Annotated in this window: 57 protein-coding genes and 1 pseudogene; 37 read left to right on the top strand and 21 right to left on the bottom strand. The window is 60.7% G+C overall.

Annotated elements, in window-relative coordinates; translation table 11 throughout:
- The first annotated feature begins 24 nt into the window (after nt 1-24).
- Entirely contained in the window at nt 25-141 is a 117-nt protein-coding gene (ccoM, locus tag AC30D9_RS10600) for a cytochrome c oxidase subunit CcoM (RefSeq protein ID WP_047701837.1), read from the top strand.
- Between the two features lie 252 nt (nt 142-393).
- Here the strand turns inward: ccoM and AC30D9_RS10595 are convergent, their stop codons facing one another.
- The 3 genes from AC30D9_RS10595 to AC30D9_RS10585 all read right to left on the bottom strand — a co-directional run bounded on the left by AC30D9_RS10595 (nt 394) and on the right by AC30D9_RS10585 (nt 2436).
- Nucleotides 394-1869, bottom strand: a complete 1476-nt coding sequence (locus tag AC30D9_RS10595; protein ID WP_109755785.1) for an inorganic phosphate transporter — start codon at nt 1867-1869, stop codon at nt 394-396.
- A complete protein-coding gene (locus tag AC30D9_RS10590) occupies nt 1866-2114 on the bottom strand; it encodes a hypothetical protein (protein ID WP_490144014.1) in 249 nt (82 codons plus the stop codon). The genes AC30D9_RS10595 and AC30D9_RS10590 overlap by 4 nt, the downstream gene beginning before the upstream one ends.
- Before the next feature lie 121 nt (nt 2115-2235).
- Complete coding sequence (locus tag AC30D9_RS10585; protein ID WP_003198635.1) at nt 2236-2436, bottom strand: hypothetical protein; 201 nt, start codon at nt 2434-2436, stop codon at nt 2236-2238.
- 565 nt (nt 2437-3001) lie between these two features.
- Between AC30D9_RS10585 and pcaR the strand changes: the two genes are divergently transcribed.
- The 11 genes from pcaR (at nt 3002) to pcaC (ending at nt 13886) form a co-directional block, all read left to right on the top strand.
- Nucleotides 3002-3844, top strand: a complete 843-nt coding sequence (gene pcaR / locus AC30D9_RS10580; RefSeq protein WP_307574784.1) for a pca regulon transcriptional regulator PcaR — start codon at nt 3002-3004, stop codon at nt 3842-3844.
- A 140-nt stretch (nt 3845-3984) separates the two neighbouring features.
- On the top strand, nt 3985-5331 hold the full coding sequence (gene pcaK / locus AC30D9_RS10575) for a 4-hydroxybenzoate transporter PcaK (protein ID WP_134923127.1): 1347 nt from the start codon (nt 3985-3987) through the stop codon (nt 5329-5331).
- Nucleotides 5332-5623: 292 nt separating this feature from the next.
- Nucleotides 5624-6484, top strand: coding sequence for a CoA transferase subunit A (locus tag AC30D9_RS10570; RefSeq protein WP_490144013.1), 861 nt, complete (start codon nt 5624-5626; stop codon nt 6482-6484).
- Entirely contained in the window at nt 6478-7260 is a 783-nt protein-coding gene (locus AC30D9_RS10565; RefSeq protein WP_176689584.1) for a CoA-transferase subunit beta, read from the top strand. The genes AC30D9_RS10570 and AC30D9_RS10565 overlap by 7 nt, the downstream gene beginning before the upstream one ends.
- Nucleotides 7257-8462, top strand: coding sequence for a 3-oxoadipyl-CoA thiolase (gene pcaF, locus AC30D9_RS10560; RefSeq protein ID WP_209022200.1), 1206 nt, complete (start codon nt 7257-7259; stop codon nt 8460-8462). Before AC30D9_RS10565 ends, pcaF begins: the two co-directional genes overlap by 4 nt.
- A gap of 37 nt (nt 8463-8499) precedes the next feature.
- Entirely contained in the window at nt 8500-9204 is a 705-nt protein-coding gene (gene pcaH / locus AC30D9_RS10555) for a protocatechuate 3,4-dioxygenase subunit beta (protein WP_490144012.1), read from the top strand.
- 1 nt (nt 9205) lies between these two features.
- Nucleotides 9206-9772 carry a protocatechuate 3,4-dioxygenase subunit alpha gene (gene pcaG, locus AC30D9_RS10550; RefSeq protein WP_134923131.1) on the top strand — a complete coding sequence of 189 codons (567 nt, stop codon included), beginning with the start codon at nt 9206-9208 and terminating at the stop codon, nt 9770-9772.
- 192 nt (nt 9773-9964) lie between these two features.
- Nucleotides 9965-11260: an MFS family transporter gene (locus tag AC30D9_RS10545; protein WP_134923132.1), complete on the top strand. Its 1296-nt coding sequence runs from the start codon at nt 9965-9967 to the stop codon at nt 11258-11260.
- A gap of 45 nt (nt 11261-11305) precedes the next feature.
- Nucleotides 11306-12670 carry a 3-carboxy-cis,cis-muconate cycloisomerase gene (locus tag AC30D9_RS10540; RefSeq protein WP_490144011.1) on the top strand — a complete coding sequence of 455 codons (1365 nt, stop codon included), beginning with the start codon at nt 11306-11308 and terminating at the stop codon, nt 12668-12670.
- A gap of 12 nt (nt 12671-12682) precedes the next feature.
- Nucleotides 12683-13483, top strand: a complete 801-nt coding sequence (pcaD, locus tag AC30D9_RS10535) for a 3-oxoadipate enol-lactonase (RefSeq protein WP_490144010.1) — start codon at nt 12683-12685, stop codon at nt 13481-13483.
- A gap of 10 nt (nt 13484-13493) precedes the next feature.
- Nucleotides 13494-13886: a 4-carboxymuconolactone decarboxylase gene (gene pcaC / locus AC30D9_RS10530; protein WP_307574775.1), complete on the top strand. Its 393-nt coding sequence runs from the start codon at nt 13494-13496 to the stop codon at nt 13884-13886.
- A gap of 272 nt (nt 13887-14158) precedes the next feature.
- On the opposite strand, the gene AC30D9_RS10525 is transcribed toward pcaC, so the two are convergent.
- Entirely contained in the window at nt 14159-15412 is a 1254-nt protein-coding gene (locus tag AC30D9_RS10525; protein ID WP_490144009.1) for an OprD family porin, read from the bottom strand.
- A 653-nt stretch (nt 15413-16065) separates the two neighbouring features.
- On the opposite strand from AC30D9_RS10525, the gene AC30D9_RS10520 reads away from it, so the two are divergent.
- The 3 genes from AC30D9_RS10520 (at nt 16066) to AC30D9_RS10510 (ending at nt 17315) form a co-directional block, all read left to right on the top strand.
- A complete protein-coding gene (locus tag AC30D9_RS10520) occupies nt 16066-16416 on the top strand; it encodes a DUF6124 family protein (protein ID WP_307574772.1) in 351 nt (116 codons plus the stop codon).
- 309 nt (nt 16417-16725) lie between these two features.
- Nucleotides 16726-17016: a Phd-YefM gene (locus tag AC30D9_RS10515; protein WP_106273389.1), complete on the top strand. Its 291-nt coding sequence runs from the start codon at nt 16726-16728 to the stop codon at nt 17014-17016.
- An 11-nt stretch (nt 17017-17027) separates the two neighbouring features.
- Complete coding sequence (locus tag AC30D9_RS10510; RefSeq protein ID WP_490144008.1) at nt 17028-17315, top strand: type II toxin-antitoxin system RelE family toxin; 288 nt, start codon at nt 17028-17030, stop codon at nt 17313-17315.
- A 161-nt stretch (nt 17316-17476) separates the two neighbouring features.
- Here AC30D9_RS10510 and adeC read toward each other — a convergent pair whose 3' ends face one another.
- The 3 genes from adeC to AC30D9_RS10495 are packed head-to-tail and all read right to left on the bottom strand — an operon-like array spanning nt 17477 to nt 23256.
- A complete protein-coding gene (gene adeC, locus AC30D9_RS10505) occupies nt 17477-18934 on the bottom strand; it encodes an AdeC/AdeK/OprM family multidrug efflux complex outer membrane factor (RefSeq protein ID WP_307574769.1) in 1458 nt (485 codons plus the stop codon).
- A complete protein-coding gene (emhB, locus tag AC30D9_RS10500) occupies nt 18931-22095 on the bottom strand; it encodes an efflux RND transporter permease subunit EmhB (protein WP_134923140.1) in 3165 nt (1054 codons plus the stop codon). The genes adeC and emhB overlap by 4 nt, the downstream gene beginning before the upstream one ends.
- Nucleotides 22096-22098: 3 nt before the next feature.
- The gene (locus AC30D9_RS10495; protein WP_307574767.1) at nt 22099-23256 is read right to left on the bottom strand and encodes an efflux RND transporter periplasmic adaptor subunit; all 1158 of its coding nucleotides are present in this window, start codon (nt 23254-23256) and stop codon (nt 22099-22101) included.
- A 266-nt stretch (nt 23257-23522) separates the two neighbouring features.
- Here AC30D9_RS10495 and AC30D9_RS10490 point away from each other — a divergent pair, with 266 nt between their 5' ends.
- Entirely contained in the window at nt 23523-24155 is a 633-nt protein-coding gene (locus AC30D9_RS10490) for a TetR family transcriptional regulator (protein ID WP_134923141.1), read from the top strand.
- Between the two features lie 198 nt (nt 24156-24353).
- Here AC30D9_RS10490 and AC30D9_RS10485 read toward each other — a convergent pair whose 3' ends face one another.
- The 4 genes from AC30D9_RS10485 to AC30D9_RS10470 form a co-directional block, all read right to left on the bottom strand.
- The gene (locus tag AC30D9_RS10485) at nt 24354-24968 is read right to left on the bottom strand and encodes a hypothetical protein (RefSeq protein ID WP_490144007.1); all 615 of its coding nucleotides are present in this window, start codon (nt 24966-24968) and stop codon (nt 24354-24356) included.
- 181 nt (nt 24969-25149) lie between these two features.
- Nucleotides 25150-26199, bottom strand: a complete 1050-nt coding sequence (locus AC30D9_RS10480) for an alkene reductase (RefSeq protein WP_134923143.1) — start codon at nt 26197-26199, stop codon at nt 25150-25152.
- Between the two features lie 33 nt (nt 26200-26232).
- The gene (locus AC30D9_RS10475) at nt 26233-27399 is read right to left on the bottom strand and encodes an MFS transporter (protein WP_307574759.1); all 1167 of its coding nucleotides are present in this window, start codon (nt 27397-27399) and stop codon (nt 26233-26235) included.
- An 18-nt stretch (nt 27400-27417) separates the two neighbouring features.
- Nucleotides 27418-27720, bottom strand: coding sequence for an ArsR/SmtB family transcription factor (locus AC30D9_RS10470; protein WP_030138446.1), 303 nt, complete (start codon nt 27718-27720; stop codon nt 27418-27420).
- Between the two features lie 156 nt (nt 27721-27876).
- Here AC30D9_RS10470 and AC30D9_RS10465 point away from each other — a divergent pair, with 156 nt between their 5' ends.
- Nucleotides 27877-28461: an acyl carrier protein phosphodiesterase gene (locus AC30D9_RS10465; RefSeq protein ID WP_307574757.1), complete on the top strand. Its 585-nt coding sequence runs from the start codon at nt 27877-27879 to the stop codon at nt 28459-28461.
- A 145-nt stretch (nt 28462-28606) separates the two neighbouring features.
- Here AC30D9_RS10465 and AC30D9_RS10460 read toward each other — a convergent pair whose 3' ends face one another.
- Both AC30D9_RS10460 and olsB read right to left on the bottom strand, forming a co-directional pair.
- Nucleotides 28607-29401 carry a lysophospholipid acyltransferase family protein gene (locus AC30D9_RS10460; RefSeq protein ID WP_307574756.1) on the bottom strand — a complete coding sequence of 265 codons (795 nt, stop codon included), beginning with the start codon at nt 29399-29401 and terminating at the stop codon, nt 28607-28609.
- Entirely contained in the window at nt 29401-30156 is a 756-nt protein-coding gene (gene olsB, locus AC30D9_RS10455; protein WP_134923147.1) for an L-ornithine N(alpha)-acyltransferase, read from the bottom strand. The genes AC30D9_RS10460 and olsB overlap by 1 nt, the downstream gene beginning before the upstream one ends.
- Before the next feature lie 153 nt (nt 30157-30309).
- Between olsB and AC30D9_RS10450 the strand changes: the two genes are divergently transcribed.
- From AC30D9_RS10450 to AC30D9_RS10430, 5 genes are all read left to right on the top strand, one after another.
- The gene (locus AC30D9_RS10450; protein ID WP_490144006.1) at nt 30310-31194 is read left to right on the top strand and encodes an acyl-CoA dehydrogenase middle domain-containing protein; all 885 of its coding nucleotides are present in this window, start codon (nt 30310-30312) and stop codon (nt 31192-31194) included.
- 174 nt (nt 31195-31368) lie between these two features.
- Entirely contained in the window at nt 31369-32463 is a 1095-nt protein-coding gene (locus tag AC30D9_RS10445; protein WP_490144005.1) for a serine hydrolase domain-containing protein, read from the top strand.
- The gene (locus AC30D9_RS10440) at nt 32460-32768 is read left to right on the top strand and encodes an amidase (protein WP_490144004.1); all 309 of its coding nucleotides are present in this window, start codon (nt 32460-32462) and stop codon (nt 32766-32768) included. Before AC30D9_RS10445 ends, AC30D9_RS10440 begins: the two co-directional genes overlap by 4 nt.
- 248 nt (nt 32769-33016) lie before the next feature.
- Complete coding sequence (locus AC30D9_RS10435; RefSeq protein ID WP_307574751.1) at nt 33017-33607, top strand: YceI family protein; 591 nt, start codon at nt 33017-33019, stop codon at nt 33605-33607.
- 1 nt (nt 33608) lies between these two features.
- Nucleotides 33609-34766, top strand: coding sequence for a phospholipase D-like domain-containing protein (locus AC30D9_RS10430; protein ID WP_490144003.1), 1158 nt, complete (start codon nt 33609-33611; stop codon nt 34764-34766).
- 139 nt (nt 34767-34905) lie between these two features.
- Here the strand turns inward: AC30D9_RS10430 and bglX are convergent, their stop codons facing one another.
- On the bottom strand, nt 34906-37197 hold the full coding sequence (bglX, locus tag AC30D9_RS10425) for a beta-glucosidase BglX (protein ID WP_490144002.1): 2292 nt from the start codon (nt 37195-37197) through the stop codon (nt 34906-34908).
- A 250-nt stretch (nt 37198-37447) separates the two neighbouring features.
- On the opposite strand from bglX, the gene AC30D9_RS10420 reads away from it, so the two are divergent.
- The 6 genes from AC30D9_RS10420 to AC30D9_RS10395 all read left to right on the top strand — a co-directional run bounded on the left by AC30D9_RS10420 (nt 37448) and on the right by AC30D9_RS10395 (nt 42281).
- Entirely contained in the window at nt 37448-38056 is a 609-nt protein-coding gene (locus tag AC30D9_RS10420; RefSeq protein ID WP_134923153.1) for a LemA family protein, read from the top strand.
- 136 nt (nt 38057-38192) lie between these two features.
- Entirely contained in the window at nt 38193-38942 is a 750-nt protein-coding gene (locus tag AC30D9_RS10415) for a TPM domain-containing protein (protein WP_134923154.1), read from the top strand.
- Between the two features lie 28 nt (nt 38943-38970).
- On the top strand, nt 38971-39588 hold the full coding sequence (locus tag AC30D9_RS10410; RefSeq protein ID WP_134923155.1) for a TPM domain-containing protein: 618 nt from the start codon (nt 38971-38973) through the stop codon (nt 39586-39588).
- Nucleotides 39589-39824: 236 nt separating this feature from the next.
- Nucleotides 39825-41042 carry a class I SAM-dependent methyltransferase gene (locus AC30D9_RS10405; protein ID WP_490144001.1) on the top strand — a complete coding sequence of 406 codons (1218 nt, stop codon included), beginning with the start codon at nt 39825-39827 and terminating at the stop codon, nt 41040-41042.
- Between the two features lie 233 nt (nt 41043-41275).
- A complete protein-coding gene (locus AC30D9_RS10400; RefSeq protein WP_490144000.1) occupies nt 41276-41857 on the top strand; it encodes a DJ-1/PfpI family protein in 582 nt (193 codons plus the stop codon).
- 79 nt (nt 41858-41936) lie between these two features.
- Nucleotides 41937-42281: a YegP family protein gene (locus AC30D9_RS10395; RefSeq protein ID WP_134923158.1), complete on the top strand. Its 345-nt coding sequence runs from the start codon at nt 41937-41939 to the stop codon at nt 42279-42281.
- Between the two features lie 161 nt (nt 42282-42442).
- Here AC30D9_RS10395 and AC30D9_RS10390 read toward each other — a convergent pair whose 3' ends face one another.
- Nucleotides 42443-43462: a DUF4917 family protein gene (locus AC30D9_RS10390; RefSeq protein ID WP_490143999.1), complete on the bottom strand. Its 1020-nt coding sequence runs from the start codon at nt 43460-43462 to the stop codon at nt 42443-42445.
- Nucleotides 43463-43603: 141 nt separating this feature from the next.
- On the opposite strand from AC30D9_RS10390, the gene yiaY reads away from it, so the two are divergent.
- Entirely contained in the window at nt 43604-44752 is a 1149-nt protein-coding gene (yiaY, locus tag AC30D9_RS10385; protein ID WP_134923160.1) for an L-threonine dehydrogenase, read from the top strand.
- On the opposite strand, the gene AC30D9_RS10380 is transcribed toward yiaY, so the two are convergent.
- Both AC30D9_RS10380 and AC30D9_RS10375 read right to left on the bottom strand, forming a co-directional pair.
- Nucleotides 44749-45912 carry a multidrug effflux MFS transporter gene (locus AC30D9_RS10380; RefSeq protein WP_490143998.1) on the bottom strand — a complete coding sequence of 388 codons (1164 nt, stop codon included), beginning with the start codon at nt 45910-45912 and terminating at the stop codon, nt 44749-44751. The genes yiaY and AC30D9_RS10380 overlap by 4 nt on opposite strands.
- Before the next feature lie 13 nt (nt 45913-45925).
- A complete protein-coding gene (locus AC30D9_RS10375) occupies nt 45926-47161 on the bottom strand; it encodes an aminotransferase class I/II-fold pyridoxal phosphate-dependent enzyme (protein ID WP_134923162.1) in 1236 nt (411 codons plus the stop codon).
- A 258-nt stretch (nt 47162-47419) separates the two neighbouring features.
- On the opposite strand from AC30D9_RS10375, the gene fos reads away from it, so the two are divergent.
- The 3 genes from fos to AC30D9_RS10360 all read left to right on the top strand — a co-directional run bounded on the left by fos (nt 47420) and on the right by AC30D9_RS10360 (nt 50132).
- Nucleotides 47420-47836, top strand: coding sequence for a fosfomycin resistance glutathione transferase (gene fos, locus AC30D9_RS10370; protein WP_134926588.1), 417 nt, complete (start codon nt 47420-47422; stop codon nt 47834-47836).
- A gap of 190 nt (nt 47837-48026) precedes the next feature.
- On the top strand, nt 48027-49376 hold the full coding sequence (locus AC30D9_RS10365; protein ID WP_307574732.1) for a sensor domain-containing protein: 1350 nt from the start codon (nt 48027-48029) through the stop codon (nt 49374-49376).
- 252 nt (nt 49377-49628) lie between these two features.
- Nucleotides 49629-50132 (top strand): DUF4142 domain-containing protein, encoded by a 504-nt coding sequence (locus tag AC30D9_RS10360; protein ID WP_109755919.1) that lies wholly within the window; start codon nt 49629-49631, stop codon nt 50130-50132.
- 86 nt (nt 50133-50218) lie between these two features.
- Here AC30D9_RS10360 and AC30D9_RS10355 read toward each other — a convergent pair whose 3' ends face one another.
- On the bottom strand, nt 50219-50623 hold the full coding sequence (locus tag AC30D9_RS10355) for a low affinity iron permease family protein (RefSeq protein WP_490143997.1): 405 nt from the start codon (nt 50621-50623) through the stop codon (nt 50219-50221).
- A gap of 174 nt (nt 50624-50797) precedes the next feature.
- Between AC30D9_RS10355 and AC30D9_RS10350 the strand changes: the two genes are divergently transcribed.
- Entirely contained in the window at nt 50798-50944 is a 147-nt protein-coding gene (locus AC30D9_RS10350; RefSeq protein ID WP_162893799.1) for a hypothetical protein, read from the top strand.
- Nucleotides 50945-51000: 56 nt separating this feature from the next.
- Here AC30D9_RS10350 and AC30D9_RS10345 read toward each other — a convergent pair whose 3' ends face one another.
- The 3 genes and pseudogenes from AC30D9_RS10345 to AC30D9_RS10335 form a co-directional block, all read right to left on the bottom strand.
- Entirely contained in the window at nt 51001-51411 is a 411-nt protein-coding gene (locus tag AC30D9_RS10345) for a type II toxin-antitoxin system HicB family antitoxin (protein WP_109755917.1), read from the bottom strand.
- 40 nt (nt 51412-51451) lie between these two features.
- Nucleotides 51452-51628 (bottom strand): annotated as a pseudogene (locus AC30D9_RS10340) (type II toxin-antitoxin system HicA family toxin); the annotation flags it as partial.
- Nucleotides 51629-51905: 277 nt separating this feature from the next.
- Nucleotides 51906-52535: a LysE family translocator gene (locus tag AC30D9_RS10335; protein ID WP_490143996.1), complete on the bottom strand. Its 630-nt coding sequence runs from the start codon at nt 52533-52535 to the stop codon at nt 51906-51908.
- 145 nt (nt 52536-52680) lie between these two features.
- Between AC30D9_RS10335 and AC30D9_RS10330 the strand changes: the two genes are divergently transcribed.
- The 4 genes from AC30D9_RS10330 to AC30D9_RS10315 all read left to right on the top strand — a co-directional run.
- A complete protein-coding gene (locus AC30D9_RS10330) occupies nt 52681-53163 on the top strand; it encodes an Lrp/AsnC family transcriptional regulator (protein ID WP_134923166.1) in 483 nt (160 codons plus the stop codon).
- 379 nt (nt 53164-53542) lie between these two features.
- Complete coding sequence (locus tag AC30D9_RS10325; RefSeq protein ID WP_109755914.1) at nt 53543-53737, top strand: hypothetical protein; 195 nt, start codon at nt 53543-53545, stop codon at nt 53735-53737.
- Nucleotides 53738-53870: 133 nt separating this feature from the next.
- The gene (locus AC30D9_RS10320) at nt 53871-54056 is read left to right on the top strand and encodes a hypothetical protein (RefSeq protein ID WP_109755913.1); all 186 of its coding nucleotides are present in this window, start codon (nt 53871-53873) and stop codon (nt 54054-54056) included.
- 503 nt (nt 54057-54559) lie between these two features.
- Nucleotides 54560-54901 (top strand): calcium-binding protein (locus AC30D9_RS10315; protein ID WP_490143995.1); only part of this gene is annotated, 342 nt, incomplete at its 3' end.

Genomic DNA, 54901 nt, shown 5'->3' with positions numbered 1-54901 from the left:
AGGGGCAAGACCAGGAGGTCGGTCATGTTTTTCGATAATGTGGTGTTTGCCGGGATGTTGACGGTCGGCTTCATGTTCGTATTTTTCGCGGTTTTTGGATTATTCATCTGGAAAGACGCGCACAAGCGCAAAAAGCCGTAGGTCTTTCCAGCGGCAACGAGCACGCAAGGCATTTTGGGCGACTTCGGTCGCCCTTTTTTTTGGCGATTTTTCAGGCCTACACCGAACTCCTGTGGGAGCGGGCTTGCTCGCGAAAGCGGTGTGTCAACCGCTGTACAGGTAGCTGACCCAACGCCTTCGCGAGCAAGCCCGCTCCCACAAGGAAAGTGGTGGTTTTAGGCATAAAAAAAGGTGCGATCCAAAGGATCGCACCTTTTTTGTAAGCCGCGGGAATCAGCTACCCAAGGCCTTGGACGCCAGCCAGAACAACCCGGCCGAGAGCGCCACCGTTGCCGGCAGGGTCAATACCCAGGCCAGCAGGATGTTGCGCACAGTGCCACCTTGCAGGCCGCTCTTGTTCGCGACCATGGTGCCGGCCACGCCCGAGGACAGTACGTGGGTGGTGGAGACCGGCAGACTGAAGATGTTCGCCATGCCAATCATGCACGCGGTGGTGATCTGGGCCGACATGCCCTGGGCGTAGGTCATGCCTTGCTTGCCGATCTTCTCACCGATGGTGAGCACCACACGCTTCCAGCCGACCATGGTACCCAGGCCCAGCGCCAGGGCGACCGCCAGGATCACCCAGAACGGGGCGTATTCGGTGGTGCCGGTCAGGTCCTTGCGCAGCTTGTTCAGGTCGTCTTTTTCACGGGCGGCCAGGCCAGGCAACTTGCCGACCTTCTTCGCCGTGTCATCCAGGCAGAGCAGGTAGCGACGTACTTCGATACGGCTTTCTGACGGCAGCGAATGATAGTCCGCCACACCTTTGAGGGTGCTGAGCAGGGCGTCGATGGTGGGTTCGGTCTGCTGCGGGTTGCAGCGGAATTTCTCCGGCAGATCGCCTTCCACGCTTTTGCCCAGCGCCAGGAATTCCCCCAGGGATTCGCTGTTGCGCTGGTAGAACTGGCTCAGGTGCAAGGTTGCGTCGCGGGTCCGCTCGATCTGATAGGTGGTGCTGCTCAGGTCGAGGACGAACTGCGAAGGCACGATGCCGATCAGCACAAGCATGATCAGGCCGATACCTTTTTGACCATCGTTGGAGCCGTGGACGAAGCTGACGGCCATGGCCGAGATCACCAGCACCAGGCGGTTCCAGAACGGCGGGTGTTTCTTGTCGTCGATCTTGCGGCGCTGTTCCGGCGTCTTGTGCATCTTCGACAGCGGACGCCACCATTTCAGGCCGATGAGCACCAGGGCGGCGATCAGGAAGCCGGCCATGGGCGAGAACACCAGGGAGGCACCGATATCGATCGCCTTCTGCCAGTTCACCCCGTCGGCCAGCGGGATATCGTTGATCAACGCGTTGGCCAGGCCCACGCCGAGGATCGAGCCGATCAAGGTATGGGAGCTGGACGCCGGGATACCGAAGTACCAGGTGCCCAGGTTCCAGGTGATGGCCGCTGCGAGCAGCGAAAACACCATGGCCAGCCCGTGTCCGGTGTTCACATTGATCAGCAGTTCCACAGGCAGCAGGTGGACGATGGCATACGCCACCCCCACGCCGCCCAGCAGTACACCGAGGAAATTGAACACACCGGAAAAGAACACCGCCAGATGGGGCGGCATGGCTTTGGTGTAGATAACAGTGGCAACCGCGTTAGCGGTGTCATGAAAGCCGTTGATGAACTCGAAGGCGAGGACAAAAGCCAGGGCGAGCAAGAGGCTCACAAGCACCCAAGCATCCAGTCCGCTGAATAAATCGATCATGAAGGTTTTCTGACCCGGTCGTAAGGGGGCGCGATTATGCCAGAAAACCATGGCAATCGATGCATTGCCTGCTCATCGGTAACATTCTTCAACGAAATAATTTGTAGGAAAGCCTCTGGCGCCAGGTTTTCCGCGGGATGCGTAACCCTTTGATTCAGGGGCGCAAAGCGCACCCGAACAGGATCGCCGCAAGCTGATGCACGCCCCACGCGGTTGTATGAAATATCTGAAAGAAGGTCGGCCATGGACGCTTCCCAGCCATCGGGCGGGGAAAGGATGGCGGCCCGCTCATGGCGGGCGTGCGCTACGGTTTCCGGCCTGGGTGGCGGCCGGAGACCTCTTCACAAGAACATCTGGCCCAGAGCGTCACTGCTCTTCGGCTTTGAGTTCTTTTTCCATCTTCTGGAGTTCCTGGGTGAAGGCCTGGTCCTGAACGGTGGCGCGCTTACGCCAGGGTTTGCGTTCCGGTTCAGGTTGCGCGGCGTAGGTGGTGATTTCCCCGCCGTAAACTTCCTTGTAACGTTGTTCCTGGCGCTCAAGTTCCGCGCGCAGTTCGTCTTTCGTCACAGTTCTACCTAATTAATTGAAATTGAATCTGGTGATACGCACTGCATGTAGACATGCAGACGGCCACGGCACCAGAGCTGACAGCTGACGTAGCATCAGGGCTTCGTGTTGTTGCCAATACAGGGGAAGCGATCCTTGAAGATGCTTCGGGCGCCACGGTATCAACCACGGCGCCTGCGTATGGGAGCGGTCGATTGGCCGCACCGTCGCTGAATTGCATTATAGCGGTCTAGCTGAATAACACTATCGGGAAAAATTTAAAGGGCCTGCTGTTGTGTGAGTCGATGTTTGTATGTCCAAACATTGTGTCAATGAGGTTTCAGAAGATGCTGGCGAGTGCCGGTATCCTGATACCGTTCAAGGCGACAAGTTCAATATCGCCCGCATTCTTCACCTCAAACCGCTGCCACCGTCGCTCAAGTTGTTATCGCGAGTTCGCCGGCCGGCGACAGGATTGCGATTATCGGTCGCTGGTTCGATAATCGAACACTGTTGGCGGTCCGGCTCTTGTCTGTCCGTCAGGCAGCCGCTTGTAATAGCCGTCATTCCCGGGGAAGGACCAGACATGAACGACCAATTGCGCAGTGCTTTCACTTCAGTCGCGCCACCGATCGTCGCCTCGCCGGCCAAACGAATCCAGGCCCTGACCGGCGATCCTGATTTCATGACGTCCCTGGCCCGTGGATTGGCTGTGGTCCAGGCCTTCCAGGAGCGCAAGCGGCACCTGACCATTGCCCAGATCAGCCACCGCACGGAAATTCCCCGTGCCGCCGTCAGGCGTTGCCTGCATACCTTGATCAAGCTTGGCTACGCCACCACGGATGGGCGCACCTATTCGCTGCTGCCCAAAGTGCTGACCCTGGGGCACGCCTATCTGTCCTCGACGCCCCTGGCCGTTTCCGCCCAGCCGTACCTGGACCGCATGAGCGAGCAATTGCACGAAGCCTGCAACATGGCGACGCTCGAAGGCGACGACATCCTCTATATCGCCCGCTCAGCCACTACCCAGCGCCTGATTTCGGTCGATCTGTCGGTCGGCGGGCGTCTGCCAGCCTATTGCACTTCAATGGGCAGGATTCTCCTGGCCGCCCTGGATGATGCATCGTTGCATGACTACCTCGACCACGCCGACCTGCAAGCCAAGACCAGCCGGACCTTGCACACCCCCGAGGCATTGCTCGAGTGCCTGCAACAGGTGCGGCAGCAGGGCTGGTGCATCGTTGACCAGGAACTGGAACAGGGCCTGCGTTCGATTGCCGTACCGGTCTACGACGCTTCCGGCCAGGTGGTAGCGGCACTGAATGTCAGTACCCACGCCGGGCGGGTCAGTCGCAATGAGTTGGAACAACGCTTCCTGCCCGGTCTGTTGGGAGCCAGTCGCGACCTGAGCGCGCAGCTGTTCGCTTAAGCTGTTCGATAAACGCACACAGTCGGCGGCGATGAATTGACGGTCTTTGCCTGGCCTCATTAATGTCGCGCAGCGTCATCCGGCGCTTTTCGCCGGTCTCTGTTCGTTCGCCTGCGTTTCTTGCGTGGAATAAAAATAAAATGAACCAGCCCCAGACCTCCGTAGGCTCCTGCCTCGATGTGCAGTCCTTCATCAATGCCCAGCCCATTTCGCGCTATCAATGGCGGGTGGTGATTCTCTGTTTCCTGATTGTTTTCCTCGACGGCCTCGATACGGCGGCCATGGGCTTCATCGCCCCGGCCCTGTCCCAGGATTGGGGGATCGATCGCGCCAGCCTTGGCCCGGTGATGAGTGCCGCGCTGATCGGCATGGTCTTCGGCGCGCTAGGTTCCGGGCCATTGGCTGACCGCTTCGGGCGAAAAGTCGTATTGGTGGGCGCGGTCCTGTTGTTTGGCGCATTCAGCCTGGCGTCGGCCTACAGCACCAACGTCGACCAATTGCTGGTATTGCGTTTCCTCACCGGCCTGGGGTTGGGCGCCGGGATGCCGAACGCCACCACCTTGCTGTCGGAATACACCCCGGAGCGCAAGAAATCCCTGCTGGTGACCAGCATGTTTTGCGGCTTCAACCTGGGCATGGCCGGCGGCGGGTTCATCTCCGCCAAACTGATCCCTGCGTTCGGCTGGCACAGCCTGCTGCTGATTGGCGGGATCCTGCCATTGATCCTGGCGGTGGTGTTGTTGTTCTGGCTGCCGGAGTCGGCGCGTTACCTGGTGGTGCGCAATCGCGGCAGCGACAAAGTGCGCAAGACCTTGGCGCCGATCGATCCGGCCATCGTCGCCCAAGCGGCGAGCTTCAGTGTGCCGGAACAGAAAACCGTGAAGGCCCGCAACGTGCTGGCGGTGATTTTCTCCGGTACCTACAGCGTCGGTACGTTATTGCTGTGGCTGACCTATTTCATGGGCCTGGTGATCGTCTACCTGTTGACCAGTTGGTTGCCGACCCTGATGCGCGACAGCGGCGCGAGCATGGAACAGGCCGCGTTTATCGGTGCGTTGTTCCAGTTTGGCGGCGTGTTGAGCGCTGTCGGAGTGGGCTGGGCAATGGACCGGTTCAATCCGCACAAGGTCATCGGCCTTTTCTATCTGATGGCCGGGCTGTTTGCCTACGCGGTGGGGCAGAGCCTGGGCAACATCACCTTGCTCGCCACCCTGGTGCTGGTGGCGGGCATGTGTGTCAACGGCGCGCAATCGGCAATGCCATCCCTGGCCGCGCGTTTCTACCCGACCCAAGGCCGGGCCACCGGTGTGTCGTGGATGCTGGGTATCGGTCGTTTCGGCGCAATCCTCGGCGCCTGGATGGGCGCGACCCTGCTGGGCCTGGGCTGGAATTTCGAACAGGTTCTGACCGCCTTGGTGATCCCGGCGGCCCTGGCGACCACGGCGGTGGTGATCAAGGGCATGGTCAGCCATGCGGATGCGACCTGATCCAAGGACTATGAGTCCTGTGATGGATCTGTGGGAGCGAGCCTGCTCGCGAAACGTCGGGTCAGCCCCACATGCGGTGGCTGGCACACCGCTATCGCGAGCAGGCTCGCTCCCACAAGGATCGGGGAGTCTGAAAAAATCGATAGCCAAACAACAATCTGTTCGATAAACGAACACTCAGTCGATTATCGGATTGTTCGGCCTTTTCCCGCAGCTTAATCTTCAGTCACTCCGGCGCCTAACCTCGCGCCTTTTTCTTCATGTCGGTCTACTGGAAAACGGAGCCTGCCCCATGGCTGAAATCCTTTCGCTGCACGACGCGGTGAAGCAATTCGTCAACGACGGCGATACCGTCGCGCTCGAAGGCTTCACTCACTTGATTCCGACGGCGGCGGGTCATGAAATCATTCGCCAGGGCAAGAAAGATCTGACCCTGGTGCGCATGACGCCCGACCTGATCTATGACCAGTTGATCGGCGCCGGCTGTGCTCGCAAGTTGATTTTTTCCTGGGGCGGCAACCCTGGCGTCGGGTCGTTGCACCGCCTGCGCGATGCCGTGGAGAAACAATGGCCGCACCCGCTGGAGATCGAGGAACACAGCCACGCCGACCTGGCCAATGCCTACGTCGCCGGCGCCTCTGGCCTGCCATTCGCGGTGCTGCGGGCCTACGCCGGTTCCGACCTGCCGAAGGTCAACCCGCTGATCAAGAGTGTGACCTGTCCCTTCACCGGTGAAGTCCTGGCCGCTGTACCTTCGGTGCGCCCGGACATCACGGTGATCCACGCCCAGAAAGCCGACCGCAAGGGCAACGTGCTGCTGTGGGGCATTCTCGGTGTACAGAAAGAAGCGGCCCTGGCCGCCAAGCGTTGCATCGTCACTGTGGAAGAAATCGTCGATGACCTGAATGCGCCGATGAACGCCTGTGTCCTGCCGACCTGGGCGTTGAGCGCCGTGTGCCTGGTACCGGGCGGGGCCCATCCGTCCTACGCCCATGGCTACACCGAACGTGACAATCGTTTCTACCAGGCGTGGGATCCGATCGCCCGGGATCGTGAGACGTTTACCGCATGGATCGACGAATACATCCATGGCACTCAAGATTTCAGTGAGTTCCAGGCCAGACTGGCAGCCGCTTCGCAGGTGAAATCATGACCTACTCCACCAATGAAATGATGACCGTCGCCGCGGCGCGTCGCTTGCAGAACAACGCCGTATGCTTCGTTGGCATCGGCCTGCCGTCGAAAGCGGCCAACCTGGCGCGGCTGACCTCGTCGCCGGATGTAGTGCTTATCTATGAGTCCGGTCCGATCGGTGCCAAGCCCAGCGTACTGCCGCTGTCCATCGGTGACGGTGAGTTGGCGGAAACTGCCGATACCGTTGTGCCGACCGGTGAGATTTTTCGCTACTGGTTGCAGGGCGGGCGTATCGACGTCGGTTTCCTTGGCGCGGCCCAGGTCGACCGCTTCGGCAACATCAACACCACGGTGGTGGGCGACTATCATCAGCCGAAAGTCCGTTTGCCGGGCGCCGGTGGCGCACCGGAAATCGCCGGCTCGGCCAAGAGCGTGTTGATCATCCTCAAGCAGTCGGCCCGTTCGTTTGTCGACAAACTGGATTTCATCACCTCGGTCGGTCACGGTGAGGGCGGTGATTCGCGTAAACGCCTGGGCCTGCCAGGCGCCGGCCCGGTGGGCATCATCACCGACCTGTGCATCATGGAGCCGGAAGCCGGCAGCCATGAATTCGTGGTCACTGCGCTGCACCCCGGCGTGACCCGCGAGCAAGTCATTGCCGCCACCGGGTGGGCGATCCGTTTCGCCGACCAGGTGCAAACCACCGCCGAGCCGACCGAGGTGGAGCTGCGCGCATTGCGCGATCTTGAAGCTCGTACCGCGGCGGCCCACGGCCAGGCACCGGGAGAAGCTTGATGCGCGACGTGTATATCTGTGATGCGATTCGAACCCCCATTGGCCGGTTCGGCGGCGGTTTGTCCGCCGTGCGCGCCGATGACCTGGCGGCCGTGCCGATCAAGGCGCTTATGGAGCGTAACCCGTCGGTGGACTGGAATGCGGTGGACGAGGTGTTCCTCGGCTGCGCCAACCAGGCCGGCGAAGACAACCGCAACGTGGCGCGCATGGCGCTGTTGCTGGCAGGCCTGCCGGAGAGCATTCCTGGCGTGACCCTCAACCGCCTCTGCGCCTCGGGCATGGATGCCGTCGGCACGGCGTTCCGCGCCATCGCCAGCGGCGAGATGGAATTGGCGATTGCCGGCGGCGTGGAGTCGATGTCCCGCGCACCGTTCGTGATGGGCAAGGCTGACTCGGCGTTCTCGCGCAACATGAAACTGGAAGACACCACCATTGGCTGGCGCTTCATCAACCCATTGATGAAAGCCCAGTACGGTGTGGATGCGATGCCGCAGACGGCGGACAACGTGGCCGACGATTATGCTGTGTCCCGCGCCGACCAGGACGCGTTCGCCCTGCGCAGCCAACAGCGCACGGCAGCAGCCCAGGCCGCAGGATTTTTCGCCGAAGAAATCGTGCCGGTGCGCGTCGCCCACAAGAAAGGCGAAACCGTGGTCGAGCAGGACGAGCATCCTCGTGCCGACACCACGCTGGAAACCTTGAGCAAACTCAAACCGGTCAATGGCCCGGACAAGACCGTCACTGCCGGCAACGCCTCGGGTGTGAACGATGGCGCGGCGGCGTTGATCCTGGCGTCGGCCGAAGCGGTGAAGAAACATGGCCTGACACCACGGGGCAAAGTGCTGGGCATGGCCAGCGCCGGCGTGGCGCCACGGGTGATGGGCATCGGCCCGGTGCCAGCGGTGCGCAAGCTCACTGAGCGCCTGGGCCTGGCGGTCGCCGATTTCGATGTGATCGAACTCAATGAAGCCTTCGCCAGCCAGGGCCTGGCGGTACTGCGCGAGCTGGGGCTGGCGGACGATGCGCCGCAGGTCAACCCGAACGGTGGCGCCATTGCCCTCGGCCATCCGCTGGGGATGAGCGGCGCGCGGTTGGTACTGACGGCGCTGCACCACTTGGAAAAGACCGGTGGCAAGAAAGGCCTGGCGACCATGTGCGTTGGCGTTGGCCAGGGTCTGGCATTGGCAATCGAACGCGTCTGACGCGTCGTTCTACTAATAAGAAACCGAGGAATGCTACATGACTGACAAGCCTGGTTATCGTCGCCCTCAAGCGGGCACCCAGCCGGAGTATCTGCACCCGCCGTACCAGTCCACCAACCTGCGCTCGCCATCCAAGCCGTTGGTGTATCTGCCTCACTCGCTGTCGGAAATCACCGGTCCGACCATAGGCGCCGAACGCGTGCAGGAGAAGGACAACGACCTGACCGCCCAGCATGCCGGCGAGCCGTTGGGGGAACGGATCATCATTCACGGGCGCGTACTGGATGAGCACGGCCAGCCGGTGCCAGGCATCCTGGTGGAGATCTGGCAGGCCAACGCCGCTGGTCGCTACAACCATGACCGTGACAATCATGACGCGCCGCTGGACCCGAACTTCACCGGCACCGGGCGCACCGTCACCGACGCCGACGGCTGGTATCAGTTCCAGACCATCAAGCCCGGCGCCTACCCGTGGGGCAACCACCACAATGCCTGGCGCCCGGCGCACATCCATTTCTCACTGTTCGGGCCGAGCATTCTGACTCGCCTGGTGACGCAGATGTATTTCCCTGGCGATCCGTTGCTGGCCTACGACCCGATCTACAACTGCGTGCCGGACACCAGCGCCAAGGAACGCCTGATCGCCCGTTTCGACCTGGAAAAAACCGTCCCTCACTACGCCCTCGGTTATCGCTGGGACATCGTATTGCGCGGCCGCGATGCCACGCCGATGGAGAAATAAGATGACGCTTACCGCCACTACATCCCACACCGTTGGCCCGTACTATCACATCGGCCTGACCTGGCTGAACCGCGAAGACCTGACCGTCGCCCAGACCCTCGGCCAACGCGTGGCGATCACCGGTCAGGTGATCGATGGCAATGGCGAATTTGTCAATGACGCCATGCTGGAAGTCTGGCAGGCCAACGCCGCCGGTAAATACGCCCACCCTGAAGACGATCAGGACAAACCCCTGGACCCGCATTTCGAAGGCTTTGGCCGGGTGCCGGTGGACGCCGAAGGGCGCTTCCGCTTCACCACCATCAAGCCGGGCACCGTGCCGGGCTTGAGCGGCACGACCCAGGCACCGCACCTGGTGGTGCTGGTGTTTGCTCGCGGGTTGGTCAAGCATTTGCTGACGCGAATCTACTTCGACGGCGAACAGGCTAACGAAACCGACCCGCTGCTGGCCTGTGTGCCTGAGGAACGTCGTGCCACCATTGTGAGCAAACCCGATGCCTCGGGTGTGTATCAGTGGAACGTGGTTTTGCAGGGCACCGACGCCGAGACGGTGTTCTTTGATTATTGAGTGATTACACCTGTGGGAGCGAGCCTGCTCGCGATAGCGGTGGGGCAGCTTGCATCCATTATTGAATGTGCCGCCCTCATCGCGAGCAGGCTCGCTCCCACATGACGGCGGCACAGGTAATGCAATACTGTGGAACGGGACTGTTACGAAGTGTGTCTAGACTTTGTTAAGTCCCCAACGAGTGAATAACCCATGGCCATCCCCATCAGTCACTACACCGGCGAAGAACGCAGCAAGCGCATCTTCGCTATCGTCGGCGCCTCATCCGGCAACCTGGTCGAATGGTTCGACTTCTACGTCTATGCGTTCTGCGCGATTTATTTCGCGCCGGCATTCTTTCCCTCGGACAACCCCACGGTGCAACTGGTCAACACGGCGGGCGTGTTCGCCGCCGGGTTCCTGATGCGGCCCATCGGCGGCTGGATTTTCGGCCGGGTGGCGGACCGTCACGGGCGCAAGAATTCGATGATGATTTCGGTGCTGATGATGTGCTTCGGCTCGTTGCTCATCGCGTGCCTGCCCACCTATAAAGACATCGGCGTCTGGGCGCCGGTGCTGCTGTTGTTCGCGCGCTTGCTACAAGGCTTGTCGGTAGGTGGCGAGTACGGCACCACCGCCACTTACATGAGCGAAGTCGCCCTCAAGGGCCAGCGTGGTTTTTTTGCTTCGTTCCAGTACGTGACACTGATCGGCGGGCAACTGCTGGCGGTGTCGTTGGTGGTGATCCTGCAGCAGTTTCTCAACGAGGACGAACTGCGTGCCTATGGCTGGCGGATCCCGTTCGTGGTGGGTGCCGTGGCCGCGTTGATTTCCCTGTTCCTGCGCCGCTCCCTGAAGGAAACCAGCAGCAAGGAAATGCGCGAGAACAAGGACGCCGGCAGCATCGCCGCGCTGTTTCGCGACCACAAGGCCGCGTTCATCACCGTGCTGGGCTACACCGCTGGCGGCTCGCTGATTTTCTATACCTTCACCACCTACATGCAGAAATACCTGGTGAACACCGCCGGCCTGCACGCCAAGACCGCCAGCTACATCATGACTGGCGCGCTGTTTCTGTACATGTGCATGCAGCCGCTGTTCGGCATGCTGGCGGACAAGATCGGCCGGCGTAATTCCATGCTCTGGTTCGGCGCCCTGGGTGCGCTGTGCACAGTGCCGATCCTGCTGACCCTCAAAAGCATCAGCAGCCCGTTCCTGGCGTTCGTCCTGATCACGTTGGCGCTGGCGATCGTCAGTTTCTACACCTCCATCAGCGGCCTGGTGAAAGCGGAAATGTTTCCACCTGAAGTGCGGGCGCTGGGAGTAGGGTTGGCCTACGCGGTGGCCAATGCGATTTTTGGCGGTTCGGCCGAATACGTCGCCTTGAGCCTGAAGGCCCAGGGCATGGAGAACGCCTTTTACTGGTATGTCACGGTGATGATGGTGGTGGCGTTCCTGTTCAGCCTGCGCCTGCCCAAGCAACCGGCGTATTTGCACCACGACCTTTGACTCAACTGCGCCGGCCCGTGAGGCCGGCGCTCCCAAGGACTGTTTATGAGCGAACGACCGGGCAATCAGCTGTTCGATGCCTACTTCACCGCCCGCGACATGCGCGAGGTGTTCTGCGATGCGGGCCGGGTCCAGGCCATGCTGGATGTCGAGGCGGCATTGGCCCGGGCCGAAGCGCGGGTGGGTTTGATTCCCCAGAGTGCGGTGGTGCCAATCGAGCGCGCCTGTCGTGCCCAGCTGTATGATTTTTCGGCGTTGAGCGAAGCGATTGCCAGTGCCGGCAATTCGGCGATCCCGTTGGTCAAGGCGTTGGGCAAGCGCATCGCCGCCGAGGATGCTGAAGCCGAGCGTTACGTGCACCTGGGCGCAACCAGTCAGGACATGATGGACAGCGGGCTGGTGCTGCAACTGCGCCAGGCGTTGGGCTTGATCGAGGCAGAGCTGGCCCAACTGGCCGTCACCCTGGCCGGCCAAGCCGAGCGCTACGCCGCCACACCGCTGGCCGGGCGTACCTGGTTACAACATGCCACGCCGGTGACCCTGGGGATGAAAATCGCCGGTTGGCTGGGGGCGATCACCCGCAGTCGGCAACGTCTGAACGAACTCAAGCCGCGCTTGCTGGTGCTGCAATTTGGTGGCGCCTCCGGAACGCTCGCCGCCTTGGGCGAACACGCCTTGCCCATTGCCGAAGCCTTGGCTGCCGAGCTGCAACTGAACCTGCCGGAACAACCGTGGCACACCCAGCGCGACCGCCTGGTGGAGTTCGGTTCGGTGCTCGGTTTGATCGCCGGCAGCTTGGGTAAGTTGGGCCGCGACATCAGCCTGTTGATGCAGACCGAGGCCGGCGAAGCCTTCGAACCCTCCGCGCCGGGCAAGGGTGGTTCGTCGACCATGCCCCACAAACGCAATCCGGTGGGGGCGGCGGTGCTGATTAGCGCAGCGACGCGAGTGCCTGGCCTGTTGTCGACATTGTTCAGCGCCATGCCCCAGGAACATGAGCGCAGCCTGGGCCTGTGGCACGCCGAATGGGAAACCCTGCCGGAGATCTGCTGCCTGGTGTCCGGTGCCTTGCAGCAGGCACGGCTGCTGGCCGAAGGGCTGGAAGTCGACGCGGCGCGCATGGCCCGCAACCTGGAACTGACCCAGGGGTTGGTGCTGGCCGAAGCGGTAAGCATCGTCCTGGCCCAGCGTGTCGGGCGCGACACGGCGCATCATTTGCTGGAGCAATGTTGCAAGCGCGCCGTGGCCGAGCAACGGCATTTGCGCGATGTGCTGGGGGACGAACCCCAGGTCACCGCGCAGTTGTCCGCCGCCGAAATCGATCATCTGCTCAACCCCGCCCATTACCTCGGCCAGGCCCAGGCCTGGGTCGCCCGGGCGGTGGCCGAACACCTTGCCTTGAACGCCTGAAAGGAGATTGTTGTGGGATTCGTCAAACTCGCCGAGGGCGATCTGAATTACCGATTGGACGGGCCGCAAGACGCCCCGGTGCTGGTGCTTTCCAACTCCCTGGGCACTGACCTGCACATGTGGGACGAACAGGTCGCGGCCTTCGGCGAACACTTTCGCGTGTTGCGCTTCGACACCCGTGGTCACGGTCAGTCGCTGGTCACCGAAGGGCCGTACAGCATCGAACAACTGGGCCACGATGTGCTGGCGATGCTTGATCAATTGGGCATCGACAAGGTGCATTTCTGTGGCTTGTCCATGGGCGGGTTGATCGGCCAATGGTTGGGGATCAATGCCGGCGAGCGCCTGCACAAATTGGTGGTGTGCAACACTGCCGCCAAGATCGGCGACCCCTCGGTGTGGAACCCGCGCATCGAAACCGTGCTGCGTGATGGCAAGGCGGCGATGGTGGCGTTGCGTGATGCCTCGGTTGCCCGTTGGTTTACCCCGGACTTTGCTGAGGCCCAGCCAGCGACGGTGAAAAAAATCACTGACATGCTCGCCGCCACTTTGCCCCAGGGCTACGCGGCCAACTGTGCGGCAGTGCGCGATGCCGATTTCCGCGAGCAACTGTCGTCGATCCGCGTGCCGCTGCTGGTGATTGCTGGCACTGAAGATGCCGTTACGCCGCCATCGGGTGGGCACTTTATCCAGGAGCGGGTCAGTGGTGCGGAGTACGCCGAGTTCTACGCCGCGCACCTGTCCAATGTCCAGGCCGGCGCCGCGTTCAGCGCGCGGGTGCTGGACTTCCTGCTTGATTCTGGCCGAGCCTGAGGAGTTTTTTGTGGACGAGAAACAACGTTACGACGAAGGCATGCAAGTACGCCGCGCGGTGCTGGGCGATGCCCACGTCGATCGCAGCCTCAACGCCCTGTCCGAGTTCAACAGCGAATTCCAGGAGATGATCACCCGTCATGCCTGGGGCGACATCTGGACCCGCCCGGGCCTGCCGCGCCACACCCGCAGCCTGATCACCATCGCCATGCTGATCGGCATGAACCGCAACGAAGAACTCAAGCTGCACCTGCGCGCCGCCGCCAACAATGGGGTGAGCCGCAGCGAGATCAAGGAAGTGATCATGCAGAGCGCCATCTACTGCGGCATTCCGGCGGCCAACGCTACATTCCACCTGGCCGAATCGGTGTGGGATGAGCTGGGTGTCGAATCACGGTCTTAACATCCACCGCTAATTCCTGTGGGAGCGGGCTTGCTCGCGAAAGCGGTGGGCCAGTTGGCGATGATGTTCGATGGACCACCGCCTTCGCGAGCAAGCCCGCTCCCACACTGGATCTTCAGTGAGCACAAAATTTTGTGCTCGACACTGATCCCCCTGTGGGAGCGAGCTTGCTCGCGATAGCGGCGGGTCAGCTTGCATCGATCCTGAATGAGATGACGCCTTCGCGAGCAAGCTCGCTCCCACACCGGTACAGCCTCCACCCATGTTGGCTCTTACAGCAAGCTGATCGGATAGCTGACAATCAACCGGTTCTCATCGAACTCATTGGTGCTGTAATCCCGACGCATCGTCGAGTTGCGCCACTTCACATTCAGGCTCTTCAGCGCACCGCTCTGCACGGTGTAGGCCAGCTCACTTTCCCGGCCCCATTCCTTGCCGTCATCGACAGTGGCGGTGTGCACGTTGTCGCCGCTGATATAGCGGTTCATCAGGGTCAGGCCCGGCACGCCGACGGCGGCGAAGTTGAAGTCGTGGCGCAATTGCCAGGATTTTTCCTTGGCGTTGTCATAGCTGGAGTTGTAGCTGTCGTTGGCCAGGGTGCCGCCGCTGGTGCCGTTGACGCGCATCCAGGCGTCATCGCCGCCGACTTTTTGCAGGCCGACGTAGAAGGTGTTGCCACCGTATTTGGCCGAGAGCATGGCGAACGCGGTCTTGTTGTCCAGGTCGCCGGCCAACGCGCTGCCGTTTTCCTTACCGATGAAGTAGCCAAGGTTGGCGCCCAGGGTCCAGTCGCCGATGGGCTGGCTGTGGGTCAGGTTGAAATACTGCTGTTGGTAGATGTCGGACAGTTCCGCGTACCAGACGCCGACCTGGGTGCGCTTTTCGTTGAAGGCATATTCGCCGCCGCCGAAGTTGAAACGGTCGGAAGTGAAGGCGCCGCGGCCGTTCATCGACATGTCTTCCATGCTCGCGTCGTTGCGCGGGCTGTTGCCACGGAACTGGCCGCCGTAGAGGGTCAGGCCGCTGATTTCGGTGGAGGTCACCTGGCCGCCACGAAAGGTTTGCGGCAGGGAGCGGCCATCGTCGGAGCGCAGAATTGGCAGCACCGGCATCCACTCACCGACCTTCAGTTCGGTCTTCGAAACCTTGGCTTTGAGGGCGACGCCCAGGCGACCGAAGTCGTCGGCAGGGCGACCGTCGTCGTGCACCGGCAACAACTGGGTGCCCGCCGTGCCACGCCCGCCATCGAGCTTGACCGAGTACAGGCCCAGCACGTCGACACCGAAACCGACCACACCCTGGGTGAAGCCGGACTTGGCGTCAAGGATGAAACTCTGCGTCCATTCCTCGGCTTTGCCCTGGGTGGCATTCGAGTTGGTGAAGTTGCGGTTGAAGTAGAAGTTACGCAGGTTCAGCGTGGCTTTGGCATCTTCGACAAACCCCGACTCTGCGGCCAGGACGGGCAGGGCGGTACTGGTCAGGGCGACGGCAATGAGGCTGGGGAACAAGTGCTGTGTGGGTTTCATGGGCGTGTCTCTAATTGTTGTGGGCGAAGCGAGTCGTTGCCGCAACCTTGGGTTGCAGACGGTGCGGTGGAACTGGGCGCTCTGTTGATCAGCCGGACGAAGTAGGGCGTGTGGGCATGGCGTCGAACCTGTTGTTATTGGTTTTGTGGGAGCGATGGTGAAGGGCCGCTCGGGATCGGTTCAATTGCTGTTTGCGGGTTTTGGGCGATTATCGAACGGCAAAAATTACATCGGCTGAATACCATTCCTGTGAGGGCGAGCTTGCTCGCGATGGCGGCCTGACAGCCGGCCTAGTTCTCCCGGTCGTACTCCGATCCCATTGTGGGAGCGAGCCTGCTCGCGAAGGCGGTCTGACAGCCGACCTGTCTCTCCGGCCATACCCCGATCCTCGCGATGGCGGAGGGTCAGTTTGCGGTGGTGTTGGATGTGCGGGCGTCATCGCGAGCAAGCTCGCTCCCACAGAATTTGTGGCCGGTCTGACAGACGCGGCGATTTTTCCGACGAGGTTTTAAGGTTGCTGCTCGGAAGCGGCATCTCTAGCTTGTTCATGTCGCTGCCAATTCAGCGACCGGGACTGCAAGCCCGCCGAATGTGTTAGGCGCCAGCGCCCGGACCCAACGTTTCGGGCATCCAATTGATGCAGGAGCGCCGTTATGAAAAAACATCACCCTTCTTCTCCGTCAGAGAGCACCTTCCCCTACGCCGATCCCGATCCAGACAAGCTCCAAGAGGCCACAGACCGAGCACTCGATTACCATTTGGGCACCCACCCTGATCCCAAACCCAAAACCTCAACTCAAGTTTTCACTGTCATCGACACCCTCGACACCGAGTGTCTACTGGCGAACCTCAGCGAAACCCTGGCCTCGGCCAGTGCCATGGTCAGCGACCTGGCGTTCGATCTGAAAGGCTCTCGGCGGCATGTCGCGCTCGGGGTGGCGCAGATGATTGAGTTGAGTGAGTTGTTGGCCAATCGTGCGCTGGATATCGTCGACCCGCGTTAGCAGGTCGAGCCTTATTGTGGCGAGGGGATTTATCCCCGCTGGGCTGCGCAGCAGCCCCTTACCGCCTCGGTTCAGCAGATTTTCGCATCGAGCCTTTTGGGGTTGCTCGCGCAACCCAGAGGGGTATGTGCCTAGTCAACAAAATCGGTGTCTGATGGAAGCGAGAGCTTTTTGTGGAGGGCGGATCTGTATGGTGCGCAACCGGTCGGGAGTTGTTTTTTTAACTTGATTTATGCTTCTTGAGGCGCAACACTTTACGCATAAAGATATGTATAAAAATGTGTAACTTAATGTGCTGGGAGGTTGGTCATGGCAGCGCTATTGGAACGGGCTGATCAGGCGGTATCCGTTACCGCAATGGTCAGGAGCTTCAGCGCGAAGCTCAAGGAAGTATCGAGTCGCGCAACCGAAAGGCTGGTTATTTTCAAGGACAATGAGCCGGCAGCAGTGATTATTAATGTCGATGCCTACCAGGAAATGCTTGATGAACTGGAAAACCTTCGTGTCGAAGCGACAGCCCGCGAGCGGCTGATCGATTTCGACCAGGCCAAGGCCATCAGTCATGAAGCTATGCGAGCGCGGTACGCCAAAAACGACTGAAGGAGTGGTGAATGGTTTGGGGGGTTATCTACCATCCGGAGGTTCAGGACGATCTGGATCAGTTGGGGGTGGCAGCGGCGAACCGTATCCTTGATGTCATTGAAGAGCGGATTGTCAGGGGAGAGCCGGACAAAACCGGTCAGCCGCTCAGAGCCAGCCTGGCCGGATGTCGAAGAATTCGAACAGGCGATACGCGTATCGTTTATAGAGTCGATGGGAAAGCAATTCAGGTGTTGATCGTGGCCGTCGGTGCTCGGCGAGACAAGGAAGTTTACGACGCAGCGCAGCGTCGTCTTTAAGCAAATGCTGGTTGTGAAGCAGCCCTCTGGATTTTCCTGGAGGTACAAGCTGTGCGAGTGCTTTGCACTTGAGCGGGGATAAATCCCCTCGCCACAGGGGTGCCCTAAAACAAAAAAGCCCACCTTCCGGTGGGCTTCGTGTTTCAGCGTTCAAACATCAATCAGAACAGCTTCATCTTCGGCGCTTCGTCTTTCACTGGTTCGTTCTTGCCCGTCTCGGCATTCCAGCCTCCGCCCAGTGCCTTGTACAAATTGACCTCGCTGGTCAGTTGCGCAAGGCGGTCGGTGATCAGCGATTGTTGCGCACTGAACAACTGGCGCTGAGCGTCGAGGAAGGTCAGGTTGCTGTCGACGCCGATGCGGTAGCGGCGCTCGGCCAGGCGGTAGTAATCCTGGTTGGAAGCAACGTAGGCGGTCTGGGCCTGCAACTGTTCGTTGTAGGTCCGGCGTGCGGCCAGGCCATCGGAGACTTCCTGGAACGCCGTCTGGATTGCTTTCTCGTAATTGGCGACGTTGATGTCTTTCTGGATTTTGGCGTAATCCAGGCTTGCCCGCAGGCTGCCGGCATTGAAGATCGGCAGGTTGATCTGCGGGGCGAAGGTCCAGGTGCCCGAACCACCCTTGAACAAACCGGATAGGTCCGGGCTCAGGGTGCCGGCGTTGGCCGTCAGGCTGATGCTCGGGAAGAACGCGGCCCGCGCGGCGCCGATGTTGGCGTTGGCGGCCAGCAGGTTGCGTTCGGCCTGGAGGATGTCCGGACGACGTTGCAGCAGGTCCGACGGCAACCCGGCCGGCACTTCGCTGAGCAGGTCATCGCTCAGCGGTTGCGTGTTCAGGTTGGCCGGCAGGCTGGTGCCCAGCAGCAGGGTCAGGTTGTTTTCATCCTGGGCGACCTGGCGGGTGTAGCGCGCCAGTTGCACGCGGGCGTTTTCTACCGCCGTGCGCGCCTGGCTCAGGTCCAGGGCCGAGGCCACGCCGACTTCGGCACTGCGCGAGGTCAGCTTGAGGCTTTGGTCGTAGGCCCCAAGGGTTTCCTGGGTCAGCTTGAGCAGTTCCTTGTCGGCCTGCCAGGTCAGGTAGGCATTGGCGACGTTGGCTACCAGGCTGATCTGGGTGCTGCGACGGGCTTCTTCGGTGGCGAAGTAGCTTTGCAGCGCTTGCTCGCTCAGGCTGCGAACCCGGCCGAACAGGTCCAGTTCATAGGCGCTGATGCCCAGTGTGGCCGAGTAGGAGCTGCTGATGCCCGCTTCACCGCTCTGCGAGGCCCGTGCTGGCACGCGCTGGCGGCTGCCGGAGCCGGTGGCCGAGACCGCCGGGAACAGGTCTGCGCGCTGGATGCGGTATTGCGCGGCATAGGCATCGATGTTCAGCGCCGCGACACGCAGGTCGCGGTTGTTTTCCAGGGCAACCTGGATCAGCTGTTGCAACGCCGGGTCATGGAAAAACTGTTTCCAGCCTTGCTCGGCGGCGGCCTGGCCGGGCGCATTGGCCGCCTCGTAGGCCGGGCCTTGTGGATATTGCGCCGCGACCGGTGCTTCGGGCCGCTGATAGTCGGGGATCAGCGAGCAACCGCTGAGCACGACGGCGGCGATGGTCAGGGAGAGTAGCGACTTGCTCATTGGCCAGCCTCTTTGGAAGTTTCAGGAGTGTCGTGCTCGTCGGTATTTTTACGACGGCCTATCGACGACACGGTCACGAAGAACAGTGGCACCCAGAAGATTGCCAGGATGGTGGCGGTGAGCATACCGCCAATCACGCCGGTACCGATGGCGTGCTGGCTGCCTGAACCGGCGCCAGTGGAGATTGCCAGCGGAACCACGCCGAGGACGAACGCCAGGGACGTCATGATGATCGGTCTCAGACGCATCCTACAGGCTTCAATGGCAGCTTCCACCAGGGTGCGGCCCTGTTCGTGGAGCTCCTTGGCGAACTCTACAATCAGAATGGCGTTTTTCGCCGCCAAACCGATGGTTGTCAGCAAGCCCACCTGGAAGTACACGTCGTTGGACAGGCCACGCAGGCTGGTCGCCATCAAGGCACCGATGATCCCCAGTGGCACCACGAGCATGACCGCGATCGGAATCGACCAGCTTTCATACAGTGCCGCCAGGCACAGGAAGACCATCAGCAGCGACAGGGCGTACAGCGCTGGCGCCTGGGAGCCCGACAGACGTTCCTCGTACGACAGACCCGTCCAGGAAATACCGACACCGGCCGGCAACTTCTTGGCGATGGCCTCGACTTCGGCCATGGCTTCACCGGTGGAGTATCCAGGCGCCGGGGTGCCGAGGATTTCCATGGCTTCCACGCCGTTGTAACGGGCCAGTTTTGGCGAACCGTAGACCCACTCGCCCTTGGCGAACGCAGTGAACGGCACCATGGTCCCGGCGCTGTTGCGCACGTACCACTTCTTCAGGTCTTCGGGACTCATGCGCGAGTTCGGCTGGCCCTGGACGTACACCCGCTTCACCCGACCACGGTCGATGAAGTCGTTCACATAGCTACTGCCCAGGGCAATCGACAGGGTGTTGTTGATGTTCGAGAGGGTAATGCCCAGGGCACTGGCCTTCTCGTCATCGATTTCCAACTGGTATTGCGGTTCATCGTTCAGGCCGTTCGGACGCACCTGGGCCAGTATCTTGCTCTGGGACGCCATGCCCAGGAACTGGTTGCGGGCTTCCATCAGCTTGTCGTGGCCGATACCGGCACGGTCCTGCAGGAACACGTCGAAACCGGTGGCGTTACCCAGTTCCATCACCGCTGGTGGTGCGAAGGCGAACACCATCGCGTCGCGGAAGGTGAAGAAGTGTTGCTGGGCGCGACCGGCGATCTTGAACACGCTGTTGTCAGCGTTACGTTCTTCCCACGGCTTGAGCATGATGAACGCCAGGCCGGAGCTCTGGCCACGACCGGCGAAGTTGAAGCCGGTCACGGTGAACACCGAGGCCACGCCATCGCCTTCGCCGCCGTCCTTGCCCGGACGCAGCAGGAACTCACGCATCTTGTCCACCACCACCTGGGTACGCTCGGCGCTGGAACCCGCCGGTGTCTGCACCTGGGCAAATAGCACGCCCTGGTCTTCTTCCGGCAGGAACGCCGTCGGGATACGGGTGAACAGCCAGACCATGCCAACCACGATGATGATATAGGCCAGCAGGTACGGGGCCTTGTGCTTGAGCATGTTGCCCACGCCCCGTTCGTAGCTCCTGACGCCACGGTCGAACGTGCGGTTGAACCAGCCGAAGAAACCGCGCTTCGGTGTGCCGTGCTCGCCCTTGGGGATCGCCTTGAGCATGGTGGCGCACAGGGCCGGCGTGAAGATCAGTGCAACCATGACCGACAGGGCCATGGCCGAGACGATGGTGATGGAGAACTGCTTGTAGATCACACCGGTGGAGCCGCCGAAGAATGCCATCGGCAGCAGTACCGCCGAGAGCACCAGGGCGATACCCACCAGGGCGCCCTGGATCTGGCCCATGGATTTCTTGGTGGCTTCCTTGGGCGACAGGCCTTCTTCGCTCATCACCCGTTCGACGTTTTCCACCACGACGATGGCATCGTCCACCAGCAAGCCGATGGCCAGCACCATGCCGAACATGGTCAGGGTGTTGATGCTGAAGCCGAACGCCGCGAGGATCCCGAAGGTCCCCAGCAGTACCACCGGCACGGTCATCGTGGTGATGATGGTGGCGCGGAAGTTCTGCAGGAACAGGAACATCACCAGGAACACCAGGGCGACCGCCTCGACCAGGGTTTCAACCACACCCTTGATCGATTCGCTCACCACCGGGGTGGTGTCGTAGGGGAACACCACTTCCAGGCCTTGGGGGAAGAACGGCTTGAGGTCGTCGACGGTCTTGCGCAGGGCCTTGGCCGTGTCGAGGGCGTTGGCGCCAGTTGCCAGCCGCACGGCCAGGCCGGAGGCTGGAGCACCGTTGAACTGGGCATTGATGCTGTAGTTCTCGCCACCCAGGGCGACATCGGCCACGTCGCCGACACGCACTTGCGAGCCGTCCGGGTTGACCTTGAGCAGGATCGCCTTGAACTGCTCGGCGGTCTGCAGGCGGGTCTTGCCGATGATGGTGGCGTTCAGTTGTTGGCCGGGCATGGCCGGCAGGCCGCCGAGCTGGCCGGACGCGATCTGGACGTTCTGCGCGGAAATGGCCGTGCTCACATCCACCGGGGTCAGGTTGAAGTTGTTCAGCTTGGCCGGGTCGAGCCAGATCCGCATCGCGTACTGGGCGCCGAAGACCTGGAAGTCACCGACACCGGCGGTGCGCGAGATCGGGTCCTGCATGTTGGAGACGATGTAGTTGGACAGGTCTTCCCGGGTCATGCTGCCGTCGCGCGACACCACGCCGATTACCATCAGGAAGTTTCTCACTGACTTGGTCACGCGGATGCCCTGTTGCTGCACTTCTTGCGGCAGCAGCGGGGTGGCCAGGTTCAGCTTGTTCTGGACCTGGACCTGCGCGGTATCGGAGTTGGTGCCTTGCTCGAAGGTGGCCGTGATGGTCATGCTGCCGTCGGAGTTACTTTCCGAGGACACATAACGCAGGTTGTCGATGCCGTTGAGCTGCTGCTCGATCACCTGTACCACGGTGTCCTGCACGGTTTGCGCGGACGCGCCCGGGTAGGTCACCTGGATCGCGATGGCCGGCGGCGCAATGCTCGGGTACTGGTTGATCGGCAACTTGAGGATCGATAGAGCCCCGACCAGCATGATCACCAGGGCGATCACCCAGGCGAAAATCGGACGGTCGATAAAGAATTTCGACATGGTTTACTCCCCTTTGCCGCCGGCGGCTTTATCAGCTGCCTGTGCGGGGACCGGGTTCTTGGTGCCAACGTTGGTGGCTTCGGTGGCCCTGACTTCCACGCCAGGGCGTACGAACTGCAACCCTTCGGTGATCAGGCGATCGCCGGCCTTGAGCCCGTCTTCGATCAGCCACTGGCTGCCGACGGTGCGGCTGGCCTTGAGCTGACGCAGTTCGACCTTGTTGTCAGCGCCAACGACCAGGGCGGTCGGCGTCCCCTTGAGGTCGCGGGTCACGCCTTGCTGCGGTGCCAGGATCGCCGCGCTGTTCACACCGGCCTGCAATTGCGCGTGGACGAACATGCCCGGCAGCAAGGTGTGGTCAGGGTTGGGGAACACGGCGCGCAAGGTCACGGAACCGGTGGTCTGGTCGACCGACACTTCGGAGAACTCCAGCTTGCCTTCGTGGGGATACAGGCTGCCGTCTTCCAGGGTCAGCTTGACCATGGCGGCGTTTTCGCCGGCCTTTTGCAAGCGGCCGCTTTCCAGTTCGCGGCGCAGTTGCAGCAGTTCGACCGAGCTCTGCGTCACGTCGACGTAGATCGGGTCCAATTGCTGGATGGTCGCCAGCGCGTCGGCCTGGCCGTTGCTGACCAACGCACCTTCGGTGACCGAGGAGCGGCCGATGCGACCGGAAATCGGCGCATAGACCTTGGTGTAGCGCACGTTGATCTGGGCCGTCTGCAGGTTGGCTTCCGACTCCAGGCGATTGGCCACGGCGGTGTCGTATTCCTGACGGCTCACCGCCTGTTCATCCACCAGTTGCTTGTAGCGGTCGGCAATCGACTTGGTGGAGCGCAGGTTGGCCTCGGCGCTCTTGAGATTCGCTTCATAGACGGCCGGATCGATCTGGTAAAGCTGCTGGCCAGCCTTGACGTCAGCGCCTTCCTTGAACAGGCGCTTGAGGATGATGCCGTTGACCTGTGGGCGAACTTCAGCGACACGGAATGCACTGGTGCGCCCCGGAAGCTCCGATGTCAGGGTAAAAGGCTGGGTCTTGAGGGTTACGACGCCGACCTGAGGAGGGGGGGGAGCAGGTGCAGCCTCTTCCTTTTTGCATCCGCTGAGCAGCGATGCCAGGGCGATGGCAGTGACCAGAGCAGTAACAGCTGGCTTGAATTGCATGGAAATCCTCGGGTCCAGGCGCGTAACTGGCGCACTCGAAAGGTGGAAGGGTAAAAAAGGAGCATTTTTTCAATTAGTAGGATGCTAAGAAATATACTTACGTACACGGTTGTTTGTAAACAGCCAAATTGCGTAATATCCGGATTTACAAAAGCCTGACAAAGGCCTGTATAGATCGGAGACGCGTTTCAAGAGACGTCGCCTCATATTTTGTTCAGCTGATGCTTACGCATTGCTGACGCATCCTGATTGAGGTGTTTATTGCCATGGTCCGCCGTACCAAAGAAGAAGCCCAGGAGACTCGCAGCCAGATACTCGAAGCCGCCGAAAAGGCGTTTTTCGAGCGTGGCGTGGCGCGTACCACCCTGGCCGATATCGCGACGCTGGCCGGTGTGACGCGTGGCGCCATCTACTGGCATTTCAGCAATAAGGCGGACCTGCTCCAGGCCATGCTCGACACCTTGCACGAGCCCCTTGATGAACTGGCTCGTGCCAGTGAAAGAGAGGAAGAGCTTGATCCGCTGGGCTGTATTCGCAAACTGCTGGTCCAGTTGTTCCAGCAGGTGGCCCTGGACCCGAAAACCCGCCGCATTAATGAGATTCTGTTCCATAAGTGTGAATTCACCGATGAAATGTGCGATCTGCGCCAGCAGCGGCGCGAGGTCAGCCTCGACTGCAATGTGCGTATTGCGTTGTCGTTACGCAACGCGATGAAACGCGGTCAGTTGCCGGACGATCTGGATCCTGAAAGGGCGGCGGTCGCTATTCACGCCTATATCGACGGCATTTTGTATCAGTGGCTGCTGGCCCCCGACAGCTTCGCCCTGGCCAGTGAGGCTGAGCGTTGGGTGGAGGCCGGGCTGGATATGCTGCGCTTGAGCCCCCACCTGCGCAAATGAAACAAAATGCGTAATTGCTTCGGTTTGTGTCAATAGCTGTTGCGCGAGGTTGCTTTTATAAACTGACGTCGCCTTGGTTGATAGAGCGTCGACGGCGAATTTTGTAGGTGATTTGTTGCGCACTTGTGAAAGTGTATGAATAGACCGCCCGAATGGACCGTCGAATACCCCGCCAGATGAACCTGGCGGGGCCACATTTCAAACCAGTGTGATTTCCACAGTGAACCCGTAGGGTTCGTCATTCGCCGCGCGAGTGATGCGGGTCGAGCACTGGATTGGCTTAGTGCCGATTGAAGTCACCCTGTTGGTCCGGACGGGCGTCAGGGTCGATGAAATCACACCGAAAGATGTGTTGACGCGTAAGCCGAAATTAAAGACAAAGCCGCAGTCCCTGTCGCCAAACACAATGAAGTTTCTGTACATGTCCTTACTGCGACTACCCAGTTGCCTGGAGTATTTGAAATCGAGTTTGAAGGCCAGGATGTCCCAAGGAAGAATGCTCAAGAAGTCTCGTTCGTCGGCGTCCAGCTCGACATCGTTTTCTCCCACGGCAAGTGCCCGGTCGCTATGGTTGATTAACTTTACAATAAGGCGGGTGCGGTTTGGGCGAATGCCTTCTTGCTGCCAGGCTTGAATCTGTTGGTTGGCGTCGTCGTTCAGTTTTTCTTGTTTTAACAGGGCGTTGAGGATCTCCGAGTGTTCTTTCGTGTCCAGCGACTCAATGTATTTGTGCAAAATATCCGGCGGTGCGTAGTTGAACTGCGAGAGTGTTTTTTCGTCAAGGTTCTTGTTGCCTTGAAAGATATTGGTCATGTCGAATTCCTTTTCAATAGCGCTTCATTAAGTTGATCGACAAGGCTGTTATGTTTTGTCGTCGGCCTTGATATGAACATTGAAGTGAGCGTTTAGAAAGTTCTGATAGTTGACCGAATATTTAAAGGCATAAAAAAGCCCTGGCTCTTTCGAGGCAGGGCTCTGTTATTTTAACGGGTGATCAGAGTACCGGGTAATCAATGTATCCCACGGGACCTTTGCCATAAAACGTTTCGGGATGCGCTTCGTTCAGGGGAGCATCGGCTTTCAAGCGCGCCGGCAGGTCCGGGTTGGCAATGAACGGCACACCGAAGGCGACGGCATCGGCCTTGCCCGCGGCCAGCCAGGCGTTGGCGCTGTCCTTGGTGAAACGTTCGTTGGCAATGTACGGGCCGCCGAAAGCCTGCTTGAGCTGTGGGCCGATGCTGTCTTCGCCTTCCTTCTCGCGGGAGCAGATGAAAGCGATGCCGCGCTTGCCCAGTTCGCGAGCCACGTAGCTGAAGGTCTCCAGGCGGTTCTCGTCGCCCATGTCATGGGAGTCGGCCCGTGGCGCCAAGTGCATGCCAACCCGGCCAGCGCCCCAGATTTCGATGACGGCGTCGGTCACTTCCAGCATCAGGCGAGCACGGTTTTCCAGGGAGCCGCCGTATTGGTCGGTGCGCTGGTTGGTGCTGCTTTGCAGGAACTGGTCGAGCAGGTAGCCGTTGGCCCCATGGATTTCCACGCCATCGAAACCGGCGGCCTTGGCGTTCTCGGCACCGACGCGGTAGGCCTCGACAATGTCGGCGATCTCAGCGGTTTCCAGCGCGCGTGGGGTCGGGTAGTCGGCCAGCGGACGCACCAGGCTCACGTGGCCCTTGGGCTGGATGGCGCTCGGCGCCACGGGCATTTCGCCGTTCAGGTACGACGGGTGGGAGATCCGGCCCACGTGCCACAGTTGCAGGAAGATCTTGCCGCCGGCACCGTGGATCGCCTTGGTGACGTTGGCCCAGCCGCGCACCTGGTCGTTGGACCAGATGCCCGGGGTGTCCGGGTAGCCCACGCCCATCGGGGTGACGGAGGTCGCTTCGCTGAGAATCAGGCCAGCGGAGGCGCGTTGCACGTAGTACTCGGCCATCAACGCGTTAGGCACGCGACCGGCGTCGGCGCGGCAGCGGGTGAGCGGGGCCATGATGATGCGGTTCTTCAACTCGATGTCGCCGAGTTTGATGGGGTCGAAAATAGTCGCCATGAAATACAACCTCGAAAGTGGAAGGATTAAAAGTCAGTGAGTTGCCGGGGCCAGGTCGGCATTGCCGCCCTGGCGGAAAGTGATCAGGGTGACCAGCAGCGCCAACACCGCCAGCGCACCAGCGGCCAGGGGCACGGAGGTCAGGCCCAGGCCTTGGTCGATGACACTGCCGCCGACCCAGGCGCCCAGGGCGTTGCCGATGTTGAAGGCGCCGATATTCAAGGTGGACACCAGGTTGGGCGCGGCTTTGCCGAAGGTCACCACGTTGACTTGCAGGGCCGGCACGGCGGCGAAGCAGGCGGTGGCCCAGAGGAACAGGGTGATTTCGCTGGGGATCAGCGCCACGCTGGTCCAGCTCAGCACGGTGGACACCACGGCCATGGTGAGGAAGACGCCCATCAGCGTGTTCGCCAGGCTCTTGTCCGCCAGCTTGCCGCCGATGATGTTGCCCAGGGTCAGGCCCAGGCCGATCAGCACCAGGGTCCAGGTCACGCCACGGGGCGATACACCGGTGACTTCGCCCAGCAGCGGGGCGACGTAGGTGAACAGGGTGAATACCGAGGCGGAGAACAGCGCGGTCATGCTCAGGGACAGCCACAGACCGGCACCCTTGAGCGCCACCAGTTCCGAGCGCATGTCGAGTTTTTCTTCATCGCGCTTGGCCGGCAGGAAGCGAATCAGGCCGATCAGCGCCACCACGCCAATGACAGTCACCGCCCAGAAAGTCGAACGCCAGCCGGCTTCCTGGCCCAGTGCGGTACCCAGCGGCACGCCGAGTACGTTGGCCAGGGTCAGGCCGGTGAACATCAGGGCCACGGCCGAGGCGCGCTTGTTGGGCGCCACCAGGCCGGCGGCCACCACCGAACCAATGCCGAAGAACGCGCCGTGGCACAGGGCCGTGACGACCCGGGCGAACATCAGCACGTTATAGTCGCTGGCGATGGCGCAGAGCAGATTGCCGATGATGAAGATCCCCATCAACACCACCAGGGCGGCCTTGCGCGGCAGCCGCGCGGTGGCCAGGGCCATGAACGGTGCACCGATGGCCACGCCCAGGGCGTAGCCGGTGACCAGCCAGCCGGCGCCAGGAATCGACACGCCCAGGTCGGCCGCGACATCGGGCAACAGGCCCATGATGACGAACTCGGTGGTGCCGATGGCGAAGGCGCTCAGGGCCAGGATGAGGAGTGAGAGGGGCATGATGGAGTCCTTGTCAGGTCAGAGCTCTTGGCTCATTTGCTTGAGGAATTGCTGGATCACTTCCTCGTTGCGTTTGAAGAAGTGCCATTGACCGACCTTCTGGCTGGTGATCAGCCCCGCCCGTTGCAACACCGCCAGATGCGCGGAAACCGTGGATTGCGACAGGCCGCAACGCTGGTCGATCTGCCCGGCGCAAATGCCGAATTCGTGGTTGTGCAACTGTTCGGGGAACTGGACCTTGGGGTCCTTGAGCCAGTTGAGGATGTCTCGCCGTACTGGGTGCGCCAGGGCTTTTATTATTTCGTCGAGGTCGAGGGGCATGGTGGCAGACTCGGAATGAGTAAAACGCTATATCGCGATGGAACGAACCTTAAATCGTTATTTCGCGATATACCAATATGGATTTGATCTGAAAGCCGAACAAATCGCTATATCGGGTTATAACGATATGGGCGTGGTGGTGCTAAGCTGCGGGCCATGAACTATCTCGCGCACCTGCACCTCGGCGGCCCCGGCCGGGAACAACTGCTCGGCAGCCTCTACGGCGATTTCGTCAAAGGGCCGCTGCAAGGGCTCTACGATCCACGGATCGAAGCGGCGATCGCCCTGCATCGGCGCATCGACATGTACACCGACCGCCATCCCCTGGTGGACATTGCCCTGTCGCGTTTTTCCACGGTGCGCAGGCGTTATGCCGGGATCGTGCTCGATGTGTTTTTCGACCACTGCCTGGCCCGGGACTGGACGGTGTACGGCGAAGGGCCGCTGCTGGACTTCACGTCCCGGGTGTATCAGGTACTCAATACCGAACCGCAACTGCCAGGGCGCTTGGCGCACATCGCGCCTCATATGGCGGCGGATGATTGGCTGGGGTCTTACCGGGAGTTCGAAGTGCTTGGGCAGGTGCTGCGCGGGATTTCCCGGCGTCTGTCCCGGCCTGAGGAACTGGCGGGAGCGATGGAAGAGTTGATCAGGCTCTATGAGCCGTTGAGCGAGGATTTCCGGCTGTTCTATCCGCAGTTGCAGGATTTTGCGTTGAGCCAGATTTCACGGCAGGAGTGATGTTAGGGCTGGATCTTGGGGCCACTGAAGATCAAATGTGGGAGCGAGCCTGCTCGCGATGAGGATCTGGCAGTCAAGAATCAGCTGACTGACAAACCGCTATCGCGAGCAGGCTCGCTCCCACAGGGGGGGGCAGAGATCCGGATCAGGCCGCAATCGCCGCAGGTCGCACCGGCGCTTGCTGTTTCTCGGGAATTGTCCCGAACAACGCCTTGTGCACCGCCTGTTGCGCCTGGAACGCCAGCGCCGCACGCTCCTGGCCGTGGCAGGCGATGGGTTGCAACAGGTGGATGTGCACCTCGCTCCGATCATTGGCAAACAAGCGCATCAGGTGCGACAGCAAGTCGTCATCGCCAATGAACGGTGCCAACGCGTCAGGTTCACCGTTACGCACATAACGGATCGCCACCGGCTGCAAGGCGACATCGGCATCGATGGCCGCCGACAACAGGCGACCATGGAAAGTGCGCAGGGAGCGGCCGTCGGTGGTGGTGCCCTCCGGGAACATCAACAGCGGATGGGCCTGTTCCAGATGGCGGCTCATCTGCTTGCGGATCAACTGGCTGTCGCCCGAGCCGCGGCGGATAAACAGGCTGCCGGCCTTGGCGGCCAGCCATCCGGCCACCGGCCAGGTGCGTACTTCGGCCTTGGACAGGAACGACAGCGGCGTGAGCATGCCCAGCAGTGGAATGTCGGTCCAGGACACATGGTTACTGACCCACAGCATCGGCCGTTGCGGCAGTTCGCCGTGGACCGTCACGCAAAAGGGCAGGGCATGGCTCAGCCGCGCCATGAAGAACCGTGACCAACGCTGGCGACGGACCATGGAGTTGGCTACTCCCAGGCGCTCGAACAGACCGAACACGCTGGCCATGCTCAGGCCCAGCGTCACCACCAGCAGTACTCGCGCGATACGCGCATACACCCGCAACCGGCTCATCACACGGCCGCCTTGAAGTGGCGGGCGTAGCGTGGGCAGAGTTCGTCGCGCTTGAGCAGAATGAACACGTCTGCCACCTGGAAATCCTCGTCCCAGCACGGCTCGCCGCAAATCTTCGCGCCCAGGCGCATATAGGCCTTGAGCAGCGGCGGCATCTCGGCAATGACGTTGGACGGTACGTCCAGGCTCGGCAGCGGTTTTTTCGGCACGGCTTGCAGGTGCTCGGTGCACAGGTAGCGTTCGCGCAGGCGCTGCATGATCGCCTGGGCCTGGATGCCACCATCCTGCATCGGAATGCTCGCGCAACCCATCAGGTAGCTGTAGCCGCCTTCGTTCAAAACCTCGGCCAATTCGCCCCACAGTACGGCGATGGTGCCGCCGTTGCGGTAGGCCGGGTCGACGCAGGTACGGCCGATTTCCAGGATCGGGCCCTTGAGATGGACCAGGCCGTGAAGGCTGAATTCTTCTTCGCTGTAGAACCGGCCCAGGCTGCTGGCGGCCTGGTGGTCGAGCAGGCGAGTGGTGGCCACGAGGCGGCCGGTGTTCAAGTCGCGTACGCCGATGTGGGCGCAGTGAACATCATAGTCATCCATGTCCAGACCCATTTCCGCGCCCTTGAGCTTGGCGTTGAATTCGCCGCTGAAGACGTTGAAACGCAGGGCCTGGGCTTCTTGCAAGGCCGTGGCGCCGATCAGGCGTTCGGCTTGCAGGCGGCGTTCATTGCCGGTGTCGCTGATGCGGGCGATCTGGGTCATAGCGAATCTCCGTGCGGGCTGTGCACCCGTCTTGGGGTGAGCCAATCGACTTTCTTTATGCAGCCATGTTGTGCAAAGTCAGGCTATGTAGCCCCGGTGTCATCGCCATGAAGCTTTGGTGATGCTTATATGACAGCCCTCAAGGAGTCCCCCATGCCCTGGCACACCCTGATCGAACGCGGCGAGCGCCTGTCTGCCCATCCGGACCTGGCCGAAGGATATTCAGCGTTGCTGCAACGCCTGGGGCCGGTGACACCGTTCGAACTGGCCGTGGCCGGGGCGCGGTTGATGGCGACACCGGGGCTGGCGTTCCTGGTGGGGTACCAGGCGGCGCTGCGGGTGCTTTGGCCCAGCGCGCCCCAGAGCCTCGGCGCCTTGTGCGCCACCGAACAACGCAGCCTGCGCCCAGCGGACATGCAGACCCGCCTCAGTGATTTGCGCCTGAGCGGACGCAAGGATTTCGTCACCGCCGGTGACGCCGCCGAGTGGCTGCTGATTGCCGCCCGCTGCGAAGTGCCCGGTGAAACGCCGCGACTGAACCTGGCGGTGGTCTACCCCGGCGAGCCTGGCGTGACCCTGGAAAAACTCCCGACCATTGCCCTGATGCCGGACATCAGCCATGGCCGCGTCCTGCTCGATGGCGCGCTGTGCGAGTTGCTGGCAGGCGATGGCTGGGATGCCTACGTCAAGCCGTTCCGTACCCTGGAAGACCTTTATGTGCTCAGCGCGATGACCGCCTGGTTGTATGGCGTCGGACAAGAATGCGCCTGGCCCCAGACGTTGCAACTGCGCCTGCTGGCGTTGCTGGCCGGTTGCGCGGAAGTGAGCCGTCACAACCCTTCGAGCGCTGCCGGACATGTGCTGTTGGGTGGGTTGTTTGCCCAGTTTGACGGGCTCGCTGGCGAGCTGAATGACGCACTGGCCGCCGGGCCTGCCACGTGGCGCGAGATGTGGACGCGGGATAAAGCGGTGATGGAGATGGCGGCAGGGGCGCGGGCCAAGCGGTTGGCCAAGGCTCTGGAATCTTCATTGGCTTGACGGGCCTCATCGCGGGCAAGCCTTGCTCCCACAAGTTCAGTGTTAAATGACAGTCTGTCGCAGACCTGTGGGAGCAAGGCTTGCCCGCGATGGCGTCGGTACTGTCGGCACAAACATCCAAACTGTCATCAAGCCTGCCTAAGCTCATCAGGTTCAATCCTGCGAGCCCCGAGCATGTCCAAAGGCTGGTTCCTGATCCCATTCCTGTTGCTCACCTTGGGCGCCCACGCCGAAGACTGGCCCGGCGAGCAATGGCCAACCGCTCCGACCCCCACCGGACCGGCCATCGAAGCCCTGGAGCAATACGCCTTCCCATCCCGGGACGAGGCCACCCGCCAAGGCATCCGCACCGACGCGCTGTTGGTGATACAGGACGGTCGGCTGGTCTACGAACGCTACGCCGGGCCAACCACTGCCCAGACCCCGCACCTGACCTGGTCCATCAGCAAAAGCCTGCTGGCGACGGTGTTCGGCGTGGCCTACGGGGAAAAGCGCTTTGCCCTGGATGATCCGGCAGCCAAGTACTACCCGCCCCTGAGCCGGCACCCGGGGCTGACCCTGGCCGATCTTTTCCACTGGGCCTCGGGCCTGGACTGGCAGGAAGACTACGAATACGCGCCGCTCAATTCCTCGGTGGTGGCCATGCTGTATACCCGCGGACGGCGCGACATGGCGGGGTTCACCGCGGAGCATGAAAGCGCCGCTCCGCCAGGGCAGGCGTTCCGTTATTCCAGCGGCGACAGTAACCTGCTGGCCGCCGCGTTGAAAAACATCGTCGGCCCGGCGCGCTACCCTGACTACCCCTGGACGGCCTTGTTCGAACCCCTGGGCATCCGCCATGCCACCTGGGAAACCGATGCCAGCGGCACGTTCGTGGGATCGTCCTATGCCTACCTCACGGCGCGGGACTTGGCGCGTGTCGGGTTGTTGATGCAGCGGGACGGCCGCTGGGGCGAGCGGCAACTGGTCCCCAAGCAGTGGATCGCGTTCAATCGTGAACCTTTCGCCCACTTCCAGGCCGGTCAGGACGAAGCCGTGCCCGGCGGGCATTGGTGGCTCAACCGCGCCGTCGACCCGGCAATCCGCCCTTGGCCCGATGCGCCGCCGGACACCTTCGCCGCGCTGGGCCATTGGGGCCAGGCGCTGTACATCATCCCCAGCGCCAAACTGGTGATCGTGCGTTACGGCGACGACCGCGACGGCAGCTATCGCCATAACGAACTGCTCGAGCGAACCATGGCGGCGTTCGCTGGGAGGGTACAGCCATGAGGCGCAGCGCGTTGCTTGCCCTGTTGTCGGTGCTGTTCGTTGCCTTGTTCAGCTGGGTCTGGCTCGAGCGGGTGGCACTGCGGGCCTTTCCCGACATCATCAGTGCCTACACCGCCAAGGAGTATTGCTCGTGCCGCTATGTGATGGAGCAACCGGCTGACTATTGCCATGGCTATGTGAAACAGTCGGTGCCCATCAGCGATTTTCTCGAGACCCCTGAGGCAAAACGCATCACCGTCAGTGGGTTGGGGCGTAGCCACAGTGCGCGGTGGATGGGCGCGCGGCAGGGGTGTCGGCTGGAGTAATCCGAAACGCCACGAACCTTGTGGCGAGGGGATTTATCCCCGCTGGGCTGCGAAGCAGTCCTAAAGCCGACAACTCGCTGTGTCAGGCTGATTGCATTCGCTTCTTTGGGGCTGGTGCACAGCCCAACGGGGATAAATCCCCTCGCCACAGGGGGCTGTGTTTCTGGGCGGTTGTTTAAACGGACAGTTTGCAAGCGCCCTCGGCCCGGTTAAGGTTCGCCACAGGTTTATGTGCCCTGCGAGTGTGTATGTTCAAGCGGTTTTTCCCTCACGCGGTCGCCAGCTTGCTGCTGGCCTGCGCAGCGCTGCCGGCCCAGGCCGACTGGTACCTGGACGGCGAGTCTTCGCGGCTGTCGTTTATCAGCAGCAAAAATGGCAATGTCTCCGAGGTCCAGCGTTTTCTGGTACTGCACGGCCAAGTCCAGCCCAACGGCTTGGCCCGCCTGGAAGTGGAGCTGGAATCCGTCAACAGCGGCATCCCCTTGCGCGATGAGCGCATGCGCGCCGAGTTGTTCGAGATCAAGCAATTTGCCGAGGCCACCATCACCGCACAAATCGACCTGATGCCGATCCAGGACCTGGCCAACGGCGCGCAGTTGGAGTTGCGCCTGCCGCTGATGGTGAACCTGCACGGCAAACAGCATGAGTACCCTGTCGAACTGCTGGCCACGCGCCTGGACGAACGCCGCTTCCAAGTGGTGACCCTGGAACCGGTGGTGCTCAACGCGGCGGATTTCGATCTGGCGCCGGGGCTGGAAAAACTGCGAAACCTGGCCGGGTTGTCGGCCATCAGCCTCTCGGTGCCGGTGAATGCGGTGCTGATTTTCACGGCGCGCTGACATGAGCGGCCCGGTATTCCCCTGGCGTGAAGGCAATCGCTTCGAGTTGTTGATCGACGGCCCGCAGTTCTTTCCGCGCATGCTGGTGGAAATCGCCCGTGCCCAGGAACAGGTCGAGCTGGAGCTGTACCTGGTGGAGGCGGGCGCTTGCGCCGAAGCGATGGTCCAGGCACTGGTCCAGGCCGCCGAACGTGGCGTTCGCGTGCGTTGCCTGTTCGATGACTACGGCAGCCTGGCGTTTACCCTGGCCCTGCGCAAGCGCCTGACCGAGGCTGGAGTGGAGTTGCGTTTCTACAATCGGCTGAGCTGGCGCCGCTGGGTGCGCAACCTCTACCGGGATCACCGCAAACTGCTGTTGGTGGACCAACGCCTGGCCGTGGTCGGTGGCACCGGAGTGACCGATGAATTCTGGAACCCCCTCGACGACCGCAGTGAGTGGCACGAAGTGATGGTGGAAATCGTCGGTCCGCTGGTGCTCGACTGGCAATTGCTGTTTGATCGCCAGTGGCTCGCCAACCGTCATCGGCGAGCCTGGAAACCGGCGTCCAACTTTGGCTTGCCGCGTCTGCCGCGCGTTCCTCCGGTGGGCGAGGGCATGGGCCGGGTGGCGTATGCCGACGCCCGCCAGCATCGCGACATCCTGCAATCGCTGTCGCGGGCATTGAACAGCGGCCAGAAACGCATCTGGATGGCGACGCCGTATTTCCTGCCAACCTGGAACGTGCGCCGATCCTTGCGCAAAGCGGCGGCCCGAGGCATCGACGTACGCCTGCTGCTGACCGGCCCGCGTACCGATCACCCGTCCGTGCGCTACGCCGGGCATCGTTATTACCCGCGATTGCTCAAGGCTGGCGTACAGATCTTCGAATACCAGCCGTGTTTCCTGCACCTGAAGATGGTATTGGTGGACGACTGGGTCAGCATCGGTTCCTGCAATTTCGATCACTGGAACCTGCGCTTCAACCTGGAAGCCAACCTCGAAGCCCTGGATTCCAGGCTCAGTAGCGCAGTGGCGGCGAGTTTCGAACGGGACTTCGCCCAGAGCCTGCAAGTCAGCCTCGACGCCTGGCAGCGCCGGCCGCTGTGGAAGCGGTTCAAGCAGCGGGTGTGGGGGTTGGTGGATCGGGTGGTGGTGAATCTGTTGGATCGGCGGGGGTAAGCGCAATTCTTTAAAACACTGGGCCCAATGTGGGAGCGGGCTTGCTCGCGAAGGCGGTGTGTCAGTCGACTCAATTGCGACTGATCCACCGCCTTCGCGAGCAAGCCCGCTCCCACAGGGAGTTTGCGTTGCCTGAGGGTCAGAGCAACTCAAAACTCTGCTGCTTCACGTCCTGGGAATCCAGGCCAATCTGCACGTTGAACTTGCCCGGCTCAGCCGCGTACTTGAGCTGGGCATTGAAGAATTTCAGGTCGTCCTCGGTGATGGTGAAGTGGATGACTTTCTTCTCGCCAGCCTTGAGCATCACCTTGCGGAAGTTCTTCAGTTCCTTCACCGGGCGGATGATCGAGCCGGTCACGTCCTGGATGTACAACTGCACCACGGTTTCGCCGTCACGCTTGCCGGTGTTTTCCACCGTCACGCTGGCGTCGAGCTTGCCAGTCTTGTTCAGCGTGGTCGACGACAGGGCCATGTCCGACAAACTGAACTCGGTGTAGCTCAGGCCGTAGCCGAACGGATAGAGCGGGCCGGTGGTGTCATCGAAGTACTGCGAGGTGTAGTTGCCCGGTTTGCCCGGCGTGAATGGCCGGCCAATGCTCAGGTGGTTGTAGTAGGTCGGAATCTGCCCCACGGAGCGTGGGAAGGTAATCGGCAGCTTGCCCGATGGGTTGTAGTCGCCGAACAGCACGTCGGCGATGGCGTTGCCGCCTTCGGTGCCGCTGAACCAGGTTTCCAGGATGGCATCGGCCTGCTGTTTTTCTTCCAGCAACGACAGCGGACGGCCATTCATCAGCACCAATACCAACGGCTTGCCGGTGGCCTTCAGAGCCTTGATCAACTCGCGCTGGCTGGCCGGGATGTTCAGGTCGGTGCGGCTCGAGGATTCATGAGACATGCCACGGGACTCACCCACGGCGGCCACCACCACATCGGCATCCTTGGCGGCTTTTACCGCTTCGTCGATCAGCACCTGGGCCGGGCGCGGGTCGTCCACCACTTCCGGGGCATCGAAGTTGAGGAAGTTCAGGTAGTCGAGCACCTTCTTGTCGCCGGTAATGTTGGCGCCACGGGCGTAGATCAGCTTCGACTCAGCGCCCAGGGCGCGGGTCATGCCGTCGAACAGGGTGACCGATTGCGCAGGACGCCCGGCGGCGGCCCAACTGCCCATCATGTCGATCGGTGCCTTGGCCAGTGGGCCGACCAGGGCGATTTTTGCCGTCTTCTTCAGCGGCAGGGTCTGGTTGCGGTTTTCCAGCAGGACCAGGCCGCGGCGCGCCACGTCACGGGCGTCGGCGCGGTGCAGGCGGCTTTCGGCGTAAGTGTCGGCGGGGTCGTCCTCTGCCTTGCCTATGCGCAGGTACGGGTCCTTGAACAGGCCCATGTCGTATTTGGCCGCGAGCACTTCCCGTACCGCGTTGTCGATGTCGCTCTGCTCGATCTCACCGGCCTTGAGCAGTCCTGGCAGCTCCTTGCCGTAGAGCGAGTCGTTCATGCTCATGTCGATGCCAGCCTTGATCGCCAGCTTCGCCGCTTCGCGACCGTCCTTGGCGACGCCGTGCTTGATCAATTCGAAGATCGCGCCGTGGTCACTGACCGCCAGGCCCTTGAAGCCCCACTCCTTGCGCAGCAGGTCGTGCATCAGCCAGGTGTTGGCGGTGGCGGGCACGCCGTTGATGGAGTTCAGCGCGACCATCACCCCGCCGGCCCCGGCGTCGATGGCGGCACGATAGGGGGGCAAGTAGTCCTGGTACATTTTCACCGGGCTCATGTCCACGGTGTTGTAGTCCCGGCCACCTTCCACCGCGCCGTACAAGGCGAAGTGCTTGACGCTGGCCATGATGCTGTCGGCTGCGTTGGCGCCGTTGCCCTGGAACGCCTTGACCATCACCCCGGCGATGCGCGACACCAGGTAGGTGTCCTCGCCAAAACCTTCGGAGGTCCGGCCCCAGCGCGGGTCGCGGGAAATGTCGACCATCGGCGCGAAGGTGATGTCCAGGCTGTCGGCCGCCGCTTCCTGGGCGGCGATGCGGCCGGAGTGGTAAATGGCGTCCATGTCCCAGCTCGAGGCCAGGGCCAGGGGGATCGGGAAAATGGTGCGGTGGCCGTGGATCACGTCATAGGCGAAGAACATCGGGATCTTCAACCGGCTGCGCATGGCCGCGTCCTGCATCGGACGGTTTTCATCGCGAGTGATGGAGTTGAACGTGCCACCGATATTGCCGGCGGCGATTTCCTTGCGGATCATCTCCCGAGGCATTTCCGGGCCGATGCTGATCAGGCGCAACTGGCCGATCTTCTCTTCGAGGGTCATTTGCTTCATCAGGTTACTGATGAACGCGTCCTTGTTCTCTATGGGGGCTGGCAGATTGTCGGCTAATACGGATTGACTGGCCAGACTGACAAACAGGCCCAGCAAACACAGCTTCTTCATGAATAGTTTTCTCGCAAGCCTAAAGGGCGGGGAATCACACCACGCCGGTCAGCCAAAATGTGAGGAGCGGCTATTGTTGTTCAGTTAAATGCAGCACACTTTCGAACCCATTAGGCTGAACTTAGTTTCGCACTGCGCATCTTTTAGCCCATCGACCCGATTCAATCCAGTGCGGCGCAGATTATGCCCCAGACGCCGGTGCGATAGGTGGCCGTGTTTTCCAATGTCATGCAACGGAGAGCTTCATCCGATGAATCTACGACTGAACCACCGCGCAGGCCTGCAAATGCTGGCCCTGATGCTGTTCACTTCGCTGCTGGCCGGTTGCGGCATCAATAACATCCCGACCCTGGATGAGCAGGCCAAGGCCGCCTGGGGCCAGGTGCAGAACCAGTACCAGCGCCGTGCCGACCTGATTCCCAACCTGGTGGAAACCGTCAAGGGCTACGCCCAGCACGAGCAGGAAACCCTGACCGCGGTGGTTGAAGCGCGGGCCAAGGCCACCTCGATCCAGGTCGATGCCAGCACCCTGGACAACCCGGAAAAACTCAAGCAGTTCCAACAGGCCCAGGATCAACTGAGCGGCGCATTGAGCCGGCTGATGGTGGTGGTTGAGCGTTACCCGGACCTCAAGGCCAACCAGAATTTCCTGGCCTTGCAATCGCAGCTCGAAGGCACCGAGAACCGCATCGCCGTGGCCCGCCGCGACTTCATCCTGGCGGTGCAGAAGTACAACACCGAAATCCGCACGTTCCCGGGACGCCTGTGGCACAGCGTGATGTACAGCGACTTGCCGATCCGCGAAACCTTCGAGGCGACCAGCCCCAATGCCGAGAAAGCGCCTGAGGTGAAGTTCTGAAAAAACTGTGGGAGCGAGCCTGTGGGAGCAAAGCTTGCTCGCGATGAACGATAACGCGGTCATTAGAAAGACCTAGGTGCCTTCATCGCGAGCAAGCTCAGCTCCCACACCAGCTCGCTCCCACACAGGAGTTACGATGCGAGTGTTGAAAATTGGCCTGGTGCTGTTGCTCTGGGTGTTTGCCATCACGGCCCAGGCCGAGTTGAAATTTCCGGCATTGACCGGGCGGGTGGTGGACACCGCCCAGATGCTCGACCCGTCGGTGCGCGGGCAACTGGAGGCGCAGCTCAAGGCCCATGAACAGGCCACTGGCGAACAAGTGGTAGTGGTCACGCTGGCGGACCTGCAAGGCAGCAGCATCGAAGATTTCGGCTATCAACTGGGACGCCACTGGGGCATCGGGCAAAAGGACAAAAACAACGGTGCGTTGCTGATCGTCGCCCGGGATGACCGTAAACTGCGTATCGAAGTGGGCTACGGTCTGGAGGATCGCCTGACCGACGCCCAGAGTTCGGTGATCATCAATCAGGTGATTACCCCGGCCTTCAAGACGGGCAACTTCAACAAAGGCATCAGTGATGGCGTCGCGGCGATGCTGGTGGTGCTGGGCGGTAGCCCGTTGGACGAGCCGGCACCGGCATACAGTGCGGATGGGCAGCAGGAGCAGGGCGATTTCGTCGAGCGCCATCCGGGGCTGTTCATCTTCCTGGTGATCCTGTTTATTTTGACGATATTGGTGTGCCAGATGCTCGGTATCCTGCCGAGCGGAAGCGGTGGCTCCAGCCGTTCGGGCGGAGGCGGTGGAGGCTTCGGCGGCGGAGGCGGTGGGGGCTTCAGTGGTGGTGGCGGCAGTTTCGGGGGCGGCGGTTCGTCGGGCGGCTGGTGACAATAATAATGAGCAGGCACTTTTAACCATGGCATTACTGACTGAACACGAACAACGCAAGGTCGCCGAGGCCATCGCCCGGGTCGAGCGACATACCGACGCCGAGCTGGTCACGGTGTTGGCCGCTCGCGCCGACGACTACGCCTACATCCCATTGCTCTGGGCCAGCCTGTTGGCCCTGGTGGTGCCCGGCGTGGTCCATTACCTCACCGGTTGGCTGGCCGTGCACAGCCTGTTGCTGGTGCAGTGGGTCAGTTTCATTGTGCTGTGCCTGGTGTTTCGCATCCCCAGGATCACCACGCACCTGATCCCCCGTTCCGTGCGTCACTGGCGGGCCTCCAACCTGGCGCGTCGGCAATTCCTCGAACAGAACCTGCACCACACCGTGGGCAGCACGGGCATGCTGATCTTTGTTTGCGAGGCCGAGCGCTATGTGGAAATCCTGGTGGACGAAGGTATTTCCAAGCGGCTCGACAACAAGAACTGGGACGCCATCGTCGCGGCGTTCACCCAGCAGGTCCGCCAGGGGCAGACGTTGCAGGGCTTCGTGACGTGTATCGAGGCGTGCGGTGAATTGCTCAAGGAGCACGTGCCGGTGACCCAGGAGCGCAATGAATTGCCGAATCGGCTGGTGGTTTTGGGTTGAGATAAATTTCTGCCGGACACCGTTGTGGCGAGGGGATTTATCCCCCGCTGGTCTGCGCAGCAGACCCAAACCAGGCGACGAGGTCTGCCTGCATAACCGGTTGTCGGTTATTGGGGGGCTACGCCCCCAGCGGGGATAAATCCCCTCGCTACAATTGATTTTTCCCGTGCCCTCACTCCCCATCCCCCCTAAAATACCCGCCATTCCCGATTCGCCCGCCTCGAGGCCGCTTGTTCATGTCCGCCATCGCAACCCCCGCCCGTTCCGCGCCGGATCACCATGCCCAGTTCATCGAACTGCTGCACACCAGCCTCGCGCAAGACGCTTTCATCAAGCTGGTGCTGGCCAAGTACGTCGGCGACGAAGCGGATCTCCAGCGTTTGATCATCAAGCAGCTGACGGTCAAGGATCAGCCGTGCCTGTCCTTCGTTTACCGCTACAAGACCCGCGATATCACCAAGAATTTCCCGCTGGCCGAAGGTGTGGACACCATTGCCGCGCTGTTGCCGGCGTCATTCAAGAACGCGCATTTGCTGGCGGTCACCGACGAGGCGCAACTGGAATACAGCAAGAAGGGCAAGAGCTCGCTGTTCAAGAGCAAGCCCCAGCAACTACGGGAAGTGCCGTCTGCCGAGCACAACCGCGAGAAAAACCGCTTCCTCGACCTGAGCCGGCCGTTCCTGGCTGATTTGGGCGTGACCAACCACAAGCACGAGCTGATCCCGGCGATGTCGCGCAAGTGGAAGCAGATCAACAAATTCATCGAGGTGTTCAGCCATGCGCTGACGTCTTCGCCGCTGGCCCTGGACAAACCGGTGCGGGTTTCGGATTTCGGTTCGGGCAAGGGCTACCTGACCTTTGCCATCCATGATTACCTGCGCAACACCTTGCGGGCCGAAGGCGTAGTGACCGGTGTCGAGTTGCGCGAAGATATGGTCAAGCTGTGCAACGAAGCCGCCGCGCGCCTGGAGCATCCGGGCCTGAGCTTCCAGCACGGTGACGTGCGCAGCGTGGCGCCGAGCGCGGTGGATGTGATGATCGCCTTGCACGCCTGTGATATCGCCACCGATTACGCGATCCACATGGGCATTCGTTCGGGCGCCTCGATCATCATGTGCTCGCCGTGCTGCCACAAGCAGATCCGCCTGCAGATCCAGAGCCCGGCCTTGCTCAAGCCGATGCTGCAATATGGCCTGCACCTGGGCCAGCAGGCGGAAATGGTCACCGACAGCTTGCGGGCGCTGTTCCTGGAAGCCTGCGGCTACGAGACCAAGGTGTTCGAGTTCATCTCCCTGGAGCACACCAACAAGAACAAGATGATCCTGGCCGTCAAACGCGCCGAACCGGCGGACCCCTCCGAGCTGCTGGCGAAGATCCAGGAACTCAAGGCCTTCTACCACATCTCCGAGCATTGCCTCGAAACGCTGTTGCGGGCGGATGGATACCTCGCCTGACCTACTGACACGTTACCCCCTGTGGGAGCGAGCCTGCTCGCGATTGAACGATGACGCGGTGTGCCTGATAAACCGCGCCGCCTGAATCGCGAGCAGGCTCGCTCCCACAAGTTGCATCCAGCCTCCTGCGGTATGCAGCCCGTCAGGTAATCGCCGCTTATCCCTCATCCACCGACGTACCGGTCTACCTTTAATGCGTTAACCACTTACGCGTTCCAAAAGGAGACCTTCCCATGGCGGCCAAGAAAATCCTGATGCTGGTCGGCGATTACGTCGAAGATTATGAAGTCATGGTGCCGTTCCAGGCCTTGCAGATGGTCGGTCACACCGTGCATGCCGTGTGCCCGGACAAAACCGCGGGGCAGACGGTGCGCACAGCGATCCATGATTTCGAAGGTGACCAGACCTACAGTGAAAAACCGGGGCACTTGTTCGCCCTCAACCATGACTTCGCCAACGTCCAGGCCACCGACTACGACGCATTGCTGGTGCCGGGTGGACGCGCGCCGGAATACCTGCGCCTGAATGAAACCGTCCTGCAACTGGTGCGTGATTTCGACCTGGCGGGCAAGCCAATTGCTGCGGTATGCCATGGCGCGCAACTGCTGGCGGCGGCGGGCATCCTCGAAGGGCGCGAATGCAGCGCCTACCCCGCGTGTGCCCCGGAAGTGCGGCTGGCGGGCGGGACCTATATCGACATTCCCGTGACGCAAGGCCATGTCCAGGGCAACCTGGCGACCGCATCGGCCTGGCCTGCGCATCCAAATTGGCTGGCGGGGTTCCTGACGTTGCTGGGCACGGCCATCACTTTGTAAACGCTGCACAGCGTACTGGCAGGGCAAGCCCAGCGGGTCTTTACTCTCGGGGCATGTCTTCATTGCCAGGAGAAAAATCATGTCCGGATGGTACGAAATCAGCAAAAGCAGCAGCGGCCAGTTTCGGTTTGTGCTCAAGGCGGCCAACGCTGAGACCATTTTGACCAGCGAGCTGTACGCCACCCGCAGCGGTGCCGATGGGGGTATTGCTTCGGTGCAGAAAAACAGTCCGTTGGCCGAGCGCTATGAACTCAAGAACACCAAGGACGGCCATCCGTATTTCAACCTCAAGGCGGCCAACCACGAAGTGATTGGCAGCAGCGAGGCTTATTCATCGGACGCCGCCCGGGACAAAGGCATCGCCAGCGTCAAGGCCAACGGTCCGACGACGGTGATCAAGGACAAGACCCTGGCGGCGCTCTGACAGGACGGTAATAAGAGGATCTGTGGCGAGGGGGCCTGTGGGAGCAAGGCTTGCCCGCGATGCAGGCGCTGCGATTGTGCAGGCTAGCCGAGTTATCGTGCATCGCGAGCAAGCTTTGCTCCCACAAGTGAACCCCCTCGCCACTCAGGTTTACCCTGGCTTTAAACCTCCACCGGCACCGACAACTTCGGATCGCCCAGCGGATGGCTCTTGGCATCGAAGAAGCGCAATTCAACCTCCAACCCTTGGAACACTTTGGCGTAATGCCGCTTCTGATGCTGGATGAACGCCTGGCTACGGGGATAGATCGAAATCGCCACGGTTTTCGGTGCGGCCAGGCGCAGGGCATGAATGATGTGCCGATCCTGCTCACCCAGGGCATGGCCAAACAGGCACAAATTGTCGCGGTGCTGCAGCAACTGCTCATAGCAGAACGACAGGTAATCGCTGCTGCGGATGGTCTTGAGCTTGTCGGTGCTGGGGCCTTCATTGACGAACAGCGGCACGTCGTCGAGGGTCTTGAGGGTGTTGTTGATGGCGAAACTGCCGAGCAAGGTGCCTTCGGTGGACGTGAGCTTGCGTGCCGTGCCGTCCTGGTTACGCACCAGGTGCAGGCCGCCGTGCAAGTACAGCAGGCGCGGTTTGTCCGTGGTCGCCCGGCTCAGGTCGAAACTGTGGTCATCGCCCAGGAACAGGTCGCCGATGGTCTCGGGCGCGTGCTGGATCGCCCAGTAGTTGAGTAGGTCGTAGTTGGTGGTGAACACCGTGCGGTAGCGGCCCAGCTCCTGGTTGAGCGTCGCCAGGGTCGAGGGTTGCACCAGGCGCCATGGGATATGCACCGCATGCACGGTGTTGATCAGGGCTTCCTTGATCGCGTAGTAGCGATTGCGCGGGGCCGCGGAGCTGACGGCCAGGGCCTTGTTGATCCGACTGGTGGTTTTCAGCGCGCCGAGCACCTGTTCGAAACTGCGGGTTTGCATCGCCTCGAACACGCTCAGCTCCGACGGGCTCAGGGGTTTTTCTTCGACAACGCGGGCATTTTCGAACAGCGAGTCATAGCCGAAATCGTCCCACACCGCGCGGCTGGCTCCATTGCCCACCAGCAGGCCGCTGAAGGCGGTATCGGCGCGCACGGCCTCCCAGTCTTCGAGCCGGGTGTCGTATTCCTGGAAATCGGTCATCGCAAGGGTCATCTCAAAAACGTGGCAAAGGCAGGTCGCGACTTTATCACGACCCAGTCTTGAGCCAGATCAAGATACCTCATGACTACTGGGTCATTCTGTAGGCCCGCCGATCCGGCCTCTATCCTGGAGCGTGACCTCATGAGCAGCACCTTTTTCATTCCCGCCGTGAACATCATGGGGCTGGGCTGCCTCGATGAAGCGATGACCGCGATTCGCAACTACGGCTTTCGCAAGGCCCTGATCGTCACCGACGCGGGGCTGGCCAAGGCCGGCGTCGCCGACAAGGTGGTCGAGTTGTTGGCGCTACAGGATGTCGACTCGGTGATTTTCGACGGTGCCAAGCCCAACCCAAGCATTGCCAATGTCGAACTCGGGCTGGGGCTGCTGAAGGAGAGCCGGTGTGACTTCGTCGTGTCCCTGGGCGGCGGCTCGCCCCACGACTGTGCCAAGGGCATCGCCCTGTGCGCCACCAATGGCGGGCAGATCCGTGATTATGAAGGCGTCGATCGTTCGAGCAAGCCGCAATTGCCGTTGATCGCCATCAACACCACGGCGGGCACAGCCAGCGAAATGACCCGTTTTTGCATCATCACCGACGAGACGCGCCACGTGAAAATGGCAATTGTCGATCGCAATGTGACCCCCCTGATGTCGGTCAATGATCCGGCGTTGATGGTGGCGATGCCCAAGAGCCTGACGGCCGCCACGGGCATGGATGCGCTGACCCACGCGATCGAGGCTTATGTCTCCACCGCCGCCACGCCGATTACCGATGCCTGTGCCCTGAAGGCCATCACCTTGATCAGCAACAACCTGCGCCTGGCCGTGCGCGACGGCAGCGATCTGGTGGCGCGGGAAAACATGGCCTACGCGCAGTTTCTCGCGGGGATGGCGTTCAACAATGCGTCGTTGGGTTTCGTGCACGCCATGGCGCATCAACTGGGTGGTTTCTACGACTTGCCTCACGGCGTGTGCAACGCGGTGCTGTTGCCTCATGTGCAGAGCTTCAACGCCTCGGTATGCGCTGCTCGCCTGACCGACGTGGCCCATGCCATGGGCGCCGATACGCGTGGCTTCAGCCCGGAAGAGGGGGCCCGGGAAGCCATTGCGGCGATCCGCAGCCTGGCCCGTGACGTGGACATTCCGGCCGGTTTGCGTGACCTGGGCGTGCGCCTCAACGACGTACCGGTGCTGGCCGCCAATGCCTTGAAAGACGCGTGCGGCCTGACCAACCCACGGGCGGCGGACCAGCGGCAGATCGAAGAGATTTTCCGCAGCGCGTTTTAAGCGACCCGGGGCGGCACGCACCTCACACAGAGCATCGCCGCCGTCCCTAGCAGCGCGCACAACGCTGCCAGTGGCCAGGCCTGTTGGCTCAACAACAGGCTGGCCATGGCGCCGATCATCGAGGCCATGAGTTGGTGCAGGAACCCGCTCAACGCCATGGCATAGGCGCCGGCCACCGGTGAACCTTCGTTGGCCAGGGACAGGCTGATGGGGTAGATCAACGACTGGCCAAACACCGCGAAGCAATACGGCAACCAGAAGAGCAACGCGATGCTGTCCAGGGTAAGGCTGCCTGCCAGCATGGTCGCGCTCCCGCCCAGCACCAGCGCAATGCCCCAGCCCATCATTCGCCGTTGACCGGTGCGCAGTACAAAAGCATTCACCGCCAGCGCCCCGAGCAAGTACGCCGCACTGACCGGCCAGCCCAGCAGGCCGTATTCAATTGGCGACCAGTGGAAGCTTTCCTGCAGGATCAGCGGCGCTGCGGTATTGAAGGCGACGATCACGCCGTAACCCAGCCCACCGGCCAATGCCGGCAGCAGGAACGCGGGTTGTCGGAGTATCTGCCCGTAGATGCCCCACGCCGATTGCCCATTGCTGGCGTTTACCAGCACCGGGAACCGGGCCCGGGATACCGCTGCCGCCATGGCCAGGCTGACGGCGCCCAAGCCCTGGAAAATCGCTTCCCAGCCGAAAGCGGCCTGGATCAGCGAACCCAGGTACTGGCCGATCCCGAGGGCAATCACAAAGGCGATGGATATCCATGACAGCGCCTTGGCCAACAGGTCGCCGCTGAAACTGTCACGAATCAATACCCGCGCCATCACCGAGATACCGCTGGCGCCGATGCCCTGGATCAACCTGAGTGTCAGGAACGCCTCCACGGTTGTGCCCAGCGGCAGGGCCAGGTTGCCTAAACCGTACAACCCCAGCGCCATCAGCAAGACCGGCTTGCGCCCCAGGCGCTGGCTCAGGCTGCCCCACAGCAACATGGGCAGCGCCATGCCGATCAGGTACACCGACAACCCCCATGAAACCCGGGACGCATCGGCGCCCAGGTCCCGGGCGATGTCGGGCAGGGCCGGCAAATAGATGCTCATGCCCAGTTGTGCCAGGAAGACGGTGGTGCAGGTGACGATCAGGGTTGTACGGTTCTTCATCAAGCGTCCTGTCTCAAGGGCGGATATCACGCCCGTGGGTCAGCAGCAGTTCGGTGATCTTTTCGCAAAACGAGCGGATCACGTTCGGCTCCATGTCGGCGCGCAGGGTGATGCGAACAGCGGCCTTGCCTTGCGGCACCACGGGAAAAAAGACCGCCGAGGTGAAATACCCCAGTTCGGCCAGTTCGACCGCCAGGCTGTTGGCCAGGGCCGCTTCACCGCAAGGCACCATACGGATTGCCATGGGGTTGCCGCGCTGTTCGGTACGCACGAGGCTGTCGAAGAGGCGAATATTAGCCTGTAAGCGCTCCTGCAAGGTGCTGAATTCCCGGCTGCGGTGCAGGCGGATCGAGGCCATGCCGGCGCCGATGGCTGCTGCGTTCAGGCTCTGGGACCAATTGCTCGGCCCACCGTAACGCTGCACCAGGGCCTTGTGCCGTTCACTGCCAAACATGACCAGCCCGCCACTGGCGCCAAATGACTTGGCCAGGGAAGCCACGATCAGGGTGCGCTCGTCCACGGCAGGGAGGCGCGAACGGACCAGGCCCGCGCCGGACTCCCCGACCGCGGACAACGCGTGGGAGTCATCCAGATAGAGAAACAGGCCGTAGCGTTGCTTGAGGTACATCAGGCTGTCGAGATCCGCCAACCCGCCCATGCTATAAGCGCCGTCAGCCACGTACGCCACGCTGCGCTGGCGTTTGCACATGTCTTCGATGAAATCCATGTCGTTGTGCGGGCAGGTGATGACCTGGGTTTCATCGGCGCAGGCGGCCTTGCAGTGGTTCATCGAGTAATGGGCATGTTTGTCGAACACCATGACGGGTGAACAATTGTTGGTGAACGCACCGCTGGCCAGCAGCGGCAGGATTCCGGCGCTTGCCGCACTGCACGACAAGGCACTGAGGCAACTGGCGCCAAACAGCTCCGACAATTGGGTTTCGTACTGGTCCAGGATTGCCAGCTTGCAGCGATTCTTTGAGTTGGCGACCCGGAGGGTTCCGGTTTCCCACAGGGTAGTCATGGCGCCGTCCAGCAGCGCGGGGTGGTAGTCCAGGCCCAGGTAGGAAGTGGTGCAGAAGTGATGGAAGGTGCGACCGTATTGGTCGACCAGCACATTGGGTGTCTTGACCTCGACATTCAGTCCTGAGACTTTTCCGGCCTCGGTGCTCTGCCAGTCCTGGTCGGCGAGGGAAATGACCTTGCGGTAGTTGGTGAAGTGGTGGGGCGCTTGAGCAGTCTGGTTCATGGTGCGATTACATTCCTTGGTGAGTGGTGCTGTCCGTGGGGTGTTTCAATAGCTGTGTGTTTCCAGACTTTACAGATTGTTGTGCAGGGCTTTGAATCGGCTGTTTCCGGCGTGTTTGAGTGTCACTGGAGATTTCTGCGTAGGACTTTGCCTAAGGCCTTGGGCGGGGAATCCATCGGCGACGTCGGAGCTTGGGAACCCCATGGGTTCGCCCCAAGCCCGCTGGGTTATCACTATTTTTCTGAAGGTTGTTTGCTGATGCTTTCTGGCCTCAATCATCTGACCCTTGCCGTCACCGACCTGGATCGCAGCGTGGTTTTTTATGGCGAGCTGTTGCAGCTGCGTCTTGAGGCCAAGTGGAACGGCGGGGCCTATTTGTCGCTGCCGGGATTGTGGTTGTGCCTGTCTTTTGACCCGTTGCGCAGGACCGAGCCGGCGGCGGACTACACCCATTACGCTTTCAGCACCAACGCCGAGGATTTCCCGGCCTTGGTGGCGCGGCTGAACGCGGCCCGGGTGGCGTCGTGGCGGGATAATCGCAGCGAAGGGAATTCGTTCTACTTTCTCGACCCGGATGGGCACAAACTCGAGGTTCACGTGGGAGACCTGGCATCCAGGCTGAAGGCCTGTCGGCATGCTCCTTATGCCGGAATGGAGTTTTTTACGGAGCCGTGACGAGGCGGCTCTCTGGAATCGTGGCATCAGGCGATGAGCCCTGCTTATCTCGCGCAGTTTGCATACTGATCACCTACGCTATCCTCATCGTATGATGGGTGCGCGTTGGGTCCGCACGCTGTACCAGCGTGGTGAACCGACGATCCCCCGGTTCACTCACCGCCGCATTATCCGGATGACCTCCTGCCCCATGGACACTCGAAGCTCCGCGCCGCTGGCCAGCTACATCGACCTTCTGCTGGACGCCGTGTGTGCCGTCGACGGTCAAGGGCGTTTCGTGTTTGTCAGTGCCGCCTGCGAGCGCATTTTTGGCTACACCCCGCAGGAGCTGATCGGCCAACCAATGATTGACTTGGTGCATCCCGCCGACCGCCAGCGGACCCTCGAGGCGGCGCGGGAGATCATGGACGGTGAGCCCAAGCTCAATTTCGAGAACCGCTACCTGCGCAAGGACGGTCGGGTGGTGCATATCCTGTGGTCGGCACGCTGGTCGCCGGCGGATCAACTGCGCATTGCCGTGGCCCGGGACATCACCGAACGCAAGCAGGCCGAGTCCCGGCAAGCGGCGTTGTATGCGATTTCCGAGGCGGCCCATGCCGCGGCTGACTTGCTGGCGCTGTTCAAGCGCATCCACCTGATTATTGGCGAGTGGCTACCGGCGCTGAATTTCTCGGTGGCGCTGTATGACGAGCAATGCGCGCAACTGAATTTTCCCTATCATGTTGACGATCGGGAAGGGCAGCCCGAGTTGCCGGGCACTGTTACCGGGCGTTTGTGCGCCGAGGTGATTCGCAGCGGCCAGCCAATCCTGCTGACGCCCGGTTGCAGCCAGCTGCCGTCGGGGTTCGCCGACCTTGTGGCGCAGCCGGACGCGCCGTGTTGGCTGGGCGTGCCGCTGAACTCGCAAAGCGGCACGATTGGCGCGCTGATCGTCAAGAGTGCGCCGGACACCGAGCGCTACACCGAGCAGGACAAGGAACTGCTGCAATACGTCTGCGCACAGATCACCATCGCCATCGAACGCAAGCAGTTGCACGCCCGGTTGCAGCACATGGCTCAGTACGATCAGTTGACCCAGGTGCCCAACCGCGAATTACTTCGTGAACGGTTCAAGTGCGCACTGGCGACCGCCCGCGCTGCGTCCGGGCGCATGGCCTTGCTGTACATCGACCTGGACCGTTTCAAGCAGGTCAACGACACCTATGGCCATGGGGTTGGCGACATGCTGTTACAAGCGGTGGCCAATCGTCTCAAGGGCTGTATACGCGACACCGATACCGTGGCGCGTATTGGCGGAGATGAGTTCGTGGTCCTGCTGCACAGCATCCAGGCCTTGGAGGATGCCCACGGCGTGCAGGAAAAAATCCGTCATGCACTAGCCCAGCCACTGCGTCTGGACGGCCACTGCCTGAGCATCGAACCGAGTATCGGCGTGGCCTGTTTCCCCGACCATGGCACGGAAGATGTCGCACTGTTTCGCTATGCCGACGAGGCGATGTATGCCGCCAAACGCCACAATCACAGGGCGTTCGGTATCTGATAGCGCGCCACCGTTCGTCGCGGCGCCACTGGCTTTTTTCAACCTTTCGAGCGTTGTCCTTTTCAGATGTCAGGCGAGTTCCGCCCGCCGGAAACATCGTCCATGATCGAACGAAGAGGCTTGAAGCGGGTCGCAGAAGTAGGAGAACCACCCGCGTGGCTGTCGACAGCAATTCAGCGGAAAGCGAAAACGGGTGGTTCTGATTCAGAGGCGGGAACCCCGCCAGAACTTTTATCAGAGGAGGGCGCGACCATGAGCCGTATGGCCAGCTTTTTTCGCACCACCAGCGTCATTGTGCTGATGGGCCTGGGGGCCAACAGTGCCTGGGCCCAATCGCCTGCCGAATTCATCAACGATGCTTCAGCCAAAGGCATGGCCGACATCGAGGCCAGTCGCATGGCCCACGGGAAAGCCGAATCCAGAGAGGTCAAGGATTACACCATCATGGTGATCAATGACCGTACCACCGCCAATCAACACCTGGCGAAGATCGCCAAGAAACTCGACTTGCCTGTCGCCCCCCGGGAGGAAGTGGCTGACAAGGCCAAGGCCCTGATGCCGCAGGTCCAGGAAGGCGAGTCCTTCGAGGCGGCTTATGCCGCCAGCCAGGTCAAGGCCACTGAAGAGGCCATCGCGCAGATCCAGCAGCAGGCCCAGACCACCGAAGTGCCGGAAATCAAGGCCTTCGCCGATGAGACCCTGCCTAAGTTGCAGACCCATCTCGAAATGGCCAGGGCGTTGCAAGCCAGCCGCTGATCCGCTGCGTTTTGTATCCACTGCCGGGACGTTCGCGTCCCGGTTGATTTTTGCCTGTCGAAGGAGAACCTTTCAGCGCATCTGCGTCAGCACTGGTTCAGGTCCACTTTGTTCTTTTCTTCCAGGCCTTCAAGGTTCTTGGCTTCGCCCTGGCCCATGGCTTGGTAGTGCTTTCTCAGCGCCTCCAGTTGCTTGAGGTCCAGCGACTCGAGCCCGAGCATTGCATTCTGTGCCTCCTTGGTTGCTCGCAGTAACTCATCGACCTTGAGGTGCAAGATGTCGGTATCGCGGTTCTGCGTGTTTTGGATCAGGAACACCATCAGGAAGGTAATGATCGTGGTTGACGTGTTGATGATCAGTTGCCACGTATCATTGAACTGGAATAAAGGCCCACTGAGGGCCCAGAGCACCAACAACGCGATGGCCCCCAGAAATGTCTTTGGGCTTCCCGCCCAGAGAGCCAGTTTTTGAGCGATTTTTGCGAAGGTCATTGCTGTGTTCCTTATGGATGCACCTGTCTGGTGTGACAGCAACGAAACGGTGAAAATTCTACTTACATTTCAGTCGCCAACATCCGTCGACGTTCATCGGCCGGCATGATGACAGTCGCAACGATTGCCACTCTCGCAGGTCACTGCTGAAAGCCCTCGGTATTGGAGTACATCATGAATCTCGCCCGCACTTTTTGCCTCGCCTGCGCTTTGTTCGCCCTGCAAGGCTGTTTCGACAACTCGGATAACGAGACCAAGGACAACACTGATGGCACCAAGTCTTCGGTGCAGATGCAAGAGTCTGGAAAGGAGAGCAAATAACGTATAGCTGATCCTGTGGGAGTGAGCTTGCTCGCGCCCACAGGTAGTGGCGGCTCTCATCGCCCTTGTTGCAACACCTTCAGGGCTGCCGAAGCGAGGAACCCGGAACGGCTCTTCTCTTCAGGATGGTGCAACACATACTCATCGATACGATTGAGCAGGTAGCCGGGCAGCGTGATGTTGAGCTTCTGCGCCTTGCCCAGGTACTTGGTCACATCGATGTCCACCAGCGCCCAGGTGCAGCCGGCAAATTTCGGATTGGCTGCGTGCAAGGTAACGGTGTTGGCCGGTGGAATCGGCGAACCGTCTTCAGCCAAAATCTCGAAGTGTCCCTCAATGGCCTCACGTGCCATCGCCATGGCCTCGTCCAGGTCGTCGCCAGCGGAAAAACAACCGGGAATATCCGGCACTTCAACACCCCAGGCGTGCTTGTCATCGCCCATGGAAATCGCAATCGGGTAAAGCATATTCATCGTCCTCCGGGAACGTTGCGCAACGAGCCGGCTGAAGCAGCGCCTGTTGCAAAATACTGATGGCCGTCTTCTTGAGCAGATCTTTCTTCGGATGAGGAACCGTGACCAATCCCGGTTTGGTCGGGTGCTTGAAGTGATGGTGGCTGCCCCGAACCCGCACCAGATACCACCCGTCTGCAATGATTTGGCTTATCAAAAATCGGCTATTCACAACACCTCCGTGTGGTGTGCTTGGTGGGTACTATACCTACTGAAAATTAATGATCAACACTATACCCACCAGGGACGCCACTGGTGGGTTCGCGCAGGCATTGCAACGAAGTCTAGAAGCGGTGTTGTACAAGGGCGGCAGAGGGGCAGGGTGGGTTTATTTCGGGATGTGAGACAGGGCGAAATGCGGGTGGGGCGAGGGAGCTTGCTCCCGTTGGGCTGCTAAGCAGCCCTGGATTACAGCTCAAATCAGGAGCCGCTTCGCGAAGCTGCGGTCGTTATGGCTGCTGCACAAACGTCAGCCGTACAGCAAAACCAATCAGAAGACTCCCGAACAACCACTGCTGTACACGCTGGGCCGAAGGCGATCGCTGAAGCCAGCGTCCAAGTGCGAAACCCGCCAAGGCGTAAGTGCTATCGAACAGCAGGCCGACGCCGACCAGCACCACGCCCAGGGTCGCGAATTGCCCCAGCACCGGCCCGCCCTGTGGATCGATGAATTGCGGTAACAACACTGAACAAAACAGCAAGGCCTTGGGGTTGAGCAGATTGGTCAGCAGCCCACGCCGAATCGCCTGGTACCAACGCCGCTTTCCGGCCTCGACAGTGGCGTTTTCAAAACTCGGCAACAACGTGCTCCGCAAGCATTGAAAACCGATCCATAACAAGTAGGCGGCCCCGGCCAGACGCACCACATCAAAGGTCCATGGCGCGGTCTTGAACAAGGCCGAGAGCCCCAACGCTGCCAATGCAACATGACACCCACGAGCAATTCCCAGGCCCACCGCCGTCGCCAGCGCCGCGCCCCTGCCCTGACGGGCACCGGTTTGCAGCAGCAGGATCATGTCCGGCCCGGGCAAAACGTAGACCACCATCAAGGCCATCAGGAACAACCAGAGCTCTGCCATGCCGCACCCCCTTCATCGACGATTCGCAAGTGCCCAGTCTATGGCCCAGGGGCAGGGCAGGTGGTTGCGAAGTCAGCTTCTAAAGCTTCATTAATTGGCATAATCTGCCAGCTATTCACACCATTCCATCGGAAACTGCCAATTCATGAAACTGGATGCCTTCGATCGCAAAATCCTCGCCGCGCTGCAACGCGATGGTCGCCTGAGCAATGTGCAACTGGCCGAAGAAATCGGCCTGTCCCCGTCACCCTGCCTGCGCCGGGTGCGGATGCTCGAAGAGGCCGGTGTCATTCGCGGTTACCAAGCCATCCTCGACCGTGATGAAGTGGGGCTCGGACTGACGATCTTTGTCGGCGTGAAGGTTGAACGGCACAACGACGAACAAGCCGAAGCGTTTCGCCAGGCCGTTACGTCGTTGCCGGAAGTGATCTCGGCTTTTCTGGTGTCGGGTGAATCGGATTTTCTGTTGCAAGTGGTGGTGCCGGACCTGCGGGCCTACGACCGATTCCTCACCGGGCGGCTGCTGAAACTGCCGGGGGTGAGCGATATCCGCAGCAACTTTGCGATTCATACGGTGAAGACGCCGGGGGCGTTGCCGTTGGGGCATTTACCGGGCACTGAGCAATGAACGACACAAGTGGGCGGCCAAGATCCCAAAAGCCCCGCTGTGAAAAAGACCGGGGCTTTTTGTCTTGTCGTTAGGTGGGGAATGTTGCGACTCCCATTCTCAAGCGTTGGGTCTATCTATTGTTTCTCGGCTTTTTTTCTAACTCAACTTTCGGTCTTGGCGTAATGACTAACAACGTAGGCGCGCCCCCTACGCAATTCTCGGATTCTGCCTACAAACTAAGCGAGAGTCGCCCGCTATCTCCAATTGCTCGGATAGGAAATAGTGCTTCTCTGACGGACTATGCAATGGGCAATGAGCGCTTGACGCTCGACAGATTTTGTCGGCGTTGCAGAAAGCGACGCTTGGGGCGGTGTCCCAAACCTTGGAAGGATGATCAATGCTTCAGAACGACCGCGATAATTTAGAGCTCGATAAACTATTGGTCGAAACCCGAAAATTGTTGGCTGAGACTCGCAAGCTTACGGCCGAGGAAACGAAGCTGAAGCACGAAGCCTTCTGGTACCCATACGCAGTAGGGGCTGGAGTAGTGACCGCCATTGTCGCTGTTGCGGGTTTTGGAATTAAAATTTGAGCGCCGGTTCGCCGCAATGCGCCAATACCCACCCTACATGACGGGTACTTGAGCTTTGCAAGCACATGGCTCACATTGCTCGAAATAGTTTACAGACTCAGCACGGCCCGCGACCTCGGAGGAGAATGAGACGATGCCTACACATCGCAGTTATCAAGCCAGCATCGAGCAATTGCATCAAGAGGTAGAGGCGTTAGCTGAAGAGATGAGGCGCCCGACTCCGACCACAATCCGGGTTACATTGCTGCCGTTCAGCATCGGTGCTGCGTTCGCCCTGACCCTGTTTACCGTTGTCGCTTTTGTCGCAAAGCATGTTTGATTCTATCGCTCGGATACTTTATTCGGCATAACCAAGTCCGGTTTGCTCGGCACGCTTGCCGCCCCGCAGTGTCCCTCGTTCTCCGCTAGCCTCATCGGGACGCGTCGCGTCGCGGGGCACCGTAGGTCAAAACACCTGCACGCTACGCTCCTTGGGTATCGGACACTCTTGTGTGAAGAGATATTAACGTGCTATCACGCAAGGAAGTGCCCCGTTAACCTCCCAATAGGGAGAAAGGCCTTGGATGGAGCTCAGCATGGATCGGCTGTGCCAATACGCAATTGATCGTAAAAAACAAAACATACTTCGGTTTTCAAATCGGGCGGTTTTGTCGTGCCTGAAATTTAATAAATGACACATTATTGCCCATTTTCTAGACGAAATCTCCGCTCAAGCTTTATTGGCCAAAGCCGAAAAACACCGCAGAGATTCATGCTTCAGTTTTGTAAACAAACACTGATTTTACGAGACCTCCTCTACCATCCTTAAAGCAAGGAAGAAAAATGGCAGTTATTAATGGAACAGCTGGCGCAGATGCACTAATTGGCACCGCAGGCGATGATGAGATCAACGCTCTGGGCGGGAACGATGTCATCACGAGCAGTGCTGGCGCAGACAAAATTGATGGCGGTGCTGGTTCAGATACTGTCGACTACTCGGCATCTACTGAAGGTATCAGTATAGATGTGCGCCTGGGCACTGGACTTGTTGGACGGGGTGGCGACGCAGAGGGGGATACTCTCATTGGTATCGAAACGGTCATAGGCTCTGCCTTCAACGACGTGCTCTCCGCTGGTCCGTACAGCATCGTCACAGGGGTACGGCTGGAAGGGGGGACCGGCGAT

It is taken from the genome of Pseudomonas sp. DF11 (assembly GCF_058148565.1).
Note: the sequence above shows the minus strand (reverse complement) of the source record. Positions and strands in the feature narration are given on the sequence as shown.

Bases quoted from the DNA above. Each gene is read 5' to 3' on its own strand.
- AC30D9_RS10540 (WP_490144011.1), top strand. From the start codon at position 11,306: ATGAGCGAACGACCGGGCAATCAGCTGTTCGATGCCTACTTCACCGCC.
- AC30D9_RS10365 (WP_307574732.1), top strand. From the start codon at position 48,027: ATGGACACTCGAAGCTCCGCGCCGCTGGCCAGCTACATCGACCTTCTG.
- AC30D9_RS10520 (WP_307574772.1), top strand. From the start codon at position 16,066: ATGAAAAAACATCACCCTTCTTCTCCGTCAGAGAGCACCTTCCCCTAC.
- ccoM (WP_047701837.1), top strand. From the start codon at position 25: ATGTTTTTCGATAATGTGGTGTTTGCCGGGATGTTGACGGTCGGCTTC.
- AC30D9_RS10320 (WP_109755913.1), top strand. From the start codon at position 53,871: ATGCCTACACATCGCAGTTATCAAGCCAGCATCGAGCAATTGCATCAA.
- AC30D9_RS10490 (WP_134923141.1), top strand. From the start codon at position 23,523: ATGGTCCGCCGTACCAAAGAAGAAGCCCAGGAGACTCGCAGCCAGATA.
- AC30D9_RS10440 (WP_490144004.1), top strand. From the start codon at position 32,460: ATGAGGCGCAGCGCGTTGCTTGCCCTGTTGTCGGTGCTGTTCGTTGCC.
- AC30D9_RS10410 (WP_134923155.1), top strand. From the start codon at position 38,971: ATGGCATTACTGACTGAACACGAACAACGCAAGGTCGCCGAGGCCATC.
- AC30D9_RS10495 (WP_307574767.1), bottom strand. From the start codon at position 23,256: ATGCAATTCAAGCCAGCTGTTACTGCTCTGGTCACTGCCATCGCCCTG.
- AC30D9_RS10545 (WP_134923132.1), top strand. From the start codon at position 9,965: ATGGCCATCCCCATCAGTCACTACACCGGCGAAGAACGCAGCAAGCGC.
- AC30D9_RS10345 (WP_109755917.1), bottom strand. From the start codon at position 51,411: ATGCTTTACCCGATTGCGATTTCCATGGGCGATGACAAGCACGCCTGG.
- AC30D9_RS10570 (WP_490144013.1), top strand. From the start codon at position 5,624: ATGGCTGAAATCCTTTCGCTGCACGACGCGGTGAAGCAATTCGTCAAC.
- AC30D9_RS10595 (WP_109755785.1), bottom strand. From the start codon at position 1,869: ATGATCGATTTATTCAGCGGACTGGATGCTTGGGTGCTTGTGAGCCTC.
- pcaH (WP_490144012.1), top strand. From the start codon at position 8,500: ATGACTGACAAGCCTGGTTATCGTCGCCCTCAAGCGGGCACCCAGCCG.
- olsB (WP_134923147.1), bottom strand. From the start codon at position 30,156: ATGACCCAGATCGCCCGCATCAGCGACACCGGCAATGAACGCCGCCTG.
- AC30D9_RS10470 (WP_030138446.1), bottom strand. From the start codon at position 27,720: ATGCCCCTCGACCTCGACGAAATAATAAAAGCCCTGGCGCACCCAGTA.
- AC30D9_RS10330 (WP_134923166.1), top strand. From the start codon at position 52,681: ATGAAACTGGATGCCTTCGATCGCAAAATCCTCGCCGCGCTGCAACGC.
- AC30D9_RS10525 (WP_490144009.1), bottom strand. From the start codon at position 15,412: ATGAAACCCACACAGCACTTGTTCCCCAGCCTCATTGCCGTCGCCCTG.
- AC30D9_RS10460 (WP_307574756.1), bottom strand. From the start codon at position 29,401: ATGAGCCGGTTGCGGGTGTATGCGCGTATCGCGCGAGTACTGCTGGTG.
- AC30D9_RS10390 (WP_490143999.1), bottom strand. From the start codon at position 43,462: ATGACCGATTTCCAGGAATACGACACCCGGCTCGAAGACTGGGAGGCC.
- AC30D9_RS10475 (WP_307574759.1), bottom strand. From the start codon at position 27,399: ATGCCCCTCTCACTCCTCATCCTGGCCCTGAGCGCCTTCGCCATCGGC.
- bglX (WP_490144002.1), bottom strand. From the start codon at position 37,197: ATGAAGAAGCTGTGTTTGCTGGGCCTGTTTGTCAGTCTGGCCAGTCAA.
- yiaY (WP_134923160.1), top strand. From the start codon at position 43,604: ATGAGCAGCACCTTTTTCATTCCCGCCGTGAACATCATGGGGCTGGGC.
- AC30D9_RS10375 (WP_134923162.1), bottom strand. From the start codon at position 47,161: ATGAACCAGACTGCTCAAGCGCCCCACCACTTCACCAACTACCGCAAG.
- AC30D9_RS10430 (WP_490144003.1), top strand. From the start codon at position 33,609: ATGAGCGGCCCGGTATTCCCCTGGCGTGAAGGCAATCGCTTCGAGTTG.
- pcaG (WP_134923131.1), top strand. From the start codon at position 9,206: ATGACGCTTACCGCCACTACATCCCACACCGTTGGCCCGTACTATCAC.
- emhB (WP_134923140.1), bottom strand. From the start codon at position 22,095: ATGTCGAAATTCTTTATCGACCGTCCGATTTTCGCCTGGGTGATCGCC.
- AC30D9_RS10350 (WP_162893799.1), top strand. From the start codon at position 50,798: ATGAATCTCGCCCGCACTTTTTGCCTCGCCTGCGCTTTGTTCGCCCTG.
- AC30D9_RS10480 (WP_134923143.1), bottom strand. From the start codon at position 26,199: ATGGCGACTATTTTCGACCCCATCAAACTCGGCGACATCGAGTTGAAG.
- AC30D9_RS10360 (WP_109755919.1), top strand. From the start codon at position 49,629: ATGAGCCGTATGGCCAGCTTTTTTCGCACCACCAGCGTCATTGTGCTG.
- AC30D9_RS10405 (WP_490144001.1), top strand. From the start codon at position 39,825: ATGTCCGCCATCGCAACCCCCGCCCGTTCCGCGCCGGATCACCATGCC.
- fos (WP_134926588.1), top strand. From the start codon at position 47,420: ATGCTTTCTGGCCTCAATCATCTGACCCTTGCCGTCACCGACCTGGAT.
- AC30D9_RS10590 (WP_490144014.1), bottom strand. From the start codon at position 2,114: ATGGCCGACCTTCTTTCAGATATTTCATACAACCGCGTGGGGCGTGCA.
- AC30D9_RS10325 (WP_109755914.1), top strand. From the start codon at position 53,543: ATGCTTCAGAACGACCGCGATAATTTAGAGCTCGATAAACTATTGGTC.
- AC30D9_RS10395 (WP_134923158.1), top strand. From the start codon at position 41,937: ATGTCCGGATGGTACGAAATCAGCAAAAGCAGCAGCGGCCAGTTTCGG.
- AC30D9_RS10485 (WP_490144007.1), bottom strand. From the start codon at position 24,968: ATGACCAATATCTTTCAAGGCAACAAGAACCTTGACGAAAAAACACTC.
- AC30D9_RS10400 (WP_490144000.1), top strand. From the start codon at position 41,276: ATGGCGGCCAAGAAAATCCTGATGCTGGTCGGCGATTACGTCGAAGAT.
- AC30D9_RS10465 (WP_307574757.1), top strand. From the start codon at position 27,877: ATGAACTATCTCGCGCACCTGCACCTCGGCGGCCCCGGCCGGGAACAA.
- AC30D9_RS10515 (WP_106273389.1), top strand. From the start codon at position 16,726: ATGGCAGCGCTATTGGAACGGGCTGATCAGGCGGTATCCGTTACCGCA.
- AC30D9_RS10415 (WP_134923154.1), top strand. From the start codon at position 38,193: ATGCGAGTGTTGAAAATTGGCCTGGTGCTGTTGCTCTGGGTGTTTGCC.
- AC30D9_RS10445 (WP_490144005.1), top strand. From the start codon at position 31,369: ATGTCCAAAGGCTGGTTCCTGATCCCATTCCTGTTGCTCACCTTGGGC.
- AC30D9_RS10335 (WP_490143996.1), bottom strand. From the start codon at position 52,535: ATGGCAGAGCTCTGGTTGTTCCTGATGGCCTTGATGGTGGTCTACGTT.
- AC30D9_RS10355 (WP_490143997.1), bottom strand. From the start codon at position 50,623: ATGACCTTCGCAAAAATCGCTCAAAAACTGGCTCTCTGGGCGGGAAGC.
- adeC (WP_307574769.1), bottom strand. From the start codon at position 18,934: ATGAGCAAGTCGCTACTCTCCCTGACCATCGCCGCCGTCGTGCTCAGC.
- pcaK (WP_134923127.1), top strand. From the start codon at position 3,985: ATGAACCAGCCCCAGACCTCCGTAGGCTCCTGCCTCGATGTGCAGTCC.
- AC30D9_RS10510 (WP_490144008.1), top strand. From the start codon at position 17,028: ATGGTTTGGGGGGTTATCTACCATCCGGAGGTTCAGGACGATCTGGAT.
- AC30D9_RS10420 (WP_134923153.1), top strand. From the start codon at position 37,448: ATGAATCTACGACTGAACCACCGCGCAGGCCTGCAAATGCTGGCCCTG.
- AC30D9_RS10380 (WP_490143998.1), bottom strand. From the start codon at position 45,912: ATGAAGAACCGTACAACCCTGATCGTCACCTGCACCACCGTCTTCCTG.
- AC30D9_RS10435 (WP_307574751.1), top strand. From the start codon at position 33,017: ATGTTCAAGCGGTTTTTCCCTCACGCGGTCGCCAGCTTGCTGCTGGCC.
- AC30D9_RS10450 (WP_490144006.1), top strand. From the start codon at position 30,310: ATGCCCTGGCACACCCTGATCGAACGCGGCGAGCGCCTGTCTGCCCAT.
- pcaR (WP_307574784.1), top strand. From the start codon at position 3,002: ATGAACGACCAATTGCGCAGTGCTTTCACTTCAGTCGCGCCACCGATC.